We start from the raw sequence: 55,853 nt of genomic DNA, 5'->3' as shown, positions 1-55,853 counted from the left end.
CACCTCCAGGGCCTTGCCGCCACCGCCCTCCTCGGCCGGCGTGCCCACCGCGAGGACGGTGCCCGCGGTGCCGTCCCGCACGGCCTCCGTGACCAGGGCCGCGCCGAGGCCCGCCGCCGCGATCAGATTGTGCCCGCAGGCGTGCCCGAGCCCGGGCAGCGCGTCGTACTCCAGGGGGAAGGCCACCACCGGACGGCCCTCGCCCGCGCGGGCCGTGAACGCGGTCGGCAGGCCCGCGGCCTCCCGCCGCACCTCGAACCCCGCGCGCTCCAGTTCGCCGGTGAGCAGCTTCGCCGCGCGGTGCTCGCGGAACGCTGTCTCCGGGTCCGCGTGCAGGGCGGTCGCCACGGTCCACAGCGCGTCCGCGCGGCGGGCGGTCTCCTCCCGGATCCGCTGGTACAGCGACACGAGACCTCCTGGGGTTCGGCGGGCGTGCTCCGTGCCGGGGCCGGGTTCCACCGAACGGCCGTCCGACACCGGCCGCGTGTTTGGGCGGCGCGGCCGGTGCAACACGGTGGATGCGGCACCGACCAGCTCAGGAGGACAGCCATGGACCACTCACGCGTACCCGTCCTGGAGGCTCTGCAGGAGTTCCGGCGGCGAGGGGACGTGGCGTACGGGCCCCCCGGGCACAAGCAGGGCCGCGGCACCGATCCCCGGGTCGCCGAGATCCTCGGCATGGACGTCTTCCGCTCCGACGTGCTCAGCCTCAACGGCCTGGACGACCGCCGCCAGTCCCAGGGCGTGCTGGAGCAGGCCCAGGAGCTGATGGCGGACGCGGTCGGCGCCGAGCAGGCGTTCTTCTCCACCTGCGGCAGCTCCCTGTCCGTGCGGACCTCGATGTGCTCGGTCGCCGGACCGGGGGAGAAGCTCCTGGTGTCCCGCAACGCCCACAAGTCGGTCATCGCGGCGGTGATCATCAACGGCGTGGAGCCGGTCTGGGTCCACCCCAAGTTCGACGCCGAACGGCACATGGCCCATCCGCCCGAGGCCGACGACGTGCGCAACGGGCTGCGTGAGCACCCCGACGCCAAGGGCATGCTGCTGATCACGCCCACCGACTGGGGCACCTGCGCCGATGTGCGGGCGGTGGCCGATGCCTGCCACGCCTCCGACGTCCCGCTCATCGTCGACGAGGCGTGGGGCGCCCACCTGCCCTTCCACGACGGTCTGCCCGTCTGGGGCATGAACGCGGACGCCGACCTGGTCGTCACCAGCGTGCACAAGATGGGCGGCGCGATCGAGCAGAGTTCCGTCTTCCACCTCCAGCACGACCGGGTCTCGCCCACCGTGCTCAAACAGCGCGAGGACCTGCTCGGCACCACCAGCGCCTCCACCCTGATCTACGCGGCCCTCGACGGCTGGCGGCGGCAGATGGTCGAACAGGGGCATGACCTCCTGGACGCGGCGCTGCACCGGGCCGAGCGCGTCCGGGCCCGGCTGCGTGAGCTGCCGGGACTGAAGGTGATGGGCGGCGAGGTGGTCGAGGAGGACCTGGCCGCCGAGTTCGACCCCCTGAAGATCGTCGTCGACGTCCGCGACCTCGGTATCAGCGGCATGCAGGCGGCCGAGTGGCTGCGCGCCAACTGCCACATCGACGTGGGCGGCTCCGACACCTGCCGGATCAGCGCCTCCATCACCCACGCCGACGACGAGGAGACCGAGAAGCTGCTCGTGGAGTCCGTGCGCTCCCTGGTGGAACGCGCCGACTCCATCGAGCGACGGCCCGCGGTGCACCTGCCCGAGCCCGGCGTCCTGGAAGCGGAGCAGGCGGTGCTGCCCCGCGACGCCTTCTTCGGCCCCGCGGAGCAGGTGCCCGCCGAGCGGGCCGTGGGCCGGATCGCCGCCGAGACGATCAGCCCGTACCCGCCGGGCGTGCCGGTCGTGGCGCCGGGCGAGGTGATCACCGCGGCCGTCCTCGACTACCTGCGCAGCGGTGTCGCCCACGGCTTCCTCATCCCGGACGCGGCGGACTCCTCCCTGGAGACCCTGCGGGTCGTCGCGCGTCCGTGACCGGCGGCCGTGGCCTGCTCCGAGCCGGGCGCCCACGCGCGTCCCGAACTGCGCCCGGCCGGGTCAGCGCCTAGGGTGGCCTGTGCGGGCGGCCGCCGGGTGGCCGCCTGCCCCGGGTCAAGAAGCCGGCCCTGCTGACCAACACGTCCTCCGCAGGGGGCACTTGGCCCTGCCGGTGGTCCCCGGGTCCGGACCAGGGCGTCCGGCGGGCCTCCCGCGCCCGGCAACACGACAGGAGACGGCCCGACTTCACCCCGACCGGAAATCCCCGTGATTCCCGGTTTCGGACGTCCCGGCCCGGGGACCTCGGTACGAGCCCTGTCACACCCCCTTCCCATCGACATTCGCCCGGTACGGCTCCGATGCCGCCGTGACCCGGCGCGGGCAGCCGCGCCGGGGCACGCACCCAGCCCCTGCCGGGCCCGCCCCCGTGACCAGCGAAGGAATCAGAACTGATGAGCGAGACGAACCCCCTGAAGCGAGCGGCGGACAAGGTGGCGGACGCCCTGCAGGGCGGGCCGGCGGGCCCCGAGGACGGCATCCCCGGCAAGCCGGCACCCAAGTCGCCGCCGGTCGCGGAGCCCACCGACCCCCATGAGCCGTACCCGCCCAAGCCCGACCAGAGCGGCCCGGCCACCGTCTCGCCGACCGGCCAGCCGACCGGCGCCGACCAGGCGCGGATGGCGCAGAGCGGCAGCTACCTGACCAACGCCCAGGGCACCCGGCTCTACGACACCGACCACTCCCTCAAGGCGGGCCCCCGCGGACCGGTGCTCCTCCAGGACCACCACCTGCGCGAGAAGGTCATGCACTTCGACCACGAGCGCATCCCCGAGCGCGTGGTCCACGCCCGCGGCGCCGGGGTGCACGGCGTCTTCCGCAGCTACGGCACCGCCGCCAACGTGACCAAGGCGGCCTTCCTCGCCGAGGACGTCGAGACACCGGTGTTCGTCCGCTTCTCCACCGTGCTCGGCTCCCGCGGCTCCTCCGACACCGTCCGCGACACCCGCGGCTTCGCCACGAAGTTCTACACCAGCGAGGGCGTCTTCGACCTCGTCGGCAACAACATCCCGGTGTTCTTCATCCAGGACGCCATCAAGTTCCCGGACGTCATCCACGCAGGCAAGCCGCACCCGGACCGGGAGATCCCGCAGGCGCAGAGCGCCCACGACACCTTCTGGGACTTCGTCACCCTGCACACCGAGGCCACCCACCACACGCTGTGGAACATGTCCGACCGGGGCATCCCGCGCTCGTACCGCACGATGGAGGGCTTCGGCGTCCACACCTTCCGCCTGGTCAACGCGGCCGGGGAGACGACCCTGGTGAAGTTCCACTGGAAGCCGAAGCTGGGCGTGCACTCCCTGGTGTGGGAGGAGGCCCAGATCATCAACGGCGTCGACCCCGACTTCCACCGCCGCGACCTCTACGACGCCATCGAGGCGGGCGCCTACCCCGAGTGGGAGTTCGGGATCCAGACCTTCCCCGACACCCCCGACCAGACCTTCGAGGGCATCGACCTGCTGGACCCGACGAACATCGTCCCCGAGGAACTGGCCCCCGTACAGCCGATCGGGCTGCTCACCCTCAACCGCAACCCGTCGAACTTCTTCGCCGAGACCGAGCAGGTCGCCTTCCACGTCGGCCACCTCGTCCCCGGCATCGACATCACCGACGACCCGCTGCTCGCCGGCCGTCTCTTCTCCTACCTGGACACCCAGATCACCCGGCTCGGCGGCCCCAACTTCCCGCAGATCCCGATCAACCGGCCGCACTCGCCCGTCAACGACATGCTGCGCGACGGCTTCCACCAGACGGCCGTCCACCGGGGCGTGGCCCCCTACCGCCCCAACTCCCTCGACGGCGGCTGCCCCTTCACCCCCGGCAAGGGCCTCGAAGGCGCCTACGTCGAGACCCCCGTCCGCGTCCCCGAGGCGACCAAGGTCCGCGAGGCGCCCGAGTCGTTCCAGGACCACTTCAGCCAGCCCCGCAGGTTCTGGCTGAGCATGAGCCCGGTGGAGCGCGAGCACATCATCGGCGCCTACACCTTCGAACTCGGCAAGTGCTACGAACAGGCCATCAGGGAACGGGCCCTGGAGGTCCTGGCCAACATCGACCCGGAGCTGTGCGAGGGCGTCGCCGCCGGCCTCGGCCTGCCCGCCCCCGCGCCGACGGTGCCGCTCGCCGACGTCGAGCCCAGCCCCGCCCTCTCCCAGGTCGGGCACACCTGGCCCACCGACGGCCGGATCATCGGCATCGTCACCGGCCCCGACGGCGACCTGGACGGCGTACGGGCGGTACGCCAGGAGGTGCTGGACGGCGGCATGGTCCCGCTGATCGTCGCGCCGGCCGGCGGCACCCTCGGCGACGGCGAGGACGCCGTGACCGTGCAGCGGACCTACGCCACCGCGCGTTCCGTGGAGTTCGACGCCCTGCTGGTGGCGGGCACCCCCGGCGTGGGCGCCGACGCCTACGGCGCCCGCGACGCCAAGGCCGGTCACCCCAACGGCCGGGCGGGCACCCCCGACCCGCGGGTGGGGCTGCTGCTGGCGGAGGCCTTCCGGCACGGCAAGGCCATCGGCGCCGCCAAGGGCGGGGAGAGCGCCCTGGAGGCGGCCGGCATCCCGCTGGAGGCACCCGGGGTCGTCGCCGACGACACCGCCGGCGCCGCGCTCCAGCAGCTCATCCAGCTGCTCGGCGCCCACCGGGTCTGGGAACGCTTCCCGTCCGCCGCCTGACGGCCCCGGCCGGCTGTCCGCCGTACGAGCCACGGCCCCGCGCCGGCTCCCCGCCGAGGGGAGGCGGCGCGGGGCCGCTCACTCCAGCGTGGTGCGGCACAGCAACAGGCAGATGTCGTCGTCGTGTTCGGAGTCGTGCAGCATCGGCTTCAGCAACGCGTCGGCCGCGCCGTCCAGATCCGCCAGGTCGGACCGGCCGAGCGCCCCCATGGCCTCGGCGAGGCGGTCGATGCCCGCGTCGATCCCCGCCGACCGCCGCTCCACCAGACCGTCCGTGTACAGCGCGAGCGTCGAGCCCACCGGAAGCTCCAGGGTGTGCTCCTCGTACGAGAACGCCATCGGAATCCCCAGCATGATCCCCGGTCTGCCCTCCAGCACCCGTACCTCGCCGTCGGGGCCGCGCGCGATGGCCGGCGGATGCCCGGCCGCCGCCCACACCACCCCGGGCTCCCCAGGCGTGAACCGGGCGATGGCGCAGGTCGCGTACAGCTCCGGCTGCTGATGGCGGAGCATCCGGTGCAGCAGGGTGAGGATGCGCCCCGGGCCGTTCCCCTCGACGGCGTAGGCGCGCAGCGCGGTCCGCAACTGGCCCATGATCACCGCCGCGCGCAGCCCGTGCCCCGTGACGTCCCCTATCACCGCCAGCACGCTGCCGTCCGGCTGCGGGAAGGCGTCGTACCAGTCGCCGCCGATGTTCAGACCGTGCGTCGCCGGCAGGTAGCGCGCGGCCAGCTCCAGACCCGCGGTGGTGGGCAGCTCGGTCAGCTGCGCCCGTTGCAGGGCCTCGGCCACGTCCCGGTGCTGTTCGTACTGGCGGGCGTTGTCCAGGGCGATGCCCGCCCGCCGGGCCAGTTCCAGCAGCATCACGGTGGTGTCCGGGTCGAAGCGCTCGCCGGGCGCCGCCAGCGTCAGCACCCCCTGCACGGTGCGCGCGCCGAGCGGCAGGCACAGCAGCGGCTGCTGCGGACAGAGCGCGGACGCCGGCAGGTCGTCCACTCCGGGGAGGTCACCGGGATGAGGGCCCGCGTGCTGCGGACGGCCGGTGCGCGCCGCCGTCACCGTGGCGGCCGCCCGCTCGGCCGGCGGGACGTGCTCGTCGTCCGCGAACCAGACGTCGACGTGCCGCGCGTACTCCGGGACCAGCAGCTCGGGCAGCCGGCGCAGGATGTCCTCGTGATCCAGGGAGGCGTTCAGCACGGCGCTCGCGTTGGCCAGGAAGGTCAGCAGACGGCGGGCCTTCTCCGCCTCCGCGCGCGCCGTCCGCTCGGCGTCGAGGAGTTCGCGCTGCGCCAGCGCCGCCGCCTCCAGCTCGGCGTGCAGCGCCAGCACGCCCTGGTTGGTCTGGTGCAGTTCCTCCCGGTGGAACCGCAGCAGCTCCTCCGTCTCCGCCAGGTGCGCCAGCAGGGCGGCGGTGTCCTCGTCGGCGCCCAGCACGGCGTCGGCCAGCGAGGTGTCGTCCAGGCCGGGCAGCGGGCCGGTCAGGGGGGTGGAGCAGACGAGGGTGTGCCGCCACGGCTCCGGCCCGTCCAGGGCGACCCGCAGCTTCCCGCCCGCCTCGGCGCTCACGGCCAGGTCCGCGCCCCCGGCGTCGACGGCGTGGCGCAGCCGGGTGCCGAGCGCGCTGAGGAAGCGGGCGCGCTCGAGCGTGGGCACCCCGGCGTCCGCGGTGAGCCGCGCCAGCAGGGCGCGGGCGCGGGCCGCGTCGGCGGCGCGGGCGATGGTCCAGTTGTCAGAGGCGGCTGTCATGGGCGCTGGTCCGGCGGTCGGGGGCCAGTACGGCCACACTGGTGTCGTCGCGTGCGGGGCGGGCCGGGCTGCCCGCGTCGCGCAGGATGGCCGCGGCCACCACCGACGGGTCGTGGGAGAGCAGCCGCGGGTCCCGCGGCGGCCGCCACCGGCTGGGCAGCCCGTCACTGTGCAGGACGAGCAGGCTGTCCCCGTGCCACGGCACCCGGCGCACGGGCACGTGCGCCGGGAAGTACGCGCCGACGATCCCCGGATGGGAGACGAGGGACGTCCAGGAATCCCCCGTGCGCAGCCGGGCACCGACGTTTCCGACGCCCGCGAAGCTGAGTTCCGCCCGGTCCGGGTCCACCTGGGCCACCGTGACCGCCGCACCCCGGGTCGGCCGCAGCACGGTGTGCAGCCGGCGCAGGATCTCGGCCGGCGGCAGATGGGCGGCGCGGTGCAGCTCCGCCACGGCCGCGGTGGAGGCGTGCGCGGCCTTCGGGCCGTGCCCCAGACCGTCCGCGAGCAGCAGCGTCACCAGGCTCCCGGAACGCGCCCAGGTCCACGCGTCACCGCACTGCTCGGCCTGCGCGAGGGCGGTGGTGATCCCGCCCGCCGGCACCGGTGCCGGCGCTGCCCCGCGTCTGACCGGCTCGGGATCGATCCGCGCCGCCGCGACCGTTCCGTGGCCCGGAAGGCTGTACAGGTGGAAGGCGTTGGCGCTGCGCTGACAGCTGCCGAGACCCGCGCCGAGCGAGCCGGCGGCGGTGGACCAGCCGTCCCGGCGTGCCGCGCCGACGTCGGCGATGCCCGGACCGTTGTCGAGCGAGAACAGCTGCACCGATCCGGTCTCCCCGCCGCCGGCGGGCGCCGCCACCAGGTTGACCACCATGCTGCCGCCACCGGCGTGTTTGAGCAGGTTGGTCGCCAGCTCGGTGGCGACCAGCTCCGCTGCCGCCGTGCGCGCGGCGGCCAGGCCCGCCTGTCCGCACGCCTCACGGGCCGCTATCCGGGCGTCCCGGACCCGCGTGGAGTCGTGCACCGGGATCTCCCACACCCGGCTCATCCCACCCCCGGCCGTGACGCGGGCACCTGGGCCACCCAGGCGACGGCGGTGACGGTCGTGCCGCGCCCGGGCTCGGTGTCCACACTGAACTCGTGCACCAGCCGCTTCGCTCCGCTCAGCCCGAGTCCGAGGCCGCCGCCGGTGGTGTACCCGTCGGTCATGGCCAGTTCCATGTCGCGGATGCCCGGACCGTTGTCGATGAAACTCATGCGCAGACCTCGGCTGCGGCCGTTGTCCAGCGGCGTGATCTCCGCCCGCCCGCCGCCGCCGTGCACCAGCGTGTTGCGGGCCAGCTCGCTCGCCGCCGTGACCAGCTTGGTCTGCTGCACCAGACCGAAGCCGAGCTGCGCCGCGCACTGCCGCACCTGCTGCCGGACCCAGGCCAGATCCGCGTCCGAGCCGATGGGCAGGCTCGTCGCGGAAGCCTGGCCGGACGACTGCATCAGCTCCCCCTCTGTGAGAGCAGTTCCATGGCACGGTCGACGTCCAGGGCGGTGACCAGGCCGGGCAGGGTGAGCCCCAGCTCGACCAGCGTGATCGCCACGGCGGGCCGCATTCCGGCCAGGACCGTGCGGGCCGCCAGCAGGGCGGCCGTGGAGGCGATCTCCGCGAGGACCCGGCCGAGGAACGAGTCGACGATGTCCACACCGGAGATGTCGAGGACCACACCGGTCACCCGGCTGGTGGCGATGCGGTTGGTGATGTCGTGCTGCAACTGTTCGGCCATGCCGTCGTGCAGCTCGCCCTGCAACGAGACCAGCAGCACGTCGCCCAGGGCGAGCACCGGGACCTGGGACGGCTGGGCGGGGACGGGCTGGTTCACCGGGCGCTCGCACCCGTGTCCGCGCGGGACACCTCGATGCCCTGCTTGCCCAGTGCGTAGGCCAGCGCGTCGGACAGGGAGGCCCGGGTGAGCACCGAGCCCAGGTCGATGCCGAGCTGCACGATGGTCTGCGCGATCGCCGGGCGGATCCCGGACACGATGCACTCCGCGCCCATCAGGCGTGCCGCGGCCACCGTCTTCATCAGGTGCTGCGCGACGAGGGAGTCGACCGTCGGCACGCCGGTGATGTCCAGGATGGCGTACCGGGCGCGCTGGTCGACGATGGCCTCCAGCAGCGACTCCATCACGACCTGGCTGCGCGCGCTGTCCAGTGTCCCGATCAGGGGTACGGCGACCGTGCCCTCCCACAACTTGATCACGGGGGTGGCCACTTCGAGCAACTGCTGGCGCTGCCGCTCGATCAGCTCGGCGTTCGCGTCCAGGGCCGTCTCCATCACCACCAGGCGCAGCGTGCCGAGCAGCAGCGTCAGCGCCATCACGCACTCCTGCGCCTGCGCGGTGGTGGGGTCGGTGAACTCCTCGCGCAGCAGATCGACCACGGGGACGCGCAGACCGGCCACCTCGTCGGCGATCTGGGCCGGGGTGGATCCGGTGCGGGTCCGGGTCTGGCTCATCCGCCCCAACTGGTCACGCACCGGCGTGAAACCGGGCGCCGTGATGTTCTCCAGCCGTCCGCTGACCGCCACGTCGGACAGCGCGTCCACGACGGCCTTGCACGCCTCGACCGCCTCGTCGCGGGAGACGGTGAAGACCGAGCGGAACAGGGGGGCGTCGGCCCAGCGCTGGGCGATCTGCTCCTTGCGCCGTTCCAGGAAGGCACTCACCACCTGCGGGGCCGATTCGGCCGCGTCCTGCTCGGGCACTCTCATCCTCTCCTCTCGCACAGCCAGGTCCGCCGGTCGGCCGGCTCCCCGTACCGATCATTGCCGACCGCCCACCGTAGCCCCCGCCGTCCGAGCGGGCCAAACCTGGTCCCGGCAACTTTCCGCAGGTCAGGGTCGTTTGACCGGGAATACCGCGCGGACCTCGCCGACCGCGCCGCCGGCCGGTGGTCCGGGGCCGCGGGACCGGCCGGACGACCCAGGCGCGGGGTGGCGCCGGCCGTGGCCACGGGGCCGGGAGTACGGCGGGAGCACCGGGCACGGTCCGGGTTGGGGAGGCCGGGGCGCCCGGGGGACGGGCACGCCGGACGGACGGGACGGCCGTACGCCGCCGTCCCGCGGCACGGCTCCTCGCCCCGGCCACGGGCCGTCGTGTCGTGGTGCCGTCCACCGGTCGGGGCGTGGGCTGTCGCGCCACTGCCCGGAAGGCGAGCCGGGCCGCGAGCCCCCGTGCCGTGGTTCGGAGCGCAGGCCGGGCCGCGGGCCCCCGTGCCGGGGCGCGGCGTGGCGTGGGCCGGTCGGGCGGCGCGGGCGGGACACGGCCCGGCCGTCGCCGGCCGTCGGGTCGTCCCGGTCTGCTTCCCGCGCACGTCGATGCGGCTCCTTCGGTGCGATCACGTGGTGCCGGCCCGCCGGTGTGCCGCCGGGCCGGTGTCGGTGAGCCGCCTACCCCGAATCACGCGGGACTCTCCTCGGTGTTGCGGACGTCACCCGTGCGTGCGACCGGCCTTGACCGCCGGGGCCTCCCGGCGGACCGGTGCCGGGTCCGGCTGCGGAGCAAGGCGGCGACGGCGCAGCAACAGGCGCCGCGCCGGACGCTCCACCCCCTCGTACAGGGCCCAGGACAGGGCGAGCGACACGGTGAACGCGGTCGCGGTGACCGCCCCTCCCGTCAGGGCGCCGAAGTGCGGCTTCTTGCCCAGCACCTCCGTCGCCGCGCGCAGGACCAGCAGGTGGACCATGTAGAAGGCGAACGACAGCTCCCCGAGCCGTACCATCCGCCGGCGCCGCCACAGGGAGGGCAGCCCCCGCAGGTCGGCGACGGCCGCCGCGGGGATGAGCAGGGCGAACCCGGCGAGGGTGCACACCGTGGCGGAGTAGCCGGGCGTGACCTGCGGGACCATGAAGTAACCGATGACGGCCAGGGCGAGCGAGGCCTCCAGGCCGGGTCCGCGCCAGCGGCCGAGCAGCACCAGCCGCGCGGTGACCGCGCCGAGTACGAACTCCGGCAGCCGGGCGGCGGGGAACGAGTAGACCGAGTAGGTCCACCAGTGGTGGGCGTCGCTCCAGGCCAGCAGCGCCACCGCCACCGCCGACAGCCCGCCCAGCGCGGCCGAGGCGCGCGCCCCGAGCCGGCGCAGCAGCAGGAACAGCAGCGGGAAGGCGGCGTAGAAGAACGCCTCGCAGGCCAGCGACCAGCTCACCGGGTTCAGTGTCTGCCACCACGGGCGCCACCAGGAGTGCAGCAGCAGCGCGTTCGCCAGTGTCTGCTTCGCCGTCGGCCGTGTCTGGTGCGACAGCGTGTACGCCATGACGAGGGCGAGGGTGAGGGTGGCCAGGTGCACCGGGAAGATCCGGGCGACGCGCCGCCGCCAGAAGGCGAGCGCCCGGTCGCGGGGCCGCGCCGACCAGGTCAGGACGAATCCGGACAGCACGAAGAAGAACGACACTCCGGTGGCACCGGCCCCGAAGGCCCAGGAGACGAGGCGGCCGCCGGTGCCGCCGAACCAGCCGAAGTTGTGCACGTGCAGTCCGAACACCAGCAGCGCCGCCATCCAGCGCAGCCCGGTGAGGGACGGCAGGGAGGGCGGGGCGGCCGGTGCGGCGGGCCCGGCGGTCGCCGCGCCGGTCCGGGTGGGCGGCGTGCGGAGCACCGGGGTCGCCGCCGTGGTCGTCACCTGCCGCAAGGGGTTCGCGTGGGGCATGAAGGGGAACGTTGCCCGCCGGCCCCCGGTCCCTCACGTCGTGGGGGAAACATCACACGGCTGCCGGACCACGCACCGCCGTCCGTGCACGGACGGCGTGACGACACACGTCCGCACGGGTGAGCACGTCTTCCGGCACTCATGGGTCGAATCCGGAAAAGAAGAAGTATGTTCCGATTAAACCACCCTTGGTATCGTTGATAACGTGAGCAAGCGATCGCTGATCCTGGAGGCGGCGACCGAACTGCTGGAGGCGTCCCCGACCGGGGACGTGGCCACCCGCGGCGTTGCCGAGAAGGCGGGTGTGCGGCAGCCCGTCATCTACCGCCTCTTCGGCGACAAGGACACGCTCCTGGCCGCGGTCGTGGATCAGGGGTTCGCGCGGTACCTGGCCGCCGAACAGGCGGCCGAGCCGACCGCCGATCCGGTCGCGGACCTGCGGCGCGGCTGGGACCAGCACACCCAGTTCGCCCTGGAGCACCCCAATCTGTACCGCCTGATGGCCGCCCCGGGGCCGGCCTGCGTGCCGAAGGCGATCGACGAGATGCACGCACTGCTGCGCGCCACGCTGGAGCGCGTGGCACAGGCGGGGCGCCTCGCGGTCGAGCCCGGCCGGGCGGCCGACATCGTGATCTCGGCGAACACCGGTGTGGCGCTCACCCTCCTGACCCGGCCCGGGACGCGGCCCGGCACCGACCTGTCGGCGCGGGTCAGGGACATCGTACTGGCCGGTGTCCTCGTTCCGGAGGCGTCCACGGGCGGCACGTCCCCGCCGGTGACCAGGGGGCGGGCCGCCACCACCCTGGCGGCGCTGCTGCGCCGCGAGTCTCCGTGCGCGCTCTCCCCGGCGGAACGAGCACTGTTGTGCGAATGGCTCACCCGGCTGACCGACGACGACGGCGCCACACCCACACCTGCCGACGGCGGATCCCGCACCGCAACCCGCACCCACGAATCCCGCACCGGCGGATCCCGCACCACGGATCGGAGCACGACGTGACGGCTGCGACGACGAAGACACACACCACAAGGGTCCTGCCGGGCTGGGAGCGGGGATCTCCCCACCCGCTCTGGCTGGTCGCCCCGCTGCTGGTGGTCATCGCCATACCGACGGCCGACGCGTTCCTGCCGCCGGACATCCATCTCGCCCACCTCCTGGTCGTCGCCACCGCGTTCACCGCCATGGCCTACGGCCCGAGAGCCACGTCGCTGGTCGGCGCACTGGCCGTCCTCGCGCTGATCGCCGCCGGGACCGAGCGGGACACCCTGCTCACCGAGAGCGTGCTGGTCGAACTGTGCACGCTCACGGCGCTCTGCGCGCTGCTGGTCGTCTTCACCCACCTGCGGGACCGGCGCGGACGGGAACTGCTCAGAGCGCGCGCCGTCTCGGACACCGCGCAGCGGGTCGTCCTGCGTCCGCTGCCCACGCGCGCCGGACCGCTGGCCCTCGCCAGCGAGTACCACAGCGCCGAGGCCGACACCTACATCGGCGGCGACCTCTACGCCGCGGCCCGGACCTCCCGCTCCACCCGCCTGGTCATCGGGGACGTCCGCGGCAAGGGCCTCGCCTCCATCAGCGACACCGCCATCGTGCTGGGCGCCTTCCGCGCCGCCGCCCACCGTCCCATCGCGCTGCCCGAACTCGTCGCCTACGTGGAGGACGCCGTCCACTGGGGCCTCAACGAGTTCTCGGAAGCCGACCCGTACGCCGGGGAGCGCTTCGTCACCGCCGCCGTGCTCGACATCCCGGACGACCAGCCGGTGGTGCACGTGATCAGCTGCGGGCATCCGCCGCCCCTCCTGCTGGGCCGGTCGTCCGGGACCGCCACCGCCCTCCACGTCACCGACCCCGCTCCGCCGCTCGGCCTGGGCGCCCTGTCCGACACCACGTACACCGCGGCGACCTTCCCCTTCCACGACGGGGACAGGATCCTGCTCTACACCGACGGCGTCACCGAGACCCGCGACAGCGAGGGCACGTTCTACCCGCTCGCCGAACGCCTCGCGAAGTGGTCCCACCTCCAGCCCGGCCCCCTGCTGCGGGAGATCGTCGCCGACCTGCGCGCCCACGCGGGCGGACTGGTCCAGGACGACATGGCCATGATGGTCGTCCAGCGCGACGGGGCGCCCGCCGCCGGCTGACGGACGGGGGTAGAGCCTCTACCCCCTAGGTGTGCTGTCCCGGGACGTTGGTGACACGCACGCATCGGCCTCCGCCGCTCCGGCGTCCCCGGTGGCAGCCCACCACGCCGTCGGTGACCGCGGCGACCGCGGTGACCACGGAGGCTACGGACGGGGTCACGACAACGTCCGGTACGACGTCGAGGACTACGGCTGGTACGGCGGCTACGGTGACGGTGGTCATGGCGGTGGCGGTCACGGCCGGGTCAGCCGCGCGAACCCGCACCCGTGGCCGTCCGCTCCAGCCGTGCGGCGGCCTGCTCGGCGCGGCGCCTGGCCTCCCGGACCGCGCGGCCGGTCTGCCGCTCCCGGTCCCGCGCGTCCCGCTCCGCGGCCCTGGCCCGCTGCTGCTCCGCCTCGGCGTCCCGGAGCCGGTCCCGCAGCTCACGGACCCGCTCCCGCGCGCCGGCCTCCGCCGCCTCCCGTGCGGCGGCGTCGGCCTCCTCCTCGTGTGCGCGCAGCTCCCGCTCCGCCTCGCGGGCCTCGGCGACGCGTCGGCGTTGTTCCTCGGCCTCTCGGCGGTGCTGCTCCTCGGCTTCCCGGTCTTCGTCAAGCCGGGCCTTGCCCTCTTCCCGGGCCTTGCCCGCTTCCCGGGCCTTGCCCTCTTCCCGGGCCTTGCCCGCTTCCCGGGCCTTGCCCGCTTCCCGGGCCTGGCCTTGTTTCCGGGCCTTGGCCTCCTCGCGGGCCTTGCCCGCTTCCCGCGCCTTGCCCTCCTGCCGGCCCCCGCCGCCCTCGCCGCGGGCGGGCTTCTTCGGCTCGGGTGCGGTCCGGCCGCCGAGCAGGGCCTGGTCCGCCGCCGGGAAGCCGATCAACGAGTTGAGCGGCTTCACCAGCCGCCCCGCCGCCCACTCCCGCGCGGCCTCCGGGTCGGCGAGCGCGGCGTGCAGGGTCTCCTCGACCTCGCGCTGGACGCCCTCGCCCACCGGGTGCCCCGCCCGCGCGGCCAGCTGCCGGGCCTGCCGTCCCAGCGCGCCGATCACCTCGTTCTGCCGACGGGCCAGTCTCCGCAGCTCCGTGCCGTTCAGCTCGCGGTGCGCGCGGCGCAGCTCCTCGCCGAGGCCGAGCAGCGGCTGGACCTCCTCCGGCTGCCGGCGCACCAGCAGATTGCTGACCCAGGCGGCCAGGCTCGGCCGCCGCAAGGCGCCGATCTCCTTGGCGAGGGCCTGGTCACCGGCCTTGCGGGCGTCCCGGGCGCGGCGGTCGCGGGCGGCCACGAACTCCTCCGGCCGCAACCCGTACAGCTCGTCGGCGACGGCGTCCAGGTCCATGAGCGTCCCTCTCGACGGCCACCTCGGTGACGGGCTCCGGGTTTCTCGCCCGGGCGGGTTCATGTGCCGGGTCACCGGTTCGGAGGACCGCCCGGCTTGCCGCGCGGATCGCGCCCGGTCGGGGCACGATGATGCGGGGATGCCCGGGGCCGACCTCCGGTCGGCCGAAATGGGTGTATGCACGGGCAAATGTGCGGTGGGTGGAAGGGGGCGGGGAAGTGGACGCGGGGCGACGCCACTCGGCCAAAATTGCACCGTTCGTTTTCTTGAATCCCTCGTGTTTATGAGGATAGGTTCGGCCCCATGACCGCCTCCCCGACCCCGACCACCGCCGAGGAGCTCCGCGGTGCCGGCCTGCGCGTGACGGCAGCCCGCGTCGCGTTGCTGGAGACCGTCCGGGACGGCGACCACCTCGGCGTCGAGGCCATCGCCTCCGGGGTCCGCGATCGCGTAGGCCACATCTCCCTGCAAGCCGTCTACGAGGCCCTGCACGCGCTGACCGCGGCGGGTCTGGTACGCCGTATCGAGCCGGCCGGCCACCCGGCCCGGTACGAGGGACGCGTGGGCGACAACCACCACCACGTCGTGTGCCGGTCCTGCGGCACCGTCGCCGACGTCGACTGCGCCGTCGGTGACGCGCCCTGCCTGACCGCCGCCGACGACCACGGCTTCACCATCGACGAGGCCGAGGTCGTGTACTGGGGCCTGTGCCCCGGCTGTTCCACCGGCCGCCGTTCCTGAGCACCGAGTTCCGCACAGTTCGGAAGGATTGCCATGACTGAGAACCACGACGCGATCGTCACAGACGCGAAGTCGGAGGAGGGGAGCGGCGGTTGCCCCGTCGCGCACGACCGGGCCCTGTACCCGGCCCAGGGTGGTGGCAACCGCCAGTGGTGGCCGGAGCGGCTCAACCTGAAGATCCTGGCGAAGAACCCGGCGGTGGCCAACCCGCTCGACGAGGACTTCGACTACGCCGAGGCATTCAAGTCGCTCGACCTCGCCGCCGTGAAACGCGACATCGCCGAGGTGCTCACGACGTCGCAGGACTGGTGGCCCGCCGACTTCGGCAACTACGGCCCGCTGATGATCCGTATGGCCTGGCACAGCGCGGGCACCTACCGCATCAGCGACGGCCGCGGTGGCGCCGGGGCCGGCCAGCAGCGCTTCGCCCCGCTCAACAGCTGGCCGGACAACGGCAACCTCGACAAGGCCCGCCGTCTGCTGTGGCCGGTCAAGAAGAAGTACGGTCAGAGCATCTCCTGGGCCGACCTGCTGATCCTCACCGGCAACGTCGCCCTGGAGACCATGGGCTTCAAGACCTTCGGCTTCGGTGGCGGCCGCGCCGACGTCTGGGAGGCGGAGGAGGACGTCTACTGGGGTCCCGAGACCACCTGGCTGGACGACAGGCGCTACACCGGCGACCGCGAGCTGGAGAACCCGCTCGCCGCCGTGCAGATGGGCCTGATCTACGTCAACCCCGAGGGCCCGAACGGCAACCCGGACCCGATCGCCGCCGCCCGCGACATCCGTGAGACGTTCCGCCGCATGGCGATGAACGACGAGGAGACCGTCGCCCTGATCGCAGGCGGCCACACCTTCGGCAAGACCCACGGCGCCGGCCCCGCCGACAACGTCGGCCCCGACCCGGAGGCCGCCTCGCTGGAGGACCAGGGCCTGGGCTGGAAGAGCACCTACGGCACCGGCAAGGGCGGGGACGCCATCACCTCCGGCCTGGAGGTGACCTGGACCAGCACCCCGACCCAGTGGAGCAACGGGTTCTTCAAGAACCTGTTCGAGTTCGACTACGAGCTGGAGCAGAGCCCGGCCGGCGCGAACCAGTGGGTGGCCAAGGACGCCCCCGAGATCATCCCGGACGCGCACGACCCGTCGAAGAAGCACCGCCCGCGGATGCTGACCACCGACCTGGCGCTGCGCTTCGACCCGGTCTACGAGCCGATCTCCCGCCGGTTCTACGAGAACCCGCAGGAGTTCGCGGACGCCTTCGCCCGCGCCTGGTTCAAGCTCACCCACCGCGACATGGGTCCCAAGTCGCTGTACCTCGGCCCGGAGGTCCCGCAGGAGACGCTGCTGTGGCAGGACCCGCTGCCCGAGCGCGAGGGCGAGCTGATCGACGACGCCGACATCGCCACCCTGAAGACCAAGCTGCTCGAGTCCGGCTTGTCCGTGTCCCAGCTGGTCACCACCGCGTGGGCGTCCGCCTCGACGTTCCGCGCCAGCGACAAGCGCGGCGGCGCCAACGGCGCCCGCATCCGCCTCGCCCCGCAGCGCGGCTGGGAGGTCAACGACCCCGACCAGCTGGCCCAGGTGCTGCGCACCCTGGAGAACGTCCAGCAGGAGTTCAACGCCTCCTCCGGCGCCAAGAAGGTCTCCCTCGCCGACCTCATCGTCCTCGGCGGTGCCGCCGCCGTGGAGAAGGCCGCCAAGGAGGCCGGCCACGAGATCCGGGTGCCCTTCACGCCGGGCCGTGTCGACGCGACCGAGGAGCAGACCGACGTCGAGTCCTTCGAGGCGCTGGAGCCGACCGCGGACGGCTTCCGCAACTACCTGGGCAAGGGCAACCGCCTGCCGGCCGAGTACCTGCTCCTCGACAAGGCGAACCTGCTGGACCTGAGCGCCCCGGAGATGACCGTCCTGGTCGGCGGCCTGCGCGTCCTGGGCGCCAACCACCAGCAGTCGCAGCTCGGCGTGCTCACCTCGACGCCCGGCGTCCTCACCAACGACTTCTTCGTCAACCTGCTCGACATGGGCACGACGTGGAAGGCGACCTCCGAGGACCAGACCACGTTCGAGGGCCGCGACGCCGCCACCGGCGAGGTGAAGTGGGCCGGCAGCCGCGCCGACCTCGTCTTCGGCTCCAACTCCGAGCTGCGCGCGCTCGCCGAGGTCTACGCCAGCGACGACGCGAGGGAGAAGTTCGTCAAGGACTTCGTCGCCGCCTGGACCAAGGTCATGGACGCGGACCGCTTCGACCTCGTCTGACCGAGCGGTCCCCGCACGCCCGACCCGTGGCACAGGACGTCCGGGTCCGCCCCGCAGGGCGGACCCGGACGTCCCGCGTTCCGGCGGAACCAGGCGCGTCAGCGGCCCAGCACCGCCGCGCCCGCCCGCGCGTACCGCTCGTCCAGGTCGCCCGACGGGGCGCCCGCGACGCCGATGCCCGCGACCGGGGCGCCCTTGGCGGTCACCGGCGTGCCGCCCGCGAGGAACAGCGTGCCCGGGATGTCCTTCAGGGTCGGCGCCTGGGCCAGCCGCCCGGCCAGCTCCGAGGTCGGCGCGTTCCACGACACCGCGGTGAACGCCTTGCGCTCGGCGGACGCGTACGACTGCGGTCCGGCTCCGTCCCCGCGCAGCGTGACCAGCGTGTTGCCGGTGCGGTCGACGACGGCCACGGACACGTGCCGGCCGTCCTTCTCGGCCGCCTCGACAGCGGCGCGCGCCGCCTTCGTCGCGGCGTCCAGGGTGAGGTGCGTGCTCTGGGTCAGCTCGCCGTCGCGGGCCGCGACGGCGGCGGGCGTGGCGTCCGTGGAGCCGGCGGCGCTGGCGGCCACCGTGCCGACGACACCGGCACCGACGACGGCCAGGGCGGCACCGCCGACGAGGACGCGGGTACGCGGGGACGGCTTCTTGCGGCTGGGCATGCTGGGGAACCTTCCGGTAGAGGCGGGGGCGGGGTCGCTCCCGGAACCGATCCTCCGCCCGGTGCGAGCCGGGTCCCGTCGCCGGACCGGATGCCCCAGGGGTCATCCGATCGGATGACCCCGAGACTTCCGGGCGTGGGCACAATGGTGGGTGTTTGCCCAGTTCAGCGCGGAGAGGGAGGTGCTTGCGGTGGCCGAGCCCGAGCGCGACGACACCCGTGCCCTCACCGTCGTCATGCACACGGCGTTCTTCGTGCTGCTGTCCGCGTCCGTCGCCCGTTACCTGGCCCGGCACGCCGGCGGACCGCACACCCCCTGGGTGATCGCCCTGTCGGCGCTGCTGGCCGCGCTCTACGTCCTCGGCCCCGCCCTCGGCACCCGGCCGGCCCCGCGCCGCCTCGCCTGGCTCGGCCTGGTCGTCGCCGCGTGGGCGTTCCTCGTCGTCCTCGCCCCGAGCTTCGCCTGGTGCGCGGTCCCGCTCTTCTACACCGGCCTGCGCACCCTCCCGCCGCGCGCCGCGATCCCGTTGGTCGCGCTCCTCACCGCGCTCGCGGTGGCCACCCAGCTCGGCCTCGCCGGCTGGCCCGACCCGAACGTGCTGCTCGCACCGCCCGCGGTCGCCGCCGTGGCCACCACCGTGTTCGTCGTCATGCAGCGCCAGGCGGCCCGCCAGCAGGCCCTGATCGACGACCTGGTCCGCACCCGGCGCGAACTCGCCGCCACCGAGCGCCGCGAGGGCACCCTCGCCGAACGCGAACGGCTCGCCCGGGAGATCCACGACGCCCTCGCCCAGGGCCTGTCCAGCCAGCGCATGCTGCTCCAGGCGGCCGACCGCCTCTGGGACACGGCGCCCGGCACCGCCCGCGACCACGTCCGCACGGCGGCGGCCATCGCCGAGCGCAGCCTCGCCGAGGCCCGCCGCTTCGTCCACGACCTGACCCCGGCCGACCTGGCCGGGGGCGGCGGCCTGCTCCGGGCCCTGCGCGCCGTCGCCGAGCGGGAGACGACACCGGCGCTCACCGTCCGCGTCCACACCGAGGGCAGCCCGCCCGTCCCGCTCGCCGCCCCCGTGGAGTCGGCCCTGCTGCGCATCGCCCAGGGCGCCCTCGCCAACGTCCGCGAACACGCGGCGGCCACGACCGCGACCCTCACCCTGACCTGTCTGGACGACCAGATCGTCCTCGACGTCACGGACGACGGCCGCGGCTTCGACCCGCGCACCCCGCGCACACCGCCCGCCGCCGCGGCCGCCCCGGCCGACGCGCGCGGCCACGGCCTGCCCGCCATCCGTGCCCGCCTGCGCCAGCTGGGCGGCACCCTCACGATCGAGTCGGCGCCCGGCGAGGGCACCGCGCTGTCCGCGGCGATCCCGCTGGAGCCGAGATGACCCACACCCCCGGGACGGCCGCACCGGCACCGGTGCGCATCCTCGTCTGCGACGACCACGCCGTCGTACGCGCCGGACTGCTGGCGCTGCTGCACAGCGCCCCGGACATCGAGGTCGTCGGCGAGGCGGGCAGCGGCGAGGAGGCGCTCGCCCTCGCGCGCAGGACCGCGCCGGACGTCGTCCTCATGGACCTCCAGCTGGGCGAGGGCATCGACGGCGTCGAGACCACCCGCCGGCTGCGCGCCGAGCCGTCCGCCCCGCACGTCCTGGTCCTCACCACGTACGACACCGACGCCGACGTGACCCGGGCCGTCGACGCGGGCGCCACCGGCTATCTGCTGAAGGCCGAGCGCGCCGAGGACCTGTTCACGGCGATCCACGCCGCCGCCCAGGGCCGCCCGGCCCTGTCGCCCCCGGTCGCCGACCGCGTCATGTCCCGCCTCCGCAACCCGCGCCCCGCCCTCACACCCCGCGAACGGGACATCCTCGCCCACCTCTCGCAGGGCCTGTCCAACCACGCCATCGCCCGCGCCCTCTACATCAGCGAGGCCACGGTGAAGACCCACCTGCGGCGCATCTACGACAAGCTCGGCGTGGACACGAGGGCGGGCGCGGTGGCGGTGGCGAAGGAACAGCGCCTGCTGCCCTGACCGGTGTCACGGAACGCCGGTCCGGACAACGCCCGCCGACGGCGCCGGGCCGTGCTGCTGTACGGCCCCACCGCGGGGGCGCGACCAGCCGCCGCGGCGCCGGCGCCCAGCCGCCCCTACCTCCGCAACGCCTCGAAGGCCTCCCGCCCCGCCACCCCGATCGCGAGGTCGATGTCCGGAGCCAGCCCCGCCCGCCGCCCCGCCCGGGTCAGCGCGGCGATCGCCACCCGCTCCCCGGACTCCGCCTCGACGACCCCGATCTCGTGCCGGAGGTGCAGGAACGTGCCCGTCTTCCCGCTCCACCGCAGCGTGTCCGTCCGCAACTCGCTCGCCAGCCGCTGCGTGAACACCTGAAGGCCCATCAGCCGCCGCAGCTCCGCCGTCGCCCCGGGGCCGGCGATCCCGTCGCACCACACGCGCTCCAGCAGGCCGACGAGCGCGGCGGCCGAGCCCGCGTTGGCATGCGCCGGGTCCAGGGTCCCGATGGTGTGCCGGCCAGCCCCCTCGTCCCGGACGGCCAGCTCCAGCGCGAGGGAGAAGTCGTTGCCGGCGGCACCGGCGGCGCACTCGTACAGGTGGTTCATCCGGTGCCGCATCCGGATCCCGCCGCAGCCCCAGGCGCGCAGCCGCGCGTCGACGTCCGCCACCGGCACCAGGCCGAGCAGCGCGTCCGCGGCGGCGTTGTCGCTCACCGACAGCATGAGCGCGAGCAGGTCGCCGACGGCCACGGTGGCCGGGTACCGGAACGCGGCGAGCCCGGTGGGGCCGACGCTGCTGGTGCCGGGATCCACCGTGACCGGGTGCGCCGGGTCGAGGCCGCCCTCCTCGATCCGGTCCAGCACGACCAGGGCGAGCGGGACCTTCACCACCGACGCCAGGGGAGTCGGCACCTCGATGTCGAAGCCGAGCTGCTCGCGGGTGTCCAGGTGACGGGCGAGGAAGGAGCCACGGACGCCGAGCGCCGCCCAGTCCGCGGCGATGGCCTCGGCGACGTCGAGAAGGGCCCGGTCGTCGCCGACGTACGCCGGCGGGTGCGCCGGTGCCGTGCCGGTCGGTGCGGAGCGTGCGGTGTTCACCGGCGACCCGCCCGCGGTGCCGTCACCCGTACCGCCCGGCACCACGCCTGCCGGGTCCGCCGTCGGGCGGTCCGTCGTGTCTCATCCGGTGTGGTGCCCGCCGAGTGCGTCGGCGAGCCGTGTGCCGTGGTCCTGCGCGAGCTTCCCACCCCGTCCATCCGCAAGCCCCTGTCCCCTTCATCCGCGAGCCGCCGGCCGCTCATCCGCGAGCCGCCGGCCGCGCGCGTACGTCCTCGTCACCGGGTGCCGGCCCAGGCCCGGGCCCCCCGCGCCGGACAGGAGCCGCGCCCACGGCCGACGCCAGCAGTGTGGTCAGCCAGTCCGGGACGGCTCCCGCGCGGTCGCGGCCGGGGGCGGCGTTCACGTCGTACCCCCGGTGCAGGGCGCGGTCGGCGAGGGGCCGCCAACGGGCCCCGTGCTGCCGTGCGAACGGTTCGGCGCACAGCAGCAGCGCGCTCCCGGCCAGTGTCTCGGCGAGCGCGGTGGCCCCCGCTCCGGCCGGCCGGATCCGGCTCTCGGGCAGTCCGGCGCGCGCGGCGGCGCGGTACAACCGGTCCTCGAAACAGGGCACCTGATCCTCCGTCAGGAACAGCACCGGCGGCGGTGCCCCGGGTCCGGCGGCGCGGCCACGGCGCGGCCGTAGCTCTTCCAGGTGGACCGTACGCCGTGCCGCCCCGTTCCCGCCGTCTCCCGGCACCGGCGCGGACGCCAGCCCCAACGGCACCCGGTGCGCGGCGCCTTCCGGAGGGACCCGCACCAGTGCGTACCCGAGCGCACCCTCGGCCAGTCCCACGACCCGCTCCAGGGGCGGCAGTTCCCGTATGCCGAGGGTGATCCCGTGCTCGGCGCCGGCGCGCAGGGCCCGGGCCAGCGCGACGGGGGAGCAGTCCGCGGGCACACCGACGGCGCGCACCCGGGACCGCCGGGCCGAGTTGGCGGCCTGCCGCAGCCGCTGTGCCCGGTCCAGCACGTCACGGGCGTACGGCAGCAGCAGCACGCCCAGCTCGGTGGTCGCGATCTGCCGCCGGGACCGGTCGAAGAGGGAGCCGCCGAAGTGTTCCTCCAGCGTCTTGATGCGTCGGCTGAGCAGCGGCTGGGCTATCCCGAGCCGGTCCGCGGCCCGGGAGAAGCTCGACTCGTCGGCCGTCGCCACGTACGCCTCTAGGTGTGCCAGGAGATCCACCCCGCACTCATATCAATACGGTATGGAACCTTCAACGTTCTCTCTTGGACATGAGTGGCCTCACGCTGTTTCGCTGTCCCCGCCGGCAACGGCCGGCGCGGGCCGGTGCCCGAGCGGACGCCGCTGCGAGCCCGCCGACCGGCCGTGTCGGCGACCCGGCTGACCGACCCCGCCGACCGGCCCCGAGACCCGACTTGGGAGGACCCCGCCCATGACCTACCCCGACCGCCCCACCCGGCTGCCGCGCCGCCGCCTGATCCAGGCCGGCCTCGCGCTCTCCGGCGCCGCCCTGACCACGACCGCGCTCCCCGCATCCGCGGCCTCCGCGAGCCCGGACGCCGGATCACGCGCCGCGCTGGACGAACTGGCAGAGCTGGAGCGGCGCTACGGCGCCCGGCTCGGCGTGTACGCGCGCAACGTCCGTACCGGGCGGACCCTGTCCCACCGGGCGGGGGAGCGGTTCGCGACGTGCTCGACGTTCAAGGCGTTCGCCGCGGCGGCGGTCCTGCGCGACCGGGCCGGGCGCGCGCCGCTGGACCGGGTGGTGCACTACCCGCCGCACGACCTCCTGCCCAACTCCCCGCGCACGCAGGAGAACCTGGCGACCGGCATGACCGTGGCCGATCTCTGCGCGGCGGCGATCCAGTACAGCGACAACGCGGCCGGCAACCTGCTGCTCCGGGAGCTGGGCGGTCCGGCCGGTCTCACCCGCTTCCACCGGTCGCTCGGCGACGAGGTGAGCCGGTTCGACCGGTGGGAGCCGGAGCTGAACACCGCGATCCCCGGGGACCCGCGCGACACCTCGACCCCACAGGCGGTCGCCGCGAGCCTGGAGCGCCTCACCCTGGGCCGGGCGCTGGCCCGTGCCGACCGAGAGCGGTTCGTCGGCTGGCTGAAGGGCAACACCACCAGCTCGGCACGGTTTCGCCAAGGGCTGCCGAAGGAGTGGACCGTGGCGGACAAGACCGGTACCGGTGACTACGCGACCGCCAACGACATCGGCGTGGCCTGGACGACCCGGCGGACCCCCGTCGTGCTCGCCGTCCTGTCGGACAAGAGCACCCCGGACGCGCCCGTGGACGAGGCGCTGATCGCCGACGCGGCGGCCGTCGTGGCCCGCACGCTCGCCCCCGGCGAGTAACTCCGCACGACGCGGCGGTGCCGCTCAGCCGACCGGGTCGCCGGGTGCCACGGGGTGGACCTCCAGGTCCGCCGCGGACGACAGGTCGGCGATCAGTTCCGGCGAACCGCCGACGTACGTGCCGGCCAGATCCACGTCCCCGCCCACGATCGAGGCGCGGTCCTGCGGCCACCGAAGGTCGGGAAGCTCGGCGAACTCGTCCAGCGTCACCGGGGAGACGGCGTCGGCCAGCCGGCCGGCCGGCAGGACCTCGTCCCGGCCCGGCGTCCCGAACGTGGCGAACCGGCCCCAGTCCCAGCGGCCGTACCCGTTCCACAGCCCGAACCAGCACCGGTCCGGGGTGCCCGTGTGCCGGGCCAGGACGGGCAGCAGCGCCCGCGCCACGTCCGGCGGGGTCGGACCCTCCCCGGGATGCTCGTCCCCCACACCGGGCAGCCCGTCGGAGCGGCCGGTGTCCTCTTGGTCCGCCCCGGTCACCTCGTGCCGGCGGGTGACCGGTGTGACGCGCGTGCCGTGGGCGGCGGCCACCGTCGACCAGCGCACCGGCCGCTCGTCCAGCCGGGCCGGGTGCAGGATCCGCGCGTAGGCGGCGAAGCCCGGCGCGGCGACGCCCGCCACCGTGCCGAGCGCGCCCAGCCCCGACCGGGCCGGCCAGTCGGCGGCGGAGAGGTCTTCGGCCCGTACCCGCAGCCGGCCGTAGAACCGCGGAGCGGGGTCCTGGTCGACCAGGGGGTAGTCGTTCACCCCCACAGTGTGCCGTGCCGCCATCCGCAGCGGCCGGTCCGGGCGGGCCGGGACGCGGGTCCCGGCCCGCCCGTCCCCTCAGGACCCGGCGGGCTGCGCGTGGTTGCCGTAGGGGCGGGTGATGATCTCCATGCCGTGTCCGGCAGGATCCATGAAGTACACGCCCCGGCCGCCGTGGTGGTGGTTGATCTCGCCCGGCTGCTTGCGGTGCGGGTCGGCGTAGTACGTGATCCCGGCCTGCCGGATGCGGGCGAAGGCCGCGTCGAACTCCTCGTCCGAGACGAGGAAGGCGTAGTGCTGCATGACGATCGACTCCGCCGGGACGGTGGCGAAGTCCAGGGTCACCCCGTTGTGCGTGGCGACCGGGACGAACGGGCCCCACGCGGGCCCTGTCTCCAGCCCGAGGACGTGCGCCAGGAACGCGGCGGACTCCCGGTTGTCCCGGGCGTGGACGATGGTGTGGTTCAGCTCGACTGACATGAGTGGAATGCCTCCGAGGGCAATCTCACGGGCACCTCCATGCCTCACCCGGACGGTGACCGACACGCGATGCCGTACGACGATCCTAACGCGCCGGCACCGAGGGGTCCCGGTGTGCCACGTGCCCCCCGGTCACCGTCAACACCACGGGCGCGTCGGTGAGTTCGTCGACGGACGCCCGCACGGGGTCCACCGACAGCGCGGTGAGGTCGGCGCGGCAGCCGGGCGCGATCCGGCCCGCGACATCCGCCTCGCCGGCGGCGGCCGCCGCATGGCTGGTGCAGCCCTCCAGCGCCTGCACCGCCGTCAGGCCTGGCCGGTGCGCCGCCGCGCCCCTGGGCCGGCGGGCCGTCGCCAGTACGGCCCGCACGTCGTAGTGCGCGATGGGCCAGTCCGAGCCGAGTGCGACCGTGGCCCCGGCCTCCCGCAGGTCCCGCAGCCGCCAGGCGCGGGCGGCCCGGTCGCCGCCCAGCCTGCGCGACCACTCGTCGGTGCCGTCGGCACGGGTGTAGCCGGTGTGCGGCGGCTGCAACGAGGCCGCGACACCCAGCTCGGCGAACCGGGGGAGGAGTTCGTCGGGCGCCGTCTCGATGTGCTCGATCCGGTGCGCGCCGTGCCCGCCCGGGCCCAGCGAGGCCACGGTGTCCAGGACGTGCCGGACGGCGGCGTCCCCGATGGCGTGCGTGGCCGTGCGGACACCGGCGGCGTGCAGGGTGCGCACCGCCTCGGCGTACGCCTGCGGGTCCGGCCAGAACGCGTCGGTGCCCTGGCCGTGGCAGTCGGGATGGTCCAGCCAGGCGGTGCCGCCCTCCACGGTGCCGTCCATGAAGAACTTCACCCCGCCGACCACCCAGTGCCGGCCGCCCCTGCCCTGCGCCTCGATTAGCTCCCGCAGGGCAGCCGCGTCCGCGCCGGGCATGCACCAGGGTGCGAACCGCAGCCGCACCGGCAGCACCGTCTCCCGCGCCACCGCCGCCACCAGGTCCAGATCGCCGCCGTCCATCACGTGCGCGCCGGTCAGCCCGGTCGCGGCCATGCCGGACAGCAACTCCAGCAGCCGCGCCCGCCGTTCGGCGTACGAGGGCCGGGGGACGACGTCCGCCACCAGGTCCATCGCCGCGTGCTCCACCAGATGCCCGGTGGGCCGGCCGGACGCGTCGCACACCACCTGGGCGCGCTGGTCGAAGGCGCGCGGCCCGGTCACCCCGGCGGCGGCCAGCGCGGCCTCGTTGGCGAGGGCGGAGTGGCCGTCGTACAGACGCAGGAAGGCCGGGGTGCCCTCCAGGACGTCCGCCACGAGCGCGTGGTGGACCGGGCGGCCCTCGAACGCGTTGTGGTCCAGGCCGTGGCCCACCACCCAGCCGTCCACCCGCTCGGCCCCGGCGAGCGCCGCGCGCAGTCCGGCGAGGCCCGTCACCCCCGACAGGTCGGTGCCGGCCGCCATGTCGAGCCCCCACACGGGGTGGCTGTGGGCGTCGACGAGGCCCGGCACGAGGTGCGCGCCGTGCAGGTCGACGACCTGCGTGCCGGGTCCGCGCCAGTCCCGTACGTCGTCCGCCGTCCCCACCGCGGTGATCACGCCGTCGCGCAGGGCGACGGCCGTGGCGGTGGGGCGGGCCGGGTCGAGCGTGCGGACCTCTGCGCCGGCGAGGATCAGGTCGGCAGCGGGCATGCTTCGAACTCCTTTGTCCGGAAGGTTACTTGGTGGTTCCGGTGGCGAACGTGGCGTAGACGTCCGGGCGGCTGCGGCGCAGCCACCACGCCAGCGGCAGGCCGAGGACGAAGACGGCGGGCGCCACGGTGACGAGCAGCACGTTCACGGCCGGGGACGCGGCGGTGAACAGGTCGATGTGGCTCACCACCAGCGCGATCGCGGCCGCCAGCAGGACGGTCGCGAGGACCGGCGCCGCCACCGTGCGCACGGCGCCCTCCGCGTGGCGGACCCGCCGGAAATAGCAGGGCACGGCGATCGCGGCGAGCAGCTGGAGCAGCAACAGGCCGATCATCCCCGGGGTGTTCACCCACAGCAGCAGCTGCTGGTACGGGTCGGCTCCGGCGGCCCGGAAGGCGAGGACGACCAGCGCGCCGAGAACGGTCTGGGCGACGCCGGCGAGGTACGGGGAGCGGTGCCGGGGGTGGACCCGGCCGAGCCGGCGGGGCAGCACGCCCTCCTCGGCCAGGGAGAGTACGTAGCGGTTGATCGCGTTGTGGAAGGCGAGCAGGGACGCGATGACGCTGGTGACGATGAAGACGTGCATCAGATCCGCGGCCCAGCCGCCCACGTAGGTGGTGATCGCGGTGAAGAAGAGCCCCGCCGGGTCCTCGCCCGCCGCCCGCACGACCCGCTCGTCGCCGAACGCCTGCACGGCGATCCAGACGACGAACGCGTAGAACAGGCCGAGGAATCCGACGGCCGCGTACGTGGCGCGCGGGATCGTGCGCTCGGGGTCGCGGGCCTCTCGGCGGTAGATGACCGTCGACTCGAAGCCGGTGAACGCCGCGAAGGCGAAGGCGAGGACGGCCGCGGTGCCGGGCACGAACACGTGCGCCGGGGCCAGCGAGGCCGGCGACAGCCCGTGGGCGCCGCCCTTGAGCAGGACCCCGCCGGCGAGCAGGACGAGTATGCCGGTCTCGGCGACGAGCAGCACACCGAGCACCTTGGCGCCGAAGTCGATCGAACGGAATCCGCCGTAGCCGATCAGCAGCAGTCCGGCCAGCGACACCGGCAGCCAGGGGACATCGGAGCCGAACAGGGAGTGCACGGTGTCGCGGGTGGTGGTGGCGAGGAGGCCGTAGACGCCGATCTCCATGCCGTTGTAGCCGACCAGGGCCAGCAGGGCGGCGCCGATGCCGACCGGCCGGCCGAGGCCCCGGGTGATGAAGGCGTAGAAGGCGCCGCCGCTGGTGACATGGCGGCTCATGGTGGTGAAGCCGACGGCGAAGACGGCGAGGGTCAGCCCGGCCAGGAGGTAGCCGACGGGTGCGCCGATGCCGCCCAGCAGGATGGCGAGCGGGGCGACCCCCGCCATGACCGTCAGGGGCGCGGCGGCGGAGACGACGAAGAAGGCGATGTCGGCGGTGCCGAGGGAGCCGGACCGGAGGCCGGGTGCGTCGGACGACGCGTCCTCCTCCGGGAGGTCGGTGGTGGTCACGGACATACGGGGTGCCCTTCTGGCGGCGGACGGGAGGGAGTCGGCGGTGGCGGGGCAGCCGGGTGCGCGGGCACCGGCGGGCGGGGCCGGGGTGGGCCGTCCTGGCCGGTGCGTCCCGGGAGCCCGGGAAGGGCGGGCGCCCGGAGCGGGAGCCCTGGGGTGCGGGCGCCCGGAGCCGTAAACCTAAAGGCTTTCGGTTTCGGCAATGTAACCTGCCGTTGGGCATCCGGGAAGACCTCGGCAGGACATCAGGGGGATCGCTGACCATGGGACGGCCGCGCACACCGCTCCTCGACCGCGAGCGCATCACCGCCACGGCGCTCCGGCTGATCGACGAGACCGGTGACTTCAGCGTCCCGGCCATAGCCCGCCGGCTGGGCGCGCAGACCGGGTCGGTGTATCACCACGTGGACGGCCGGGACGGCATCGTGGAACTGCTGCGCGAGCGCGTCTGCGCGGCCATCGACCCGGCCACGCTGGAGCTGACCCCGTGGGACGCGGCCGTCGAGGCCTGGGCCCGCTCCTACCGGGCCGCGTTCGCCGCCCACCCCAGGGTGATCCCGCTGCTGATGACCTCGCCCGTCCGCGCGCCCCGGGTCCTGGAGCAGTACGAGCGCGCGGTGGGCGTGCTGCTCGCCGCCGGCTTCGAGCGGGCCGAGGTCATGCCGCTGGTCATCGCCCTGGAGAACCTGGTGCTGGGCTCGGCCTTCGACCTGGCCGCCCCCGAGGCGATGTGGGAGCTGACGGACCGCGTGCCGACGCCCCGCCTGGCGGAGGCGCTCGCGGCGGTCGGCGACGGGCGCGCGGACCGCGCGTTCGAGGTGGGCCTGACGGCGTTCCTGAACCACGCGCGGGCACTCCGCGCGGAGCGGGGGCAGGGGCGGTAGGAGCCGCTTGCCTCCCTGCGGCGCGGGGGCGGAAGTCCACGGGTTTCCCAGTACCGGCAGTAACATGATCACCTAGTTCCGGGTGTACCAGTCAGTCAACTCGGGGCCGTCCCGTGACGCGCCCTGCCCGGAGAAGTCCATGTCTTCTGTCAACGACGCGTTGGACGACGCGCGCCTCACCTACGAGCAGCACATGCGGACCTGCCGCCAGTGCCACGCCGATGCCGCGCACTGCGCCGTGGCGAAACACCTCCTGCGGATGTACAACCTCGCCCGCAGGGACCGGATGCGCGCCGGCGGCCCGGCCGCGCCCACGGCCTGACCGGCGCGGACCGCTTTTCGCCCGCCCCGAAGGGGGAACCCGCTGGTCTGTCCTGTCCCCGAGACACAGGAGGCCACTGTGACGGATCAGCAGGGTGATCGTCCGAACCCGGTCACACAACACGCCCGCCCCGACTTCCCCTCCCAGGACCAGCCGCATCCAGGCTGGACCGGCCCGATGGACCCGCCGCCCGACCACGGCGAGGAGTCCTACCGCGGCTCGGGCCGTCTCGACGGCCGCAAGGCCGTGATCACGGGCGGGGACTCCGGCATCGGGCGGGCGGTGGCGATCGCCTTCGCCCGCGAGGGAGCCGACGTGCTCTTCACGTATCTCGCCGACGAGGAGGAGGACGCCCGCGAGACGTCACGGCTGGTGGAGGACGCCGGACGCAAGGCGGTCGCCGTCTCCTGCGACATCCGCGACGAGGCCAACTGCCGGTCGCTGATCGACCGGGCGGTCTCCGAGTTCGGCCATATCGACGTCCTCGTGAACAACGCCGCCTACCAGATGTCCCAGCCCGAGGGCATCGAGGCGATCAGCACGGAGCAGTTCGACCGGGTGATGCGGACGAACCTCTACGGGATGTTCTGGCTGACCAAGTTCGCCCTGCCGCACATCCCGGCCGGCGGCTGCGTCATCAACTCCACGTCGGTCCAGGCGTACAAGCCCAGTCCGCACCTGCTGGACTACGCGATGACCAAGGGTGCCATCGTCACCTTCACCCAGGGCCTGGCCCAGATGGTCGCCGAACGCGGCATCCGCGTCAACGCCGTCGCACCGGGCCCCGTCTGGACCCCGCTCATCCCGTCGACCATGCCCGACACGTCGGAGTTCGGCAAGCAGAGCCCGCTCGGCCGCCCGGCCCAGCCCGCCGAACTGGCCCCCGCCTACGTGTACCTCGCCTCGCCGCAGGCCGGCTTCATCACCGCCGAGATCCTCAACGCGACCGGCGGCACCCCGCTGCCCTGACCCGCGGACGGGGGTGGCGGCGGGGCCCGTCCCCGCCGCCGGTCCTCCTGGCGTCAGTACTCCCGTGTCCGGCGGACCTCGCCCGTGCCCAGGCGGATCACGGCCCGGGGCCGCATGGGGCCGTCGCCGCGGCGGGAGAGGAGGACCACTTCCTCGACCGCCGCCGACAGCGTGCCGAGCCGCACATCGCACTCGACGGCCAGACGATGCGGGTCCCGGGTACGGCCGAGGGACAGGTGCGGGGTGAACCGCTCACCGCGTCCCCCGCACAGCGGGAACCGCAGCCTCAGCTCCCGGTGCAGACGGGCCCAGGGCGCCGGGTCGACCGCGGCCGGGTCGAGCCACACCGTGGCGTAGTGCCGGTGCCGGAAGGAGTGCACCCCGGCCAGCCGCGCCCGGAACGGTGCGGTCCGTGCCGCGCCCGCGGAGAGCAGCGGTACCGCCCGCCCGAACTCCTCCTCCGGTACGAAGCCGAACAGCAGGTTCACGTGCGGCGGCCACCGGCGCACCTGCGGATCGTGCTCCCGGCGGATCTCCTGGATCGCCGGCCACAGCTCCGGCGGCGGCAGCCACGCCACCGCGGTCCGCGGCGTCGGCGCCACCCTGAGCACGTCCGCCGGCTCGGCCCCGCCGGACGCCGCGTACCCGTTCACCCGGCCACCGTCCTGGACAGCGCGGTGCGAGAGTGAGGCGGGCGTCCCAGGGCGAGGAGGGCCGTGTCGTCTTCGAGCCCCCCGCCGAAGCTGACGAGCAGGCGGACGAGGGCGTCGATCACGGTGCGCGGCTCCGCGGGGGCGAGCTCGGTGGCGAACGACCGCAGCGCCTCGTAGCCGTACAGGCGGCTCCTGTCTCCCGTGTGCGCCTCGGTGAGGCCGTCGGTGTACAGCAACAGCGTGTCGCCGTGGTGGAGGGCGGTGCGGACCGTCGTGAAGGAGGCGTCGGGGAAGGCCCCGACCAGCAGCCCGCCCGGCGTCGGCAGGTACTCGGCCCGGCCGTCCGCCCGCAGCAGCAGCGCGGGCGGGTGGCCCCCGGAGGCCAGCAGGACGCGGACGCTCTGCCCCTTCGCCTCCAGGGTGCCGAAGACGGCGGTGCAGTACCGGGGCTCCCCGCCGCCGTAGCGTTCGAGCAGTGCCGAGTTGAGGGCGGACAGGACGGCTTCGGGGGCGAGCCCGTGCAAGGCGGCGGTGCGCAGCGTGTAGCGGACGAGGGAGGTCGCCGCCGCGGCCCGCGGGCCCTTTCCGCAGATGTCCCCGAGGAAGAACGCGAAACGATCGTCGCCGAGGGGGAACAGGTCGTAGAAGTCGCCGCCCAGCTGTACCGGTGAGGCCGTGTGGTAGTAGGCCGCGGTCTGCACGCCTGGCACCGCGGGGAGGCGGGCCGGGAGCAGGCTGCGCTGCAGTACGGCCAGGGCCTCGCGCAGCTGCTCGCGGTCGGCCTCCGCCTGGCGGCGGGCCTCCTCGGCCGCGCGGCGCGCGCGCAGCAGCTCGGTCTCGTAGGCGCGGCGGTCGGTGGCGTCGAAGACGGTGGTGCGGATCAGCAGGGGACGGCCGTCGGCGCCCCGCTTCACGGCCGAGGTGATCAGCACCGGAAGCCGGGACCCGTCCGCGGCCTTCATCTCCAGCGCGATGCCCCCCACGTGACCCTGCATGCGCAGCAGCGGGGCGTAGTGGGTCTCGTGGTACAGCTTGCCGCCCACGGTCAGCAGGTCGGCGAACCGCCGGCGGTGGACGACCTCCTCCCGGGAGAGCCCGAGCCAGCCCAGCAGCGTGTCGTTGACCTTGACGACGGTGCCGTCCATCAGGGTCGAGAGGTAACCGCACGGGGCGGACTCGTACAACTCCTCCGTGCTGTCCTCCAGCAGGGCGGTGACGTCCGTACCGATCGGTGGCCGCGCCTCCCCGGGGGGTGGAGGAGCCGGGCCGGAGCCGGACATCAGCCCGGCTCTTCCACGCGGGCGGTGGTCGCCCGGGCGGTGGCCCGGGGGACGCTCGGTTGCCGGCGGTGGCCCGTGGCGGCCGACGTGAACAGGCGGTCGCGGTGGTCCTCCTCGTCGATGCGGGAGGGGGAGGGGCACACCACGACCGGGGAGCCGGGGCGGTCCGGTACCGCCGCGGCCGCCGGGACGCCGGCCATGGCGCCGACCGGGTGGCCCGCGAACACGGCGTCCTGCGGGTCCGGTTGCCCGCCCACGTCGACCACGTCCCGGGCGTAGACGTCCGGGGCCGTGTGGTGCTCCTCCTGCCGGGCGGCCGGGCCGGAGCGGCCGGAAACGACGTGGTCGGACAGCGTCACGCGGGAGTGCCGTGCCGGGCCGGGGGTCAGGAGGCGCCAGAGGTCCCGGTCACAGCCGACGCCGTGCGCGAGGATCGTGGTCCGGCCGCGCCCCTGCCCGATGACCCGGACGTCGTTCCTGCGGGGGATGCCCATGCCCCCATCCTCGCACGTCAGCGCGTTGGACGCGGCCCGCCCGCCTGCGCCGCGCCCCCGCCCTCGGGCGAGGGCGCGGGGGCGGGGACGGCGCCGGTCCGCTGTGGCGGCGCCGTCGCCGGCGCGTTCAGACGGCCTTCTGCCGTTCGCGGAGCTCGTGCACGTTGCTCGCCGTGAGGGTGCCGTCCTGCTGTTCGTAGTGGGACAGGGCGAGGCCCAGGCCGAAGAAGGTGGGTGCCCATTCGCCGACGAAGATGCCCCAGCGGTCGGCGCGGTCGAGGCCCTTTCCCGGTTCCATCTTCAGCGAGCCCATCCACGCGGCGAGCGTGAGGCCGATGGAGGCCATGCCGGCCATGTAGGCGTGCTCGCTGCGGATGCCCATCTCGTGCATCTTCTTGATGATCATGGCGTGCTCCAGGTCCGTGCGGATGGTTGCGGTCGCTCCGACACTCACCCGATTGCCCGATTTGCCGAGAGACATGTCCGTTTGGTGGTGCTTTATGGGTTTTCTTGATTGCTCTTTCAACATGCCGGCACGGAAGGGCGCGCAGCGGCTCAGTCCTTCACCGCCCCGCCCAGCCCGGAGACCAGGCGTCGTTGCACGAGGACGAAGAACACCAGGACGGGGACGGTCATCACCGTGGACGCCGCCATGACCCCGCCCCAGTCCGGCTCGTCAGGCTTGTAGAAGACCAGCAGGGCCATCGGCAGGGTCGACTGCGAGGTGTCGCTGATGATGAACGACTTGGCGAACAGGAAGTCGTTCCAGGCGGAGATGAAGGAGAACACGCTCGTGGCCACGAGGCCCGGCAGGACCAGCGGGAGGAGGATGCGCCACAGGAACCGCGCGCGGCTCGCTCCGTCCAGGTACGCGGCCTCCTCCAGGGACTCCGGCACGGCCTTGACGAAGCCGCGCAGCATCCAGATCGCGAACGGCAGGGAGAAGGCGATGTGCGGCAGGATCAGCGACCCCAGTGTGTTCAGCTGGCCGAGGTCCCGCATGAGGAAGAACAAGGGGATGGTGAGCGCCTCCACCGGCACCATCTGCGCCACCAGGAACATGACGAGCAGGGTGGTCCGGAAGCGGAACCGGAACCGCGTCACGGCGGTCGCGGCGAGGAAGGCGATCAGCGCGGAGGCGATCACGACACTCACCGCGACGACGAGGCTGTTGACGAAGTACCGGCCGAATTCCTGCTGTTCGAACACGCGCCGGAAGGAGTCCAGCGAAGGCGAAGCCGTCCAGGGTCTCGGCTCGGTGGACTCGATCTCACCGGCCGGCTTGAGCGCGCCGAGCAGCATCCAGTAGAGGGGGAAGGCGACGACCGCGGCGACCAGCAGCGCGGTCGCCTCGGCGGCGAGCCGCCAGGGCCGCCGTACCGCCCGACCGCGTACGACGCTCACAGTTCCTCCCCTTGGCGGCGCAGCAGCCGCAGGTACCCGAGCGTGATCGCGAGCAGGATCAGCAGCGTCACGACGCCGATCGCGGACCCGAGGCCGTACTGCGAGGAGGCGAAGGCCTTCTGGTAGGCGTAGACGTTCAGGACCAGGTTCTGCCCGGCGATGCCACCGCCGCCCGTCATCACGTAGATCTGGGTGAAGACCTTGAAGTCCCAGATCACCGACTGGACGGTGACGATGACCAGGATCGGCCGGAGGGCCGGCGCCAGCACCGAGCGCCAGATCCGCCACGAGGAGGCGCCGTCCAGGGCGGCGGCCTCCAGGATCTCGGCCGGCACCGCGCGGATGCCGGCGTAGACGGTGACCATCACGAACGGGAAGGAGCACCAGACCACTTCGAGCAGGACCAGGAGGAAGGCGCTGTAACGGCCGTAGGTCCAGGAGAAGTCGCCGATGCCCAGCAGACGGTCGACCGGGCCGAAGTCGGGGTCGAAGAGGAAGAGCCAGACCGTCGAGCCGGTGATGGTCGGTGTGGCCCACGCACCCAGCGCGGCCAGCAGAAGGGCGAGCCGCGGGACCGCGCGGACCCGGGTGAGCAGGACGGCGAGCGCGCAGCCCACCGCCAGTGTGCAGAGCACACAGGCCGCGGCGAAGCCGACCGTCGCCAGCAGTACCTGCCGGAACTGGTCGTCGGCGAAGAGTTCGGTGTAGTTGGCCAGGCCCCGGAAGCGGGTGGGTTCCCCGCCGCTGACCTGGGCCTGGGTGTACTCCATGAACGAGATCAGGCCGAGCTGGTAGACGGGGTAGACCAGCAGGCCGCCCAGGACGAGCAGGGCGGGTGCCACGTAGAGCCAGGGCGTCCATCCACCCGGGCGGCGCGGGGCCGGGTTCGTGGCGCGGCTGCCGCCGCGTGGGCGCGACGCGCCGCGAACCGCCCGCACCCACCGGGGCTCCACGCGTCCCGGCCCGGAAGGCGCCGTCAGCCGGCTCACCTGGCGGCTCCGAACGCGTCGTCCATCTTCTCCGCCGCGTCGGCGGAAGCCGCCGCGACGTCCTTCTTGCCGCTGACGATCTCCTGGAACATGGTCGGCAACACCAGCGAGGAGTCGATCTGGGCCCACGCGGGGGAGGCGGGCACGAACCTGGTGCCGGCCGCGAGGGTCTGGACGAACGGCTTCACGTACGGCTTCTCGGCCGCGGCCCGCCGCCGTACGTCCGTGAAGGTCGGCAGGAAGCCCATCGCGTCGAAGAGCTCCCCTTGCGTCTCCTTCGAGGCGAGCCGTTCCATCAGGTCCACGGCGAGCGTGCGGTGTGACGTGCTCTTCAGGACGCCGATGTTGTTGCCGCCCGCGAACGCCGGCGCGATCGAGCCGGGCTCCACCCCCGGCAGCGGCACCACCGCGTACTTCCCCTTGACCTTGCCGGCCTCCACGGCGGCGTGGCTGAAGTCGCCGCCGATCGCCATGGCCGCCTTCCCGGAGGCGAACGCCGTCACGGTGTCGTTGCCGCCCATGCCCGCGCACTTGGCGGCGGGACAGTTGTCGTCGCCGAAGAGGGAGGTGTACGCCTCGATGCCCTTCCGGGCGGCCGGGCTGTCGATGGCGGAGGTGTACGCGCCACCCTGCTCCCTGGCCAGATCACCGCCGTGGGCCCAGATGAACGGCATCGCGCCGTAGGTGTAGGCGCCGCCGACGGCCAGACCGTACAGGCCGGGTTTCGCGGCGCGGATCCTTCTCGCGGTGGAGATCAGCTCGGCCTGCGACCTCGGTGCGCGCAGGCCTAGTTCGCGCAGGACGTCGGTGCGGTAGTACAGCGCCCGGACACCGACGAAGAACGGCGCCCCGTAGACCTTGCCGTCCACGGTGACCGACTGCCGGGCGGTCGGATCGGTGTCCTCCGCCTCGCTCCAGGCGTCGAACTCCCGGGTGACGTCCGCGAGTCCGCCGTCCCGTACGTAGCCGGCGGTGTCGGTGTTGCCGTACTCGATCACGTCGGGCGCGGACTCGGGGTCGTTGAAGGCGGCCTTGACGCGCTGGGCACGCGTCTCGACGGGGATGTACTCGACGGTGACGTCGGTGCCCCGGTGTGCCTTCTCGAAGCCGGCGATCACCGCGTCGACGACGCGCCGCTTGGGCTGGTTGTCGACCTCCTGGAAGAGCCAGACGCGCACGGTGCCGGTCTTGTCGTCCTTGTCGGAGGCGGAGGTGCCGGAGGTCTGGGGCGCGCAGGCGGCGACGAGGGCGGTGGCCAGCGCGGTGAGCCCAGCAAGACGGACGGACAGCTTCATGCGGTGCTCCTCCGATGAGTCGTTGCAACATGCGCAACGACGATTTCGCTGTGCACAACACATCGGAGGCTAGGGACTGCATGAACACGCCACAAGAGGGCGCTCTCACTCCGTGCCCCGGGACGCACCGGGTGCGAGGGCGTCCGAACAGGCCGGATCAGCGCACAGGGAAGCCGAACGCGTACCCCTGCTGCTTCAGCCGGGGCAGCAGGGCGCGCAGGGCCGTCACCGTCTGGGAGCGGTCGCCGCCCGCGTCGTGGAAGAGGATCGTGGGCCCGCCCGGCAGTTCCCGCTCGACGGTCGCGATGATCGCGTCGCTGCCCGGCCGCTCGAAGTCCTTGGAGTCGACGTTCCAGCCCAGCGGCCGCATCCCGTGCGAGGCCGCCAGCTTCCGGCTGTACGGGGTGAACGCGCCGCCGGGGGCCCGGTAGTACATCGGCCGCACCCCGCCCGACGCCTTGGTGATCTGCCGCTCGGCGTCCACGATCTGCCGCGCCTGGTAGGCCGGGGACTTGGTGTCCATGGTGGTGTCGTGCGACACCGTGTGGTCGCACAGCCGGTGCCCGGCGGCCACCACCTGCCGGACCAGCTCCGGATGCGCCTCGGCCTGGGTGCCGACCATGCAGAACGTCGCCTTCACGCCGTTGTCACGCAGCACTCGGAGCACCTGCGGGGTCCAGACCGGGTCCGGGCCGTCGTCGATGGTGATGTTCACCGCGTGCGCGCCCCGGTCGGAGGCGTGGGCGATCGTGACGGACACCGGCCGCCCCTCGGGCGCGGCGGCCCGGGCCGAGGCACGCGGTGCGGCGGCCCCGCCGCCGGTCTGGCCGGCCTGCGCCGTCCACACCGAAGTGGCGGCGGCCACCGCCGTGACCCCCATCGCCGCCGCGATCACCCGGCCGTACCATCCCCGTCCACCATGCCGCGCCATGTCCGTCCGCCCCCTGCCGTGCCGATGCCTGTGCCGTGCCGGTGCGTTGCCGAGCCGAAGCTCCGCGCAGCGCAACCGGTGCATCTGGCAGGACGGCCGGGACCGGGCGCGGGATCCCCCTGTTACGGATCACGGACAGTTCCGAGGCGCGCCCGCGACAGTTCCCCGGCGGCCTTCGCCGCCGGCCCTCCCCGCGCTCCCCGTCACGGTCGGCAGGCCGCTGAGCCGGGATCAGCGACGGGGCGCTGTCCGGGCGCTGACACCGACGGGCGGCGACGGACGCGTACGCCGGGCGCCCCGGGCGGTGTCCGCGGGCCCCGGTGCTGACGGGCCGTTACCTCCGGGAGCGGTGTCAGGTCTCGCGGACCCGGCCCACCTCGGACGCCGGCGCCCGCGTACGCCGCCCGGCGGGCGCTGGACGCGCCCGCCGGGCGGGATCATTGTGGCCGCTCGTTCGGAGCGGCCCTCACCAGTAGTGACGGCGGCCGGCGACCGCGTGACCCATGGACCCCATGATCCACAGGATGGCTCCCACCACCAGCAGGATGACGCCGATGGTCCACAGGATCGAGATGCCGGTGATGAAGCCGATGATGAGCAGGATGATGCCGAGGGCGATCATGGCGTGCCTCCAGCCGATGACGGGGCTCCTGCCCTTCGAGTGCCCCGAAAACGCCCGCCCTATCAGTACGCTCCGACTTTCAAGAAGTTCTGTCGACCGTGTTGACTCGGCGACGCGGCGGCCTCACATTACCTAGCGGTAGTACCCCACGGTAACCCCGCCGTCACCCCCCACAGCCCGCGTCTCGCGGTCGCCTCCCGTACGCCGTCCGCGTCGTCTCGCACCCCAGCCCTCCGCGCCGCCACGCCCCGCCACGCCCACGGCACCACCATGTCCAAGGCACCGCCATCCCCACGGCACCGCCATGCCCGTCCGCCCTGTGTCCTGTCCCGAGAGGGGAGAGCACCGCATGTCCCTACCCACCCCGCGCCGAGTCCTCACCGCTGCCTGCGCGGCCGTCGGCGCACTGGTCCTCGGCCTCGGCACGGCCCCCGCCCGGGCCACCGCGCCCCTGGACTACGCGGCCCTCGGCGACAGTTACAGCGCCGCCTCCGGTGTCCTCCCCGTCGACCTCACCAGCCCGCTCTGTCTGCGCTCCACGGCCAACTACCCCCACGTCATCGCCGCCCGGACCGCGGCCCGGCTGACGGACGTGACCTGTGGCGCCGCCCAGACCAAGGACTTCACCGAGGCCCAGTACCCCGGCGTCGCACCCCAGGCCGACGCGGTCAGCGCCGACACCGACCTGGTGACCCTCACCATCGGCGGCAACGACAACGGCACCTTCATCAACGCCGTCACCGCCTGCGGCACCGCCGGCGTCCTCAGCGGCGGCAAGGGCAGTCCCTGCGCGGACCGGTACGGCACGTCCTTCGACGACGAGATCGACGCCCGCACCTATCCCGCGCTCAAGTCCGCCCTGCGCAGCGTCCGGGCCAAGGCCCCCCGTGCCCGGGTGGCGGTGCTGGGCTACCCGTGGATCACGCCCGCCACCGCCGACCCGTCCTGCTTCGTCAGGCTGCCCGTCGCCACCGGCGACGTGCCCTACCTGCACGCCCTCCAGGCGCACCTCAACGCCGTGGTCCGGCGCGCCGCCGAGGAGACGGGCGCCACCTACGTGGACTTCTCCGAGGTCTCGGCCGGGCACGACGCCTGCCAGGCCGTCGGCACCCGCTGGATCGAGCCGCTGCTGTTCGGGCAGAACGTCGTCCCCGTCCACCCCAACGCCCTCGGCGAGCGGCGCATGGCCGAACACACCCTGAGCACCCTCGGCCTCGGCTGACCTGCGCCGCCGTACCGGGGCCCCGGGTCAGGCGTCGGCGAGCAGCGGGTCGTACGGCGTGGAGCGCTCCCGGCCCGACATGAAGGCCAGGAAGTCCCGCACGAAGGCGCCCCGCGCGTACGTGCCGTCCGCGCCGGTCATGTCCCGCCGGAACGCGGTGCGGAACAGCGCCCGGTACTCGTCCGCGTCGACGCGCTGGTCGCCGTCCGCGTCGGTGACGTCGAAGAGGACCTCGGCGACCCTGATCAGGGCGGGACCGGCGAGCGAGGGCACGGCCGCCGCGTACTCCCGGGCGCTGACGCGGCCGTCGCCGTCGGTGTCGAGAGCCGCCTGGAGCTCCCGCCACCAGCCGGCGAAGGCGTCGTAGAGCCGGGTCTCCTCCGGCTCGTCCAGGTCGAGGCGGCCGGCGAGTTCCCGGGCCATGGCGGCGAGGTCGGGCCAGTCCAGGTAGCCGTCTCCGGTCTGGTCCAGCACCGCCGCGAAGAACTCCTCCGCGCTGCGCCGGGCCGTGCTTCCCGCGTCGGGGTCCGGCTCCTGGGACGGCAGGGGCGAGACCAGCCGGACCAGGGCCCCGGCCCGCTTCATCCGGTCGCGCAGCGCGCCGATGGTGCGGGCCCGCGGGTCGTCGCTGTCGAGGGAGACGGAGAGCAGGTCGACGACGGCGTCGGCCCGCAGCAGGCCTTCGGGCAGGAACCGCGCGAGGCCGACGGCCAGGTAGGCGCTCTGCATCAGGGTCTGGGCGCCGGGCAGTTCGGGAAGCCCGGCCCTCCGCCGGAAGGGCTCCGGCAGGGACGCCACGGTGATCACACCGATGAGCGGACCGGCGAGCGCGCGGCCGGCCGCCCACAGCGTGGGCAGACCGTGCAGCAGCGGCGGCGCGGGCAGGTGGTCGAAGAGCCGGTAGAGGATGACGCGCATCGCCTCCGTGTTCTCCAGCCGCTCCTCGACCACCCGGTCGTAGTACGTCCAGAACTCCTGGACGGTGGGCGGGAGATGTCGGGCGTCACCGTCCAGCAGGGCGAGGTACGCACGGAACTCGGCGTACAGCTGCTCGATCACCCACTGTTCCAGGGGCTGGCCGCTCAGGCGGCACATCGTGACGCTGCTCTCGAAGAGCGTCGCCACCACCCAGGCCCGCACCTCGGGGTCCATGGCGTCGTACGGCCGGTCGTGCGCGTCGGTGCCGCTCAGCCGGGCGTGCAGCCGGTTGAGCCGGGCCGCCTCCCTGCGCCGTACCTCGTCGTCGGGCCCGAACATCCGTTGCAGGCTCACGACCGTGTTGCGCAGCCGTCGCCACGGGTGCGTCACGAACGTGGAGTTGTCGATCAGGGCCCCACCGATCTGCGGGTGCGCCGCCTCCAGCACGGTCCCCCGGATGATGGCCAGCGCCCAGCGCGGATCGTTGAAGAAGGCGTGGAACCGGCCGCCCTCGCCGAAGAGCCCGCCGGCGGCGGTCTCGGTGCCGGTGTTCCTGGGCTCGTCGCTGCCCGTGTCCGTCACGGTCGTCGTTCTCCGTTCGTGTCGGGCGCCACACCGCCGAAGCGGCGGTCGCGCTGCTGGTAGGCGCGCAGGCACTCCACGAAGTGCGGCGCGCGGAAGTCGGGCCAGAGCACCGGCGGGAACATCCATTCCGCGTAGGCGACCTGCCAGAGCATGAAGTTGGAGATGCGCTGCTCCCCGGAGGTCCGGATGACGAGGTCCACGTCGGGGGTGTCGGGGAAGGGCAGATGAGCGGCGAAGCTCCGCTCGTCCACGGCGTCGGCCGGCACCCCGCTGCGGATCAGGGACCGTGCCGCCGCCACGATGTCCCGGCGCCCGCCGTGGTCGAAGGCGACGGTGAGCGTCATGCCCCGGTTCTCACCGGTCAGCGTCATCAGATCGGCGAAGTCCCGGGCCAGCGCCGGGGGGATACGGGGATCCGCCACCCCGAGGAACCGGCACCGGATCCCGCGCGCGTGCAGCAGCGCGGCGTGTTTGCGCACCACGCGGCGGACCAGCCGCATCAGGAAGTCGACCTCGGTGCTCGGGCGCTGCCAGTTCTCGGTGGAGAACGCGTACAGGCTCAGCCACTCGACGCCGGCCGTCCGAGCCGCCTCGATGACGTCGATCACCGTCGTCTCCGCCGCGCGGTGTCCCGACGTACGCGGCAGTGAACGCCGCGCCGCCCAGCGGCCGTTGCCGTCCATCACGCAGGCCACGTGCCGCGGCGTCCGCCGGGCCGGGCCGCTGCCCTCAACCGTCACGCCTGCCCCCCGCAGCGATGAGCGGACCCCCTCGTCCCGTCCAGAGTGTCAGTCCCGGGTCCCGGATACGGCGCATCGCCCGCCGTTCACCCTTGGCACGGATGTCCGAGGGGTGTGCGGCGCGTGCGGGGGTCCGCCCCCGGGCGCGCGCTGGTGCTGTCCCCCGCCCGCAATCGCCTGCCCGCCGGAGTGAGCGCGGGCCCGGCGGTGCCTAGCGTCAGGGGACATGGCGATCTCCTTACCGGGTTCCGCGTCCCGTCCACCGAGTTCCGTGCCCCGCCACCCCTTCTCATCCCGCTGTGCCGCGTCCCGTCCACCCGGTTCCGGGTGGCGCCGGCGTACCGGCCTCGCGGCCCTGGCCGCGGCCTGCCTGATGACCGCCGGCCCGGCGGCCGTCCCGGCCGCCGCCGCGCAGCCGCCCCGCCGGCCGCCCGGTGCCTGCGGCCCGCACCCGGCGCTGAGCCGGGCCGTGCACCGCCTCGTGGCGCACGACGGGATCCCCGGCGCCGCCGTCCTCGTCACCGGCGCCGGCCCGGACGGCCCCTGCCCGCGCTGGACGGCGGCCGACGGCGTGGCCGAGCTGGGCACCGGACGCCCCATGAACACCACCGACCGGCTGCGCGTCGGCAGCGTCACCAAGACGTTCACCGCGACGGTCGTCCTGCAACTCGCCGCCGAGCGGCGGCTGTCCCTGGACGCCCCGGTCGAGCGCTATCTGCCGGGCCTGATCCGCGGCGCGTACGACGGCCGCCGGATCACGATGCGCCGGCTCCTCCAGCACACCAGCGGACTGCCCGACTACCTCGACGCACCCGAGTGGCAGCACATCGAACGACTGCGGTACCGCCACTTCGAGCCGCGCCGGCTCGTCGCGCGCGCCCTGCGGCTGCCGCGCCCCGACCAGCCCTGGCACTACGCGACCACCAACTACCTCGTCGCGGGACTGATCGTGCGCGAGGTGACCGGCCACAGCCCGGAGACGGAGATCGGCCGCCGGATCATCGCGCCCCTGGGGCTGCGTGACACGTACTGGCCCGGCGACGAAACCCGCGTCCGGGGCCCGCACTCGCACAGCTACTTCACCGCCGACGACGGCCGCCGGGTGGACGGCACCGCCTGGAACACGACCTTCGGCGGGGTCGGCGGCGCCCTGGTGTCCACGCCGGCCGACCTGACCCGGTTCGCCCGCGCGCTGCTCACCGGCCGGCTGCTGCCCGCACCGCAGCGCGCCGAGATGCGGCGCACGGTGGCCGCCGACCCCGACCGGCTCTGGCCCGGCGCCCGCTACGGGCTCGGTCTGATCTCCTCACCGCTGTCCTGCGGCGGCACCTGGTGGGGGCATGCCGGGACCGTGCCCGGCGGCCACCGGGCACTGGTCGCCACCGGCCCGGACGGCCGCGCCGTCGCCGTGGCCCTGAACGAGGTGCCCGCCTCGCTCCAGGCCGAACTGGACTTCCTCGACGTCGTCGACAAGGCCCTGTGCGAGGACCCGTCCGCCGAAAGGACCCTCGCATGACCCACGCCACCTTCCCGCGCCGGTTCCTCTCCCGGGCCCCGGCGGCCGTCGCCCTCGCGCTCGCGGGCGCTCTGGCCCTGGGCACCGCGCCCGCGTCGGCCGCCCCGGCCCGCCCGGCCGCCGACCCTCTCGCCCGCTACCACCACCAGCACCTGCACTGGAAGAGCTGCCGGCTCGGCCCCGACGACACCACCGGCAAGGAGCTCGAACAGGCCGGCGCCCGGTGTGCCGACGTCACCGTGCCGTTGGACTACGCCCGCCCCGACGGCCGTACGATCACCGTCGCGATATCCCGGATCCGGGGCACCGACACCGCCCACCGCGTGGGCGCGCTGCTGCTCAACAGCGGCGGCCCCGGCGGGCAGACGCTCGGCGATCCGCCGTGGGTGCGTACGGCCATGAAGGACGTCGCCGAACGCTACGACGTGGTCGGCGTGGACCCCCGCTTCGTGGGCCGCAGCACCACCCTGGACTGCCACTGGCCCACCGGCAGCATGATCCGCGGCGCCGGCACCGCACGTGCCGGCTTCGACCGCGTGGTCGCCTTCTCCGAAGACCTCGCCCGCCGCTGCCGCACCCACGCAGGTGACCTCCTGCCGTACGCCACCACCCGCAACACCGCGCGGGACATGGACGTGGTCCGGGCGGCGCTGGGCGAGCGCAGGATCTCCTACCTGGGCTACTCCTACGGCACCTACCTCGGCCAGGTCTACGCGACGATGTTCCCCCGGCGCACCGGTCGGGTCGTCCTGGACGGCGTGGCCGACCCCGCCCGCTACGGTCCGCGGCTGCTGCGGGGCACGGAGGAGGCCAACCGGCACGCCCTGCGCGACTGGGCCGACTGGACGGCCGCCCACCACGCGGCCTACGGGCTGGGGCGCACCGGGAGCGCCGTCCTGGCCACTGTGGAGGCGGTCCGCTCGGCCGCCGCCCGCACACCCCTGCGTGTCGGCGGGTACCGGGTGGACGACCATGTCCTGCCCGTCCTGGTCTTCAACGGTCTCTCGCAGGACAACCCCACGGCGTACGGCGACTTCGCCCGGGGCGTGCGGGAGCTGCGACAGGCCGCCGAGGGCCGGCGGGTCGCCCCCTCGCCGTGGCTGGCCTCGGCGCTGGAGTTCGTGCTGACCGGGCACGAGTCCTCCTACGGCAGCGCGCAGACCGCCATCCTCTGCGGGGACGTGGCCGCGCCGCGTGACCCGGAGACGTACTGGCGCGATCTGCGGCGCGCCGGGAGCCGGGACACGCTGTTCGCGCCCGTCACGTACGACATCAACGCGTGCGCGTTCTGGGACCCGCCGCGCGAACGCCCGACGACGGTCCGCGACGACCTGCCGGCCCTGCTCGTCAACGCCACGGGCGACCCGCGCACCGTCTACCCCATGGCCGAGGCGGTGCGCCGCGCCTGGCCCAGCTCCCGCCTGGTGACCCTGCGCGGAGCGGACCAGCACGCGGTCTACGGCGTCTACGGCAGCCGGTGCGTGGACGGCGCGGTCAACTCCTACCTCGCGACCGGCCACCTCCCGCCCGGCGACCTCACCTGCCCCGCCGGCTGACCACCGGGGTCCGCCGGCCCGCGCCCCGGGCGGGGGCGGGCCGGCGCGGCCGGTTCCGGGCTCCCTCCTCCGCACCGGTCATGATAGTTTCAAGTTCAACAAAGCTGACGCCCGGAGGAGCCCACGTTGACCAGTCCCGTCCCGGCCGGCGCCGACCGGCGGATCTACATCGACAAGCAGAGCCCCAAGGCGTACCACGCGCTGGTGCAGACGTCCGAGGCGGTGCGCGCGGTCGCCGCCGACGCGGGCCTGGACCGGGTGCTGGTGGAACTGGTCAACCTCCGCGTGTCCCAGCTCAACGGCTGCGCCTACTGCCTGCACCTGCACACCCGGGCGGCGCTGCGGGCCGGCGACACCGCGCAGCGCCTCGGCGTGCTCGCCGCCTGGCGCGACACCGACCTCTTCACGCCCGCCGAGCGAGCCGCCCTGGCCCTCGCCGAGGCGACCACGGCCGCGGCCGACACCGCCGCCCAGGACACCGCCTACGCGGCGGCGCGGGACGTCCTCACCGAGGACCAGATATCCGCGGTGATCTGGGTGGCCGTCACCATCAACGCCTTCAACCGGGTCTCCGTCATGAGCCGGCACCGGGTGCGGGCCGAGCAGTGAACCGACGCGGGCGCACCCGCCCGTAGACCCCCTCGCGGCCCCGGGGCCGTCTCACGTCGCGGGGTGCCGTTCCCGGGCCGGGACCGGCAGGATGACGATCTGCTGGACGGCCCGGCTGAGGACCAGCACGCCCCCCGCGATCAGCAGGGCCCCGCACACCTCCGGCACGAGCCACCAGCCCGTCCGGATCCGCTCCCCGAACAGGAAGACGCCGAGGGCCAGGCTCACCACCGCGTCGCCGATGGTCAGCGCGGGCTGCGCGGCGGCCAGCGGGCCGGCCTGGAGCGCGTTCTCCAGCAGGATCACGGAAGCCGCCCCGGCCAGCGCGAAGCCGTACGTCTGCCACGACCGCAGGAACTCCGCGAAGCCGTGGTCGGCGAACGTGCCGGAGGCCGACTTCAGCAGGGCGGCGGTCAGGGCGTTGCCGGTCGCGGAGGCGGCCGCCAGCAGCGCGGCGCGCCGGGCCGGCGGACGGCCCCGGCCGGCCAGCAGGACGGCCGCGGCCATCGCGCCGAGGCACAGGCACAGGGCCGGGATCCAGCGGACGAGCCGGGCCTGGTCGGTGGCACCGTGCGGGGCGGCGGCGACGAGCAGGAAGGCGAGCCCGGCGACGCAGCCGCCCACCCCCCACCAGCCCCAGGGCGGCAGCCGCCGGTGCATCAGCGGGGCGGCGACGAGCAGTGCGAAGGGCAGCTCGAGGATGAAGAGCGGCTGGACCAGCGCGAGCGGGCCGTTGACCAGGGCGAGGCTCTGGAACACCGCGGCGCAGACGACACCGGCCATGCCGATCACCCAGGCCGGCCGGCGTGCCAGCTCCGCGACCAGCCGGATCCCGCTGCCCCGGGAGACGGACGCCGCCTTGCGCTGGAAGGCGGTGCCCACGGCGTTGCTCGCCGCTCCCGCGACGGCGAACGCCGCGGCCAGTTCGATCACGATCGTCTCCTGCCGGCGGGTCGGTCTCCCGGAGGAGTCAGGGACCCTCCCAGCCTACGGAAAGGGGCGCTCCCGCGCGGATCGGCCCGAGTCACCTCGCGCCGGGGCGCACCCGGACCCGCCGGCCGGCGCGCGGGGGGGGTCAGGCGGTGACCGGGTCCGCCGTGCGCAGCGCCGTGTCCGCCTGGCGCACGCGCCACTCCTCCACGGTGGCCTGCTGGCGCCGGGCCCGTTCCAGGAGAGTGTCGAGGCGGCCGGGGTCCAGGCGCTTGTCGGTGGTGGCGAGCCGCCGCAGGGTGAGCCACCCCGCGGCCTTGCCCTCGACCGCCAGCCGCATCGCCTCCAGTTCCAGGAGCGTGCTGAGCGGAGAACGCCGTACCAGACGGCCGTTCAGCTTCAGACGACCCACCTTCTCGGCCGTCCAGCCCGCGCAGACCTTCGCGCGCCGCACCGGCACGTCCAGGTCCCGCATGATGTCCAGCAGCGCCGCGCGGTCCTCGGCGATCTCCGCGGCGACCGGGCCGAGGGCCCTGCCGAGCGCGGAACCCCGGGTCGACCGCACCAGGTGGCCGATCCGCTGGGTACCCGCCGTGGCACCGGCGAGGTGGTCGTTGAGGTAGATGCCGAGCAGTTTCATGTCGGCGCCGCCCGTGCTCCGGGGGCCGGGTGTGGCGGGACGGTTCATCGCGCGCCTCCTTCGTGTGTGCCGTGGGGTCGTGGGTGCGGTGCGTCCGGCGGGACGTGATCGGCACCCCGGCGGCGATCGGGCCGTACGGGGTGCGAGAGGCCCAGGCGTACCTTGTGCACGCCGTCCGAGTAGTGCGCGAGCGGTGCGGTCGTGGGCGGCGGCAGCCCCGCCGCCCGGGTGAGGGTCTCCTCGACGGAGTCGAGCCGGGCCTCGCGCACCGGCCAGGGCGCGTGCTCCACGGGTGTCTCCCAGAGTGCGCCGAGCCGCCGGGTGAAGGCCCGCCACCGCGAGGTCAGCCACACGTCCCGGGTGCCGGGCCGGACCGGCTCACCCGGGCGGACGGCCACCTCGTAGGAAGGCCCGCCGCCCCGCCGGGCGCCGGCGTAGACCAGGGTGTCCCCGCGGCGCGTCACCTCCAGCCGGCCGGCGTGGTACGGCACCCCGACCGCGCGGGCGCCCAGCATCACCGGGGAGGACACCTCGATGGACAGGAACCACAGCCCGTCCCGGCCGCTCCGGTCGCGCACATAGGTCCGCAGATTGGTCTCGGGGAACGAGGGCAGCGCGAGCGGCAGCCCCGGCGGGCGCACGTCGGCCATGACGAACGGGGTGAGGCTCACCCACGCCGCGCCGTCGAAGGTGTCCACCACCAGACCGTCGGGCAGCAGCCGCTGGACCTCTTCGGGCGGGTACGCCCAGTGGACGAAGGTCTGGGTCAGCCAGCCGGCCCGCAACGCGGGCAGGCGCACGCGCTGCTCTGCTCCGTACGAGACCACGCGCACCGAATCCCCCGGGGGCCCGCGCCGAAACCCGGGGAGCGGGCCTGCCCGCCCGGGCGTCCGGTCAGGTGGCCCGGGTGCCGCCCCCGCGGCGGATCCGGCCGAGCAGGTCCCGGTGGTAGGCCGCGAGCTGTCCGGCGGGCACGGGGGCGGGGCTGCCGGTCAGCGTGTACCAGGTGTCGCTGCCGGAGTGCTGGACGACGACGCGCACGCTGTGGCCGTCGGAACTCAGGATGGTGGCGACGGTGAGGTCGCCGGTGATGACGCCGACCTCGTCGGTCATCGCACCGCCCGGGCCGGCGGTGACCCGGTCGACGTAACGGGTGATGGCGGGAGGGTTCTTCATGGGCGCAGGTTCGCACCGGCCCGCGCTCCCGGGACCGCACCGCGCGGGTGTCGCCGTCGTTCACACCCGGCTGGACGTCGCCGTGTCCCCCGACAGCCGCTGGGCGAGGTAGATCGGGACCACCGACAGCAGGACGAGGACGGCGGCCACGACGTTCACCACCGGCGCCTGCTGCGGCCGGGTCATGTTGCCGAAGATCCAGATGGGCAGGGTCTCGATGCCCGGCCCCGCGGTGAACGTGGTGACCACGATCTCGTCGAAGGACAGGGCGAAGGCGAGCAGGCCGCCGGCCAGCAGCGCGGAGCGGACCAGCGGGAAGGTGATGTCCACGAAGGCGCGGAAGCTGGTCGCGCCGAGGTCCATGGCCGCCTCCTCGTACGAGCCGGACGTACGGCGCAGCCGGGCCACCACGTTGTTGAAGACCACCACGATGCAGAAGGTGGCGTGCCCGACGATCACGGTGAACAGCCCCAGCCCCACGCCGAGCGGCTCCAGCACCGTGCTGAAGGCCGAGTTGAGGGCGATGCCCGTGACGATGCCGGGCAGCGCGATCGGCAGGACCACGATGAAGGACACCGCGTCCCGGCCGAAGAAGCGGTGCCGGGCCACGGCGAACGCGATCAGCGTCCCGAGGACCAGCGCGACGGCCGTCGCCCCCAGCCCCGCCTTCACCGACACCCACAGGGCCTCGCGGGCACCGGAGTTGTGCGCGGCCACCGACCACCAGCGCACGGTGAGGCCCGGCGGCGGCCAGCTCGCGCTGCGGTCCGGGTTGAGGGAGTTGACCAGGACGAGCAGCAGCGGGACGTAGATCACCGCGAAGCCGAGCCCGGCGCCGATGCGCAGGGCGATGCGGGCGGTGCGGCTGAGGTGCATGGCGCTCTTCCTCTTCGGCTTCCGACGGGTGTGCGGGCGGGTCACAGGCTGTTCAGGGCGCCGGTACGGCGGATCGCCAGCAGGTACAGGACGATGACGGCCACCGGCACGGTGCCGAGGGCGGCGGCCATGGGCAGGTTGAGTTCGATGTTGGAGTAGACGAGGTTGCCGATCAGCTGGGTCTTGCCGCCGACGATCTGCACGGTGATGTAGTCGCCGAGGCTGAGCGAGAAGGTGAACACCGACCCGGCGGCGACCGAGGGCAGCACCATGGGCAGGACGACCGAGCGGAAGGTGCGCCCCGGCCGGGCCCCGAGGTCGGCGGAGGCGTCGAGCAGGCCGGCCGGGAGCTGTTCCAGCGCCGTGTGGATCGGCAGGATCATGTACGGCAGCCAGAGGTAGGTCAGGGTGAGGACCGTGGCGGGCAGACCGTAGCCGGGGCCGCTCAGTCCGAACGGCGCGAGCATCCAGTCGGCGAGACCTCCCTCGGAGAGGATCAGCCGCCAGGCGTACACCTTGACCAGGTAACTCGCCCACAGCGGGGTGAGGATGCCCACGACGAGCAGCGGACGCCACCTCGGCCGGGCCACGCGCGCGGTGTAGAAGGCGACCGGGAAGGCGATCAGCGCGCACAGCGCGGTCACCGCGAGGGCCACCCCGACGCTGCGCAGGACGACCTGCCGGAAGACCGGTGTCGTGAACAGCGCGTGGAAGTTGTCCGTCGACCAGACCTTCACCACCTGGGAGGTGAAGGAGTCCGTCGTCCAGAAGGCGGAGACGAACAGCACCGCGAGCGAGCCGAGGTAGAGGACGGCGAGCCACAGCAGCGGGGCGGTGAGCAGGAGGGCCAGCCGCAGCCGGGGTCTGCGGTGCAGGGTTCCGGCGAGCCGCCGGACGGTGCCCCGGCCGGCGGCGGTCGGCAGATCGGTCGTCACGGCTCAGCCCTTGATCTCGGTCCAGGCCTGCACCCACTTGGCGTACGGGACGCAACGGACGTCCGTGCGGCCGTCGAGGCACTGCTCGATGGGCGTGTTCCAGAAGGCGATCTTCTTCCAGTAGCTCTCGTCGGCAGCGTGGTAGACCGTGCAGAAGTTCTTGTCGCTGGTCTCGGCGCACGCCTTGGAGTTGGCGGGAGCCTCGCCGAAGTACTCGGCGACCTGGGCGTTGACCTTGGGGGAGACGATCCAGTCCAGCCACTTGTAGGCGCAGTTGGGGTGCTTGGCCTTGGCGGAGACCATCCAGGTGTCCGACCAGCCGGTCGAACCCTCCTTCGGGACCAGCGCCTTGACCTTCGCGCCCTCGGATGCGGCGAGGTTGGCGATGACCTGCCAGGTCGTGCCGACGACCGAGTCCCCGCTCTTGAACGCGGAGACCTCCTTCAGGTAGTCGCTCCAGTACTCGCCGACGTTCGCGTTCTGCCGCTTCAGCAGTGCCACGGCCGCGTCGAACTGCTTCTGGTCGAGTGCGTAGGGGTCCTTGATCTTCAATCCGGGCTTGGTGGCCTTGAGGTACAGGGCGGCGTCGGCGATGTAGATCGGCGAGTCGTAGGCGGTGACGTGCCCCTTGTACCGGGAGGCGTCGTCGAAGACGGCGGACCAGGAGGTGGGCGCGGGCTTCACCTTCGCCGTGTCGTACATCAGCAGGTTGGCGCCCCGGCCGTGCGGGATGCCGTACATCTTGCCCTTCACGGAGTTCCAGGCACCGTTCTTCAACCCGCTGAAGACGTCCTTGTAGTTGGGGACCAGAGCGGTGTTGACGGGGGCCGCGTCACCGGAGGCGATCAGGCGCAGCGAGGCGTCGCCGGAGGCGGAGACGGCGTCGTACTCGCCGGTCTTCATCAGCTTGACCATCTCGTCCGAGCTGGCGGCGACCTTCGAGTGGACCTGGCACCCCGTCCGCTTCTCGAAGTCGGTGACCCAGTCCACCTTGGGGTCGTTGGAGCCGTCCTCGACGTAGCCGGCCCAGGCGACGAGGTTGACCTGGCCCTCCGTCCTGCCGAGCTTCGTGGGGGCCTTGAGGTCGGGCGGGTTGAGGCCGGTGGCGGAGGTGCCGCCGGAGCCGGAGGAGTCGCAGGCGGCGGCGAGCAGCAGCGCGGCGGCGCAGACGGCCGAGGCGCGCAGGGTACGGGTGAGACGCACGGCGTTCTCCAGGGGGGAGGGGGACGGGGTCAGGAGGGGAGCCGGACGGCGTGCCGGCGGTGCCACTGCAGGCGGACCCGGGTGCCGCGGTAGGCGGCGACGTCCGCGGAGGAGGTCTCCAGGTTCTGCTGGAGCGCGGTGAGCCGGCCGCCGCCGTCCAGGTCGACCAGGAAGCGGGTGGCGTCGCCGAGGTAGACGACCTCGGCGACGGTGCCGGTGGCCGTGGCGTGGCCGGGCTCGTCGGCCTCGGCGGCCTCCTTCAGGACGCGGATCTTCTCCGGACGGATGTTGTACGTGCCGGCGGAGCCGGTGATCCGGTGGGCCGCCTCGCCTTCGAGCAGGTTGGAGGTGCCGACGAAGGAGGCGACGAAGGGGGTCGCGGGGCGTTCGTAGATCTCCGCGGGGGTGCCGACCTGGGCGACGCGGCCCTGGTCGAAGACGGCGATCCGGTCGCTCATCGTCAGCGCCTCCTCCTGGTCGTGGGTGACGAAGACGAAGGTGATGCCCACCTCGCGCTGGATGGCCTTGAGTTCGACCTGCATCTGCTCGCGCAGCTTCAGGTCGAGCGCGCCGAGCGGCTCGTCGAGCAGCAGGACGCGGGGGCGGCCCACGAGCGCGCGGGCGAGCGCGACCCGCTGGCGCTGGCCGCCGGAGAGCTGGGCGGGCCGGCGCTGGCCGTAGCCTTCGAGGCGGACCTCGGCCAGCGCCTTGCGGGCGCGGACCAGGCGTTCCGCCTTGGGTATCCGGCGGATCCTCAGCCCGTAGGCGACGTTCTGTTCGACCGTCATGTGCGGAAACAGCGCGTAGTCCTGGAAGACGGTGTGCACGTCCCGCTCGAACGGGGCGAGGTCGGTGACCTCCTGCCCGGCGAGTTCGATCCGGCCGCGGTCGGGGGTCTCGAACCCGGCGACGAGCCGCAGCACCGTCGTCTTGCCGGAGCCGGACGGGCCGAGCATCGAGAAGAACTCGCCGTCCCGTATCTCCAGGTCGACGCCGTCGACGGCGGTGGTCCCGCCGAACGACTTGCGCAGGCCCTGGAGCCGGATCGCCATTCCCTCCATACGGGAACCTTTCTGGGGCGCTGAACGTTGATCGCAAACATATGAAGTCATAGGTCATAGCTCAAGGTCCCCTTAAGGTAAAGCTTGAGTCAACGCGCGAGGTGATGGCCGTGAGGCAGCACGAGACCGACGGAGGCGCCCGCAAGGCGGTCTTCAGCCCGGTGGACAGCCGGGCCCGCGTGGACGCCGTCGTCCGCCGCCTCGGCGACGCCATAGAGCTGGGCCTCCTCGCCGACGGCGAACAGCTCCCCGGCGAGAGCGAACTGGCCGGGCAGCTCGGCGTCTCCACGGTCACCTTGCGCGAGGCGCTCATGGCACTGCGGCAGCAGGGCCTGCTCACCACCCGCCGGGGCCGCGGCGGTGGCAGCTTCGTCTCCCTGCCCGAGGTCCCCGCGGACGACCGGCTCAGGGCGCGGCTGCGCGGCTGGAGCACCGAGGAACTGCGCGACCTCGGCGACCACTGGGCCGCCCTGTCCGGCGCCGCCGCCCGGCTCGCCGCCCAGCGCACCGAACCCGCGGACCTCCAGCCCCTGCGCCGTACGGCCGAGGAGCTGGCGCGCGCCGAGGACGCGGCGGCGCGCAGCCGGCTGTACGGGCGCTTCCACGTCGAGCTCGCCGCCGCCGCGCAGTCCGCCCGGCTCACCCGCGAACAGGTCGCCCTGCAGAGCGAGGTCGGCGCCCTGCTCTGCCTCGTCCTCGCAGACGACGCATGTCGTGAAGAAGTTGCGGACCGTCATCGCGCCGTCATCTGCGCCGTGCAAGATGGGGCCCACGAAACGGCCGGCACGCTGGCCGAGCGGTGCGTCAGGGAGTCGACGGCGCGGCTCGTCGCCGCGCGTCTGACCCTCTGACCGCGCCGCGTCCGGTTCCTCGTCCGCTGGAGGACACATGGGCGTCAGCGCCGGGCTCGCCACTGCCGTGACGCACCAGGAGGCGTGGGTGGCCGCGCGGGTGCGCGGCGCGCTGGAGGCCGTCTTCACGTCGGTCGCCGCCACCCGTGCCGACACCGCGGCCCTGCTGGAACGGGTGGCCGCCGAGGGGCGCCGGCCCGCCAGCCGTGACCTCGCCGCACTGCGCCCCGGTCTCCATCTGCGCCTCGACCGCGAGGAACTGGTCTCCGGCGCCGGCTTCGTCGCCGCCCCGGGCCTGCTGGCCGACGTGCCGGCCTGGCTGGAGTGGTGGCAGGCGGGCGCCGACGGCGCCGTACGCCCGCTCCTGCTCGATCTCGACCCCGGCCGGTCGGCCTACTCCGACTACACGCACTGGGACTGGTTCGCGCTGCCCCGGGACACCGGGCGCCGGGCCGTCGCCGGACCGTACGTGGACTACCTCTGCTCCGACGAGTACAGCCTCACCCTGTCCGAACCGGTGTGGAGCGAGGGGCGGTTCGCCGGGGTCGCCGCGGCCGACGTGTACCTGCGGCACTTCGAGGCGGCCGTGCTTCCGCTGCTGCGCCGCCTGTCCCGGCCGGCCCGCCTGGTGAACGCGCGCGGCCGGGTCGCCGCCTCCGCCGACCCCGCCCACCTGGCCGGCTCCCTGACCAAGGGCCCGGACTTCGGCGAACTCCTCACCGCCGGGCGGCCCGGCGGGTACGACGGCCTGCGGCTGGTGCCGTGCGAGGCCGTGCCGCTGGTGCTGGTCCTGGCCTGAGCGGGCTCCGGCCGGCCCCGCGCACGCGTGCGACCCCGGGCCGCCCGTGCCCGGGGTCCGTCGTGCGCTACGCGGAGGGTCAGGCCGCGAGGCGCTCCGCGAGCCGCTTGGCCTTGTCGGCCGCGGCCGCGTGGGCCTGGTCCCGGGAGGCCTCGTACAGCGGGATCAGCTCGGCCATCGCCGGGTTCTGCGGGGCCATGGTCAGCTCCGGGACGATGAAGTCCAGGTCCAGGCCCAAGGCGTCGGCGAGGACGGCCGTGAGGTAGTTCTGGACGTACTCGTACCCCTCGCGCGGGGTACCCGGCGCGTAGGAGCCGCCGCGGCTGGCGACGACGGTCACCGGGGTGCCCTTGGCGGACGGGGTCTCGCCCGCGGTGCGGCCGAACAGGATCACGTTGTCCAGCCAGGCCTTCAGGGTCGACGGGATCGTGTAGTTGTACATCGGAGCGCCGATCAGCACTGCGTCGGCCTGCTCCAGCTCCTCGATCAGCTTGACGCGCTCCGCGAAGACGGCGGCCTGCTCGGGCGAGTGCGCGGACGGGGGGACGAAGCCGGCGACGTGCGCCTCCGCCGAGAGGTGCGGCACGGGGTCGGCGGCAAGGTCGCGGTAGACGACCGTGCCGTCGGGGTGCTGCTCCTGCCAGTGCTTGCGGAAGGTCGCCGTCACGGCGCGGGAGGCCGACGCCTCGGTCGAGAACACGGACGAGTCGATGTGCAGCAGGGTGGGCATGCGGATTTCTCCTGAAATGGGGCAGGACGGCCGGGCGCCGAGGCGTCGGCTCACGTTTCGTTCAGAACTATGTTTAACACACTCACTTACTTTTCTTCAGCCCCCTACGGCGGGATAGTAAGCTGGGGGCATGGCGGCGGAGCAGAACCACGACAGCGCGGCGTGCAAACGGGTGGACGACGGCATCACCCGTGTCTTCCAGTTGCTCGGGAAACGCTGGAGCGGCCCGATCGTGGCCGTCCTCGTCGAACAGCCCGCGTACTTCGCCGACCTGCGCCGGGCCATCCCCGGCATCAGCGAGCGCATGCTCTCCGACCGGCTCGCCGAGCTCGGCGCGGCCGGCCTCGTCCTGCGCGAGGTCGACGAGGGCCCGCCGCTGCGGGTGTCCTACCGGCTGACCGAGTCCGGTGCCGCCCTGGAGCCTGCCCTGCGCAAACTGGCGGACTGGGCCAAGGCCTATCTGCCGGAGGCGTCGGGATGCACCGAGACGAACCTGGAACGTCCGGCGGGGGCACGGGGCTAGGGTCTTTCGTTTGGATCATGCCGGGCTCGCGGGGGCTCGGGGGAGTTCATCGGCGGCCGGCCCGGCCGTCTTGCGCGGTGACCGCCCGGGGAGTTTCCCGATGACCAGCCGGCGGCCGGGCGGCCGCACCCGCGTCAGTCGACCGGCCAGGTGTGCACCGGCGCGTTGAGGTGCATGTAGTCGATGTACACCTGGGTCATCCGGCGCAGCACCTCGTGCCGGCCGGCGTGCGTCGTGCCGGCGAGGTGACGGAACATCTCCTTCTGCCACACCGCACCATTGCGTGCCGTGACGCAGCGCTGCTCGATGACGCCGAGCAACGGCTCCCGCCACGCCGCGTCCATTCCCGAGAGCTCCAGCCCCTGGTGCGCGAGCGGCAGCAGCCGCCGCAGCACCAGTTCCGGCACCGGCACCTCACCCATCCCGGGCCAGTACAGCCGCGCGTCGATGCCGTGCCGCGCGGCGGCGTGCAGGTTGTCCCGGGCGGCCGAGAAGGACATCCGCGACCACACCGGTCGGTCCTCCTCCACCAGGGCCCGGGTGAGGCCGTAGTAGAAGGCGCCGTTGGCGAGGGTGTCGGCCACGGTCGGGCCGGCGGGCAGCACCCGGTTCTCCACCCGGATGTGCGGCAGGTCGTTCGCGACGGCGTAGACCGGCCGGTTCCAGCGGTAGATCGTGCCGTTGTGCAGGGTCAGCTCGGGCAGCTCGGGGACGTCGCCGCGGTCCAGCGTCTCCGCCGGGTCCTGCTCGTCGCACAGGGGCAGCAGGGCCGGGAAGTACCGCAGGTTCTCCTCGAACAGGTCGAAGACGCTGTTGATCCACCGCTCCCCGAACCACACCCGGGGCCGCACCCCCTGCACCTTGATCTCCTCCGGGCGGGTGTCGGTGGCCTGCTCGAACAGCGGAATACGCGTCTCGTGCCACAGCTCCTTGCCGAACAGGAAGGGGGAGTTGGCCGCGAGCGCCACCTGCACCCCGGAGATCGCCTGCGCCGCGTTCCAGTAGCCGGCGAAGTCCTCGG

55 protein-coding genes (2 of these 55 cut by a window edge) are annotated in these 55,853 nt (G+C 73.7%); 19 read left to right on the top strand and 36 right to left on the bottom strand.

The window, feature by feature from the left end:
• Positions 1–408: the start of an amidohydrolase gene (locus tag LG395_RS15835; RefSeq protein WP_171150360.1), read on the bottom strand. The gene continues 759 nt to the left of window position 1, outside the view; the window shows 408 of its 1,167 coding nt (coding positions 1–408); the start codon lies at positions 406–408; its stop codon lies beyond the left edge, outside the window.
• Between the two features lie 141 nt (positions 409–549).
• Between LG395_RS15835 and LG395_RS15830 the strand changes: the two genes are divergently transcribed.
• Together LG395_RS15830 and LG395_RS15825 are read left to right on the top strand one after the other, a co-directional pair.
• Positions 550–2,013, top strand: a complete 1,464-nt coding sequence (locus tag LG395_RS15830) for an aminotransferase class I/II-fold pyridoxal phosphate-dependent enzyme (protein WP_225810174.1) — start codon at positions 550–552, stop codon at positions 2,011–2,013.
• Between the two features lie 455 nt (positions 2,014–2,468).
• Positions 2,469–4,751, top strand: a complete 2,283-nt coding sequence (locus tag LG395_RS15825) for a catalase (RefSeq protein WP_225810173.1) — start codon at positions 2,469–2,471, stop codon at positions 4,749–4,751.
• Between the two features lie 78 nt (positions 4,752–4,829).
• Here the strand turns inward: LG395_RS15825 and LG395_RS15820 are convergent, their stop codons facing one another.
• The 6 genes from LG395_RS15820 to LG395_RS15795 all read right to left on the bottom strand — a co-directional run bounded on the left by LG395_RS15820 (position 4,830) and on the right by LG395_RS15795 (position 11,195).
• Entirely contained in the window at positions 4,830–6,497 is a 1,668-nt protein-coding gene (locus tag LG395_RS15820) for a PP2C family protein-serine/threonine phosphatase (protein ID WP_225810172.1), read from the bottom strand.
• Entirely contained in the window at positions 6,481–7,545 is a 1,065-nt protein-coding gene (locus LG395_RS15815) for a SpoIIE family protein phosphatase (protein WP_225810171.1), read from the bottom strand. Before LG395_RS15815 ends, LG395_RS15820 begins: the two co-directional genes overlap by 17 nt.
• Positions 7,542–7,988 carry an ATP-binding protein gene (locus LG395_RS15810; RefSeq protein ID WP_171150355.1) on the bottom strand — a complete coding sequence of 149 codons (447 nt, stop codon included), beginning with the start codon at positions 7,986–7,988 and terminating at the stop codon, positions 7,542–7,544. The genes LG395_RS15815 and LG395_RS15810 overlap by 4 nt, the downstream gene beginning before the upstream one ends.
• On the bottom strand, positions 7,988–8,368 hold the full coding sequence (locus LG395_RS15805; RefSeq protein WP_171150354.1) for an STAS domain-containing protein: 381 nt from the start codon (positions 8,366–8,368) through the stop codon (positions 7,988–7,990). The genes LG395_RS15810 and LG395_RS15805 overlap by 1 nt, the downstream gene beginning before the upstream one ends.
• Complete coding sequence (locus tag LG395_RS15800; RefSeq protein WP_171150353.1) at positions 8,365–9,258, bottom strand: STAS domain-containing protein; 894 nt, start codon at positions 9,256–9,258, stop codon at positions 8,365–8,367. The genes LG395_RS15805 and LG395_RS15800 overlap by 4 nt, the downstream gene beginning before the upstream one ends.
• A 719-nt stretch (positions 9,259–9,977) precedes the next feature.
• Positions 9,978–11,195, bottom strand: a complete 1,218-nt coding sequence (locus tag LG395_RS15795) for an acyltransferase family protein (RefSeq protein ID WP_225810170.1) — start codon at positions 11,193–11,195, stop codon at positions 9,978–9,980.
• Positions 11,196–11,400: 205 nt separating this feature from the next.
• On the opposite strand from LG395_RS15795, the gene LG395_RS15790 reads away from it, so the two are divergent.
• The gene (locus LG395_RS15790) at positions 11,401–12,195 is read left to right on the top strand and encodes a TetR/AcrR family transcriptional regulator (RefSeq protein WP_225810169.1); all 795 of its coding nucleotides are present in this window, start codon (positions 11,401–11,403) and stop codon (positions 12,193–12,195) included.
• Positions 12,192–13,337 carry a PP2C family protein-serine/threonine phosphatase gene (locus LG395_RS15785; RefSeq protein ID WP_225810168.1) on the top strand — a complete coding sequence of 382 codons (1,146 nt, stop codon included), beginning with the start codon at positions 12,192–12,194 and terminating at the stop codon, positions 13,335–13,337. The genes LG395_RS15790 and LG395_RS15785 overlap by 4 nt, the downstream gene beginning before the upstream one ends.
• Positions 13,338–13,582: 245 nt before the next feature.
• On the opposite strand, the gene LG395_RS15780 is transcribed toward LG395_RS15785, so the two are convergent.
• Positions 13,583–14,644 (bottom strand): coiled-coil domain-containing protein, encoded by a 1,062-nt coding sequence (locus LG395_RS15780; RefSeq protein WP_225810167.1) that lies wholly within the window; start codon positions 14,642–14,644, stop codon positions 13,583–13,585.
• Between the two features lie 303 nt (positions 14,645–14,947).
• Between LG395_RS15780 and LG395_RS15775 the strand changes: the two genes are divergently transcribed.
• Positions 14,948–15,385, top strand: a complete 438-nt coding sequence (locus LG395_RS15775; protein ID WP_225810166.1) for a Fur family transcriptional regulator — start codon at positions 14,948–14,950, stop codon at positions 15,383–15,385.
• A gap of 33 nt (positions 15,386–15,418) precedes the next feature.
• Entirely contained in the window at positions 15,419–17,644 is a 2,226-nt protein-coding gene (gene katG / locus LG395_RS15770) for a catalase/peroxidase HPI (RefSeq protein WP_225810165.1), read from the top strand.
• A 98-nt stretch (positions 17,645–17,742) separates the two neighbouring features.
• On the opposite strand, the gene LG395_RS15765 is transcribed toward katG, so the two are convergent.
• Positions 17,743–18,303, bottom strand: a complete 561-nt coding sequence (locus LG395_RS15765; protein ID WP_225810164.1) for a GlcG/HbpS family heme-binding protein — start codon at positions 18,301–18,303, stop codon at positions 17,743–17,745.
• A 181-nt stretch (positions 18,304–18,484) separates the two neighbouring features.
• On the opposite strand from LG395_RS15765, the gene LG395_RS15760 reads away from it, so the two are divergent.
• On the top strand, positions 18,485–19,690 hold the full coding sequence (locus LG395_RS15760; RefSeq protein ID WP_372463267.1) for a sensor histidine kinase: 1,206 nt from the start codon (positions 18,485–18,487) through the stop codon (positions 19,688–19,690).
• Positions 19,687–20,340: a response regulator gene (locus tag LG395_RS15755; protein WP_225810163.1), complete on the top strand. Its 654-nt coding sequence runs from the start codon at positions 19,687–19,689 to the stop codon at positions 20,338–20,340. Before LG395_RS15760 ends, LG395_RS15755 begins: the two co-directional genes overlap by 4 nt.
• 116 nt (positions 20,341–20,456) lie before the next feature.
• On the opposite strand, the gene LG395_RS15750 is transcribed toward LG395_RS15755, so the two are convergent.
• Positions 20,457–21,416 carry a serine hydrolase gene (locus LG395_RS15750; protein ID WP_225810162.1) on the bottom strand — a complete coding sequence of 320 codons (960 nt, stop codon included), beginning with the start codon at positions 21,414–21,416 and terminating at the stop codon, positions 20,457–20,459.
• Positions 21,417–21,615: 199 nt separating this feature from the next.
• Positions 21,616–22,599 (bottom strand): LysR family transcriptional regulator, encoded by a 984-nt coding sequence (locus LG395_RS15745; protein ID WP_225810161.1) that lies wholly within the window; start codon positions 22,597–22,599, stop codon positions 21,616–21,618.
• Between the two features lie 211 nt (positions 22,600–22,810).
• On the opposite strand from LG395_RS15745, the gene bla reads away from it, so the two are divergent.
• Positions 22,811–23,740, top strand: coding sequence for a class A beta-lactamase (gene bla / locus LG395_RS15740; RefSeq protein ID WP_225810160.1), 930 nt, complete (start codon positions 22,811–22,813; stop codon positions 23,738–23,740).
• A 24-nt stretch (positions 23,741–23,764) separates the two neighbouring features.
• Here bla and LG395_RS15735 read toward each other — a convergent pair whose 3' ends face one another.
• The 4 genes from LG395_RS15735 to LG395_RS15720 form a co-directional block, all read right to left on the bottom strand.
• On the bottom strand, positions 23,765–24,484 hold the full coding sequence (locus tag LG395_RS15735) for a hypothetical protein (RefSeq protein WP_225810159.1): 720 nt from the start codon (positions 24,482–24,484) through the stop codon (positions 23,765–23,767).
• Positions 24,485–24,562: 78 nt separating this feature from the next.
• Positions 24,563–24,964, bottom strand: coding sequence for a VOC family protein (locus LG395_RS15730; protein WP_171150339.1), 402 nt, complete (start codon positions 24,962–24,964; stop codon positions 24,563–24,565).
• 85 nt (positions 24,965–25,049) lie between these two features.
• Positions 25,050–26,636 carry an amidohydrolase gene (locus tag LG395_RS15725; RefSeq protein WP_225810158.1) on the bottom strand — a complete coding sequence of 529 codons (1,587 nt, stop codon included), beginning with the start codon at positions 26,634–26,636 and terminating at the stop codon, positions 25,050–25,052.
• 25 nt (positions 26,637–26,661) lie between these two features.
• Positions 26,662–28,122 carry an APC family permease gene (locus LG395_RS15720; protein ID WP_225810157.1) on the bottom strand — a complete coding sequence of 487 codons (1,461 nt, stop codon included), beginning with the start codon at positions 28,120–28,122 and terminating at the stop codon, positions 26,662–26,664.
• 260 nt (positions 28,123–28,382) lie between these two features.
• On the opposite strand from LG395_RS15720, the gene LG395_RS15715 reads away from it, so the two are divergent.
• From LG395_RS15715 to LG395_RS15705, 3 genes are all read left to right on the top strand, one after another.
• Positions 28,383–29,003, top strand: a complete 621-nt coding sequence (locus tag LG395_RS15715; RefSeq protein WP_225810156.1) for a TetR/AcrR family transcriptional regulator — start codon at positions 28,383–28,385, stop codon at positions 29,001–29,003.
• A 139-nt stretch (positions 29,004–29,142) separates the two neighbouring features.
• Entirely contained in the window at positions 29,143–29,325 is a 183-nt protein-coding gene (locus LG395_RS15710; protein WP_171150335.1) for a hypothetical protein, read from the top strand.
• 78 nt (positions 29,326–29,403) lie between these two features.
• Positions 29,404–30,294 carry an SDR family oxidoreductase gene (locus LG395_RS15705; RefSeq protein ID WP_171150334.1) on the top strand — a complete coding sequence of 297 codons (891 nt, stop codon included), beginning with the start codon at positions 29,404–29,406 and terminating at the stop codon, positions 30,292–30,294.
• Positions 30,295–30,347: 53 nt separating this feature from the next.
• Here LG395_RS15705 and LG395_RS15700 read toward each other — a convergent pair whose 3' ends face one another.
• The 9 genes from LG395_RS15700 to LG395_RS15660 all read right to left on the bottom strand — a co-directional run bounded on the left by LG395_RS15700 (position 30,348) and on the right by LG395_RS15660 (position 37,962).
• The gene (locus LG395_RS15700) at positions 30,348–30,947 is read right to left on the bottom strand and encodes a 2'-5' RNA ligase family protein (protein ID WP_171150333.1); all 600 of its coding nucleotides are present in this window, start codon (positions 30,945–30,947) and stop codon (positions 30,348–30,350) included.
• Positions 30,944–32,230, bottom strand: a complete 1,287-nt coding sequence (locus LG395_RS15695) for a PP2C family protein-serine/threonine phosphatase (RefSeq protein ID WP_225810237.1) — start codon at positions 32,228–32,230, stop codon at positions 30,944–30,946. Before LG395_RS15695 ends, LG395_RS15700 begins: the two co-directional genes overlap by 4 nt.
• Positions 32,227–32,721, bottom strand: coding sequence for a hypothetical protein (locus LG395_RS15690; protein WP_225810241.1), 495 nt, complete (start codon positions 32,719–32,721; stop codon positions 32,227–32,229). The genes LG395_RS15695 and LG395_RS15690 overlap by 4 nt, the downstream gene beginning before the upstream one ends.
• A gap of 127 nt (positions 32,722–32,848) precedes the next feature.
• On the bottom strand, positions 32,849–33,127 hold the full coding sequence (locus LG395_RS15685) for a hypothetical protein (protein WP_225810236.1): 279 nt from the start codon (positions 33,125–33,127) through the stop codon (positions 32,849–32,851).
• Between the two features lie 149 nt (positions 33,128–33,276).
• Positions 33,277–34,125: a carbohydrate ABC transporter permease gene (locus tag LG395_RS15680; protein ID WP_225810155.1), complete on the bottom strand. Its 849-nt coding sequence runs from the start codon at positions 34,123–34,125 to the stop codon at positions 33,277–33,279.
• The gene (locus LG395_RS15675) at positions 34,122–35,063 is read right to left on the bottom strand and encodes a carbohydrate ABC transporter permease (RefSeq protein ID WP_225810154.1); all 942 of its coding nucleotides are present in this window, start codon (positions 35,061–35,063) and stop codon (positions 34,122–34,124) included. The genes LG395_RS15680 and LG395_RS15675 overlap by 4 nt, the downstream gene beginning before the upstream one ends.
• Before the next feature lie 47 nt (positions 35,064–35,110).
• Positions 35,111–36,409, bottom strand: a complete 1,299-nt coding sequence (locus tag LG395_RS15670) for an extracellular solute-binding protein (RefSeq protein WP_225810153.1) — start codon at positions 36,407–36,409, stop codon at positions 35,111–35,113.
• A 157-nt stretch (positions 36,410–36,566) separates the two neighbouring features.
• The gene (locus LG395_RS15665) at positions 36,567–37,340 is read right to left on the bottom strand and encodes a polysaccharide deacetylase family protein (protein WP_225810152.1); all 774 of its coding nucleotides are present in this window, start codon (positions 37,338–37,340) and stop codon (positions 36,567–36,569) included.
• A gap of 466 nt (positions 37,341–37,806) precedes the next feature.
• Positions 37,807–37,962 (bottom strand): DUF6131 family protein, encoded by a 156-nt coding sequence (locus tag LG395_RS15660; protein WP_014676832.1) that lies wholly within the window; start codon positions 37,960–37,962, stop codon positions 37,807–37,809.
• A gap of 349 nt (positions 37,963–38,311) precedes the next feature.
• Between LG395_RS15660 and LG395_RS15655 the strand changes: the two genes are divergently transcribed.
• Positions 38,312–39,184 (top strand): SGNH/GDSL hydrolase family protein, encoded by an 873-nt coding sequence (locus LG395_RS15655; RefSeq protein WP_225810151.1) that lies wholly within the window; start codon positions 38,312–38,314, stop codon positions 39,182–39,184.
• A gap of 27 nt (positions 39,185–39,211) precedes the next feature.
• Here the strand turns inward: LG395_RS15655 and LG395_RS15650 are convergent, their stop codons facing one another.
• Positions 39,212–40,684, bottom strand: a complete 1,473-nt coding sequence (locus LG395_RS15650; RefSeq protein WP_171150325.1) for an oxygenase MpaB family protein — start codon at positions 40,682–40,684, stop codon at positions 39,212–39,214.
• On the bottom strand, positions 40,681–41,427 hold the full coding sequence (gene uppS / locus LG395_RS15645) for a polyprenyl diphosphate synthase (protein WP_225810150.1): 747 nt from the start codon (positions 41,425–41,427) through the stop codon (positions 40,681–40,683). Before uppS ends, LG395_RS15650 begins: the two co-directional genes overlap by 4 nt.
• Before the next feature lie 373 nt (positions 41,428–41,800).
• Here uppS and LG395_RS15640 point away from each other — a divergent pair, with 373 nt between their 5' ends.
• The 3 genes from LG395_RS15640 to LG395_RS15630 all read left to right on the top strand — a co-directional run bounded on the left by LG395_RS15640 (position 41,801) and on the right by LG395_RS15630 (position 45,108).
• On the top strand, positions 41,801–42,943 hold the full coding sequence (locus tag LG395_RS15640; protein WP_225810149.1) for a serine hydrolase domain-containing protein: 1,143 nt from the start codon (positions 41,801–41,803) through the stop codon (positions 42,941–42,943).
• Complete coding sequence (locus tag LG395_RS15635; RefSeq protein ID WP_225810148.1) at positions 42,940–44,499, top strand: alpha/beta hydrolase; 1,560 nt, start codon at positions 42,940–42,942, stop codon at positions 44,497–44,499. Before LG395_RS15640 ends, LG395_RS15635 begins: the two co-directional genes overlap by 4 nt.
• A gap of 126 nt (positions 44,500–44,625) precedes the next feature.
• Positions 44,626–45,108, top strand: a complete 483-nt coding sequence (locus LG395_RS15630; RefSeq protein WP_171150322.1) for a carboxymuconolactone decarboxylase family protein — start codon at positions 44,626–44,628, stop codon at positions 45,106–45,108.
• Positions 45,109–45,159: 51 nt separating this feature from the next.
• On the opposite strand, the gene LG395_RS15625 is transcribed toward LG395_RS15630, so the two are convergent.
• The 8 genes from LG395_RS15625 to LG395_RS15590 form a co-directional block, all read right to left on the bottom strand.
• A complete protein-coding gene (locus tag LG395_RS15625; RefSeq protein ID WP_225810147.1) occupies positions 45,160–46,041 on the bottom strand; it encodes a DMT family transporter in 882 nt (293 codons plus the stop codon).
• Between the two features lie 142 nt (positions 46,042–46,183).
• The gene (locus LG395_RS15620; RefSeq protein ID WP_225810146.1) at positions 46,184–46,726 is read right to left on the bottom strand and encodes a hypothetical protein; all 543 of its coding nucleotides are present in this window, start codon (positions 46,724–46,726) and stop codon (positions 46,184–46,186) included.
• Positions 46,723–47,505, bottom strand: a complete 783-nt coding sequence (locus tag LG395_RS15615; protein WP_225810144.1) for a YqjF family protein — start codon at positions 47,503–47,505, stop codon at positions 46,723–46,725. The genes LG395_RS15620 and LG395_RS15615 overlap by 4 nt, the downstream gene beginning before the upstream one ends.
• Positions 47,506–47,572: 67 nt before the next feature.
• The gene (locus LG395_RS15610; protein ID WP_171150319.1) at positions 47,573–47,854 is read right to left on the bottom strand and encodes a hypothetical protein; all 282 of its coding nucleotides are present in this window, start codon (positions 47,852–47,854) and stop codon (positions 47,573–47,575) included.
• Between the two features lie 60 nt (positions 47,855–47,914).
• Complete coding sequence (locus LG395_RS15605) at positions 47,915–48,730, bottom strand: ABC transporter permease (protein ID WP_171150318.1); 816 nt, start codon at positions 48,728–48,730, stop codon at positions 47,915–47,917.
• Between the two features lie 41 nt (positions 48,731–48,771).
• Complete coding sequence (locus LG395_RS15600; RefSeq protein ID WP_225810143.1) at positions 48,772–49,665, bottom strand: ABC transporter permease; 894 nt, start codon at positions 49,663–49,665, stop codon at positions 48,772–48,774.
• A gap of 3 nt (positions 49,666–49,668) precedes the next feature.
• The gene (locus LG395_RS15595; protein WP_225810141.1) at positions 49,669–50,868 is read right to left on the bottom strand and encodes an ABC transporter substrate-binding protein; all 1,200 of its coding nucleotides are present in this window, start codon (positions 50,866–50,868) and stop codon (positions 49,669–49,671) included.
• Positions 50,869–50,897: 29 nt separating this feature from the next.
• Entirely contained in the window at positions 50,898–51,929 is a 1,032-nt protein-coding gene (locus LG395_RS15590) for an ABC transporter ATP-binding protein (protein WP_225810139.1), read from the bottom strand.
• A gap of 110 nt (positions 51,930–52,039) precedes the next feature.
• On the opposite strand from LG395_RS15590, the gene LG395_RS15585 reads away from it, so the two are divergent.
• Together LG395_RS15585 and LG395_RS15580 are read left to right on the top strand one after the other, a co-directional pair.
• Positions 52,040–52,780 carry a FadR/GntR family transcriptional regulator gene (locus LG395_RS15585; RefSeq protein WP_372463257.1) on the top strand — a complete coding sequence of 247 codons (741 nt, stop codon included), beginning with the start codon at positions 52,040–52,042 and terminating at the stop codon, positions 52,778–52,780.
• A gap of 37 nt (positions 52,781–52,817) precedes the next feature.
• Positions 52,818–53,579 (top strand): cache domain-containing protein, encoded by a 762-nt coding sequence (locus LG395_RS15580; protein ID WP_171150313.1) that lies wholly within the window; start codon positions 52,818–52,820, stop codon positions 53,577–53,579.
• 79 nt (positions 53,580–53,658) lie between these two features.
• Here the strand turns inward: LG395_RS15580 and LG395_RS15575 are convergent, their stop codons facing one another.
• Positions 53,659–54,309 carry an FMN-dependent NADH-azoreductase gene (locus tag LG395_RS15575; RefSeq protein ID WP_171150312.1) on the bottom strand — a complete coding sequence of 217 codons (651 nt, stop codon included), beginning with the start codon at positions 54,307–54,309 and terminating at the stop codon, positions 53,659–53,661.
• Positions 54,310–54,439: 130 nt separating this feature from the next.
• On the opposite strand from LG395_RS15575, the gene LG395_RS15570 reads away from it, so the two are divergent.
• A complete protein-coding gene (locus LG395_RS15570; protein ID WP_171150311.1) occupies positions 54,440–54,832 on the top strand; it encodes a winged helix-turn-helix transcriptional regulator in 393 nt (130 codons plus the stop codon).
• Between the two features lie 134 nt (positions 54,833–54,966).
• Here the strand turns inward: LG395_RS15570 and LG395_RS15565 are convergent, their stop codons facing one another.
• On the bottom strand, positions 54,967–55,853 hold the 3' portion of the coding sequence (locus LG395_RS15565; protein WP_171150310.1) for a glutamate-cysteine ligase family protein. The gene runs 592 nt beyond the window's last position; 887 of the gene's 1,479 nt are visible here — the last part of the coding sequence; its start codon lies beyond the right edge, outside the window; the stop codon is at positions 54,967–54,969.

This window comes from Streptomyces spinosus (assembly GCF_020400655.1).
Lineage (GTDB): Bacteria > Actinomycetota > Actinomycetes > Streptomycetales > Streptomycetaceae > Streptomyces > Streptomyces argyrophylli.
The sequence above is the reverse complement of the archived record's forward strand: the minus strand, read 5'-3'. Positions and strand labels throughout refer to the sequence as shown.

Coding starts and splice junctions, on each gene's coding strand:
- LG395_RS15830 (WP_225810174.1), top strand. CDS start 550: ATGGACCACTCACGCGTACCCGTCCTGGAGGCTCTGCAGGAGTTCCGG.
- LG395_RS15825 (WP_225810173.1), top strand. CDS start 2,469: ATGAGCGAGACGAACCCCCTGAAGCGAGCGGCGGACAAGGTGGCGGAC.
- LG395_RS15820 (WP_225810172.1), bottom strand. CDS start 6,497: ATGACAGCCGCCTCTGACAACTGGACCATCGCCCGCGCCGCCGACGCG.
- LG395_RS15815 (WP_225810171.1), bottom strand. CDS start 7,545: ATGAGCCGGGTGTGGGAGATCCCGGTGCACGACTCCACGCGGGTCCGG.
- LG395_RS15810 (WP_171150355.1), bottom strand. CDS start 7,988: ATGCAGTCGTCCGGCCAGGCTTCCGCGACGAGCCTGCCCATCGGCTCG.
- LG395_RS15800 (WP_171150353.1), bottom strand. CDS start 9,258: ATGAGAGTGCCCGAGCAGGACGCGGCCGAATCGGCCCCGCAGGTGGTG.
- LG395_RS15795 (WP_225810170.1), bottom strand. CDS start 11,195: ATGCCCCACGCGAACCCCTTGCGGCAGGTGACGACCACGGCGGCGACC.
- LG395_RS15780 (WP_225810167.1), bottom strand. CDS start 14,644: ATGGACCTGGACGCCGTCGCCGACGAGCTGTACGGGTTGCGGCCGGAG.
- LG395_RS15775 (WP_225810166.1), top strand. CDS start 14,948: ATGACCGCCTCCCCGACCCCGACCACCGCCGAGGAGCTCCGCGGTGCC.
- katG (WP_225810165.1), top strand. CDS start 15,419: ATGACTGAGAACCACGACGCGATCGTCACAGACGCGAAGTCGGAGGAG.
- LG395_RS15765 (WP_225810164.1), bottom strand. CDS start 18,303: ATGCCCAGCCGCAAGAAGCCGTCCCCGCGTACCCGCGTCCTCGTCGGC.
- LG395_RS15755 (WP_225810163.1), top strand. CDS start 19,687: ATGACCCACACCCCCGGGACGGCCGCACCGGCACCGGTGCGCATCCTC.
- bla (WP_225810160.1), top strand. CDS start 22,811: ATGACCTACCCCGACCGCCCCACCCGGCTGCCGCGCCGCCGCCTGATC.
- LG395_RS15730 (WP_171150339.1), bottom strand. CDS start 24,964: ATGTCAGTCGAGCTGAACCACACCATCGTCCACGCCCGGGACAACCGG.
- LG395_RS15725 (WP_225810158.1), bottom strand. CDS start 26,636: ATGCCCGCTGCCGACCTGATCCTCGCCGGCGCAGAGGTCCGCACGCTC.
- LG395_RS15720 (WP_225810157.1), bottom strand. CDS start 28,122: ATGTCCGTGACCACCACCGACCTCCCGGAGGAGGACGCGTCGTCCGAC.
- LG395_RS15715 (WP_225810156.1), top strand. CDS start 28,383: ATGGGACGGCCGCGCACACCGCTCCTCGACCGCGAGCGCATCACCGCC.
- LG395_RS15710 (WP_171150335.1), top strand. CDS start 29,143: ATGTCTTCTGTCAACGACGCGTTGGACGACGCGCGCCTCACCTACGAG.
- LG395_RS15690 (WP_225810241.1), bottom strand. CDS start 32,721: ATGGGCATCCCCCGCAGGAACGACGTCCGGGTCATCGGGCAGGGGCGC.
- LG395_RS15685 (WP_225810236.1), bottom strand. CDS start 33,127: ATGATCATCAAGAAGATGCACGAGATGGGCATCCGCAGCGAGCACGCC.
- LG395_RS15670 (WP_225810153.1), bottom strand. CDS start 36,409: ATGAAGCTGTCCGTCCGTCTTGCTGGGCTCACCGCGCTGGCCACCGCC.
- LG395_RS15665 (WP_225810152.1), bottom strand. CDS start 37,340: ATGGCGCGGCATGGTGGACGGGGATGGTACGGCCGGGTGATCGCGGCG.
- LG395_RS15660 (WP_014676832.1), bottom strand. CDS start 37,962: ATGATCGCCCTCGGCATCATCCTGCTCATCATCGGCTTCATCACCGGC.
- LG395_RS15655 (WP_225810151.1), top strand. CDS start 38,312: ATGTCCCTACCCACCCCGCGCCGAGTCCTCACCGCTGCCTGCGCGGCC.
- LG395_RS15640 (WP_225810149.1), top strand. CDS start 41,801: ATGACCGCCGGCCCGGCGGCCGTCCCGGCCGCCGCCGCGCAGCCGCCC.
- LG395_RS15635 (WP_225810148.1), top strand. CDS start 42,940: ATGACCCACGCCACCTTCCCGCGCCGGTTCCTCTCCCGGGCCCCGGCG.
- LG395_RS15620 (WP_225810146.1), bottom strand. CDS start 46,726: ATGAACCGTCCCGCCACACCCGGCCCCCGGAGCACGGGCGGCGCCGAC.
- LG395_RS15610 (WP_171150319.1), bottom strand. CDS start 47,854: ATGAAGAACCCTCCCGCCATCACCCGTTACGTCGACCGGGTCACCGCC.
- LG395_RS15605 (WP_171150318.1), bottom strand. CDS start 48,730: ATGCACCTCAGCCGCACCGCCCGCATCGCCCTGCGCATCGGCGCCGGG.
- LG395_RS15590 (WP_225810139.1), bottom strand. CDS start 51,929: ATGGAGGGAATGGCGATCCGGCTCCAGGGCCTGCGCAAGTCGTTCGGC.
- LG395_RS15580 (WP_171150313.1), top strand. CDS start 52,818: ATGGGCGTCAGCGCCGGGCTCGCCACTGCCGTGACGCACCAGGAGGCG.
- LG395_RS15575 (WP_171150312.1), bottom strand. CDS start 54,309: ATGCCCACCCTGCTGCACATCGACTCGTCCGTGTTCTCGACCGAGGCG.
- LG395_RS15570 (WP_171150311.1), top strand. CDS start 54,440: ATGGCGGCGGAGCAGAACCACGACAGCGCGGCGTGCAAACGGGTGGAC.